At 63.6% G+C, this 57,522-nt stretch carries 51 protein-coding genes and 1 pseudogene (2 of these 52 cut by a window edge); 30 read left to right on the plus strand and 22 right to left on the minus strand.

From position 1 onward, the window contains the following. Positions 1-680 carry the 5' portion of a zinc-dependent alcohol dehydrogenase family protein gene (locus N805_RS09790; protein WP_019471151.1) on the minus strand. 340 nt of this gene lie to the left of the window's left edge, so only the first 680 of its 1,020 coding nucleotides appear in the window; its start codon is at positions 678-680; its stop codon lies beyond the left edge, outside the window. A 206-nt stretch (positions 681-886) separates the two neighbouring features. Here N805_RS09790 and N805_RS09795 point away from each other — a divergent pair, with 206 nt between their 5' ends. Beyond that, positions 887-1,801, plus strand: a complete 915-nt coding sequence (locus N805_RS09795) for a LysR family transcriptional regulator (RefSeq protein WP_019471150.1) — start codon at positions 887-889, stop codon at positions 1,799-1,801. Positions 1,802-1,887: 86 nt separating this feature from the next. On the opposite strand, the gene N805_RS09800 is transcribed toward N805_RS09795, so the two are convergent. The 3 genes from N805_RS09800 to N805_RS09810 form a co-directional block, all read right to left on the minus strand. Beyond that, entirely contained in the window at positions 1,888-2,388 is a 501-nt protein-coding gene (locus tag N805_RS09800; protein ID WP_155412683.1) for a hypothetical protein, read from the minus strand. 74 nt (positions 2,389-2,462) lie between these two features. Continuing rightward, complete coding sequence (locus N805_RS09805; RefSeq protein ID WP_019471148.1) at positions 2,463-3,170, minus strand: RES family NAD+ phosphorylase; 708 nt, start codon at positions 3,168-3,170, stop codon at positions 2,463-2,465. Continuing rightward, positions 3,163-3,834 carry a hypothetical protein gene (locus N805_RS09810; protein WP_026034426.1) on the minus strand — a complete coding sequence of 224 codons (672 nt, stop codon included), beginning with the start codon at positions 3,832-3,834 and terminating at the stop codon, positions 3,163-3,165. Before N805_RS09810 ends, N805_RS09805 begins: the two co-directional genes overlap by 8 nt. A 351-nt stretch (positions 3,835-4,185) precedes the next feature. Here N805_RS09810 and N805_RS09815 point away from each other — a divergent pair, with 351 nt between their 5' ends. From N805_RS09815 to N805_RS09830, 4 genes are read left to right on the plus strand one after another with little or no spacing between them, the layout of a single operon-like run. Further along, the gene (locus N805_RS09815; protein ID WP_046811318.1) at positions 4,186-6,018 is read left to right on the plus strand and encodes an AAA family ATPase; all 1,833 of its coding nucleotides are present in this window, start codon (positions 4,186-4,188) and stop codon (positions 6,016-6,018) included. Between the two features lie 2 nt (positions 6,019-6,020). Next, entirely contained in the window at positions 6,021-6,665 is a 645-nt protein-coding gene (locus N805_RS09820; protein WP_026034425.1) for a 4Fe-4S single cluster domain-containing protein, read from the plus strand. A 14-nt stretch (positions 6,666-6,679) separates the two neighbouring features. Beyond that, positions 6,680-12,988, plus strand: a complete 6,309-nt coding sequence (locus tag N805_RS09825; protein WP_019471144.1) for an AAA domain-containing protein — start codon at positions 6,680-6,682, stop codon at positions 12,986-12,988. Next, entirely contained in the window at positions 12,985-14,343 is a 1,359-nt protein-coding gene (locus tag N805_RS09830) for a hypothetical protein (protein ID WP_019471143.1), read from the plus strand. Before N805_RS09825 ends, N805_RS09830 begins: the two co-directional genes overlap by 4 nt. Before the next feature lie 224 nt (positions 14,344-14,567). Here N805_RS09830 and N805_RS09835 read toward each other — a convergent pair whose 3' ends face one another. Next, on the minus strand, positions 14,568-15,854 hold the full coding sequence (locus tag N805_RS09835; RefSeq protein WP_019471142.1) for a type II toxin-antitoxin system HipA family toxin: 1,287 nt from the start codon (positions 15,852-15,854) through the stop codon (positions 14,568-14,570). Then, complete coding sequence (locus tag N805_RS09840; protein ID WP_019471141.1) at positions 15,847-16,164, minus strand: helix-turn-helix domain-containing protein; 318 nt, start codon at positions 16,162-16,164, stop codon at positions 15,847-15,849. The genes N805_RS09835 and N805_RS09840 overlap by 8 nt, the downstream gene beginning before the upstream one ends. A 328-nt stretch (positions 16,165-16,492) precedes the next feature. On the opposite strand from N805_RS09840, the pseudogene N805_RS09845 reads away from it, so the two are divergent. The 3 genes and pseudogenes from N805_RS09845 to N805_RS09855 all read left to right on the plus strand — a co-directional run bounded on the left by N805_RS09845 (position 16,493) and on the right by N805_RS09855 (position 18,967). Then, positions 16,493-16,809, plus strand: a pseudogene (locus N805_RS09845) (type II toxin-antitoxin system PrlF family antitoxin). A gap of 119 nt (positions 16,810-16,928) precedes the next feature. Beyond that, positions 16,929-18,272, plus strand: a complete 1,344-nt coding sequence (locus N805_RS09850; protein WP_019471139.1) for an MATE family efflux transporter — start codon at positions 16,929-16,931, stop codon at positions 18,270-18,272. Positions 18,273-18,325: 53 nt separating this feature from the next. Further along, positions 18,326-18,967: a TetR/AcrR family transcriptional regulator gene (locus tag N805_RS09855; RefSeq protein ID WP_019471138.1), complete on the plus strand. Its 642-nt coding sequence runs from the start codon at positions 18,326-18,328 to the stop codon at positions 18,965-18,967. Positions 18,968-19,001: 34 nt separating this feature from the next. On the opposite strand, the gene N805_RS09860 is transcribed toward N805_RS09855, so the two are convergent. Both N805_RS09860 and N805_RS09865 read right to left on the minus strand, forming a co-directional pair. Then, entirely contained in the window at positions 19,002-21,716 is a 2,715-nt protein-coding gene (locus tag N805_RS09860) for a beta-glucosidase (RefSeq protein ID WP_028613746.1), read from the minus strand. Continuing rightward, positions 21,713-21,994 carry a hypothetical protein gene (locus N805_RS09865; protein ID WP_155412684.1) on the minus strand — a complete coding sequence of 94 codons (282 nt, stop codon included), beginning with the start codon at positions 21,992-21,994 and terminating at the stop codon, positions 21,713-21,715. The genes N805_RS09860 and N805_RS09865 overlap by 4 nt, the downstream gene beginning before the upstream one ends. A gap of 450 nt (positions 21,995-22,444) precedes the next feature. Here N805_RS09865 and gspE point away from each other — a divergent pair, with 450 nt between their 5' ends. The 11 genes from gspE to gspD are packed head-to-tail and all read left to right on the plus strand — an operon-like array spanning position 22,445 to position 32,259. Further along, positions 22,445-24,133, plus strand: coding sequence for a type II secretion system ATPase GspE (gene gspE / locus N805_RS09870; RefSeq protein ID WP_028613744.1), 1,689 nt, complete (start codon positions 22,445-22,447; stop codon positions 24,131-24,133). 1 nt (position 24,134) lies between these two features. After that, entirely contained in the window at positions 24,135-25,334 is a 1,200-nt protein-coding gene (locus N805_RS09875) for a type II secretion system F family protein (protein ID WP_028613743.1), read from the plus strand. Between the two features lie 10 nt (positions 25,335-25,344). Beyond that, the gene (gene gspG, locus N805_RS09880; RefSeq protein WP_028613742.1) at positions 25,345-25,767 is read left to right on the plus strand and encodes a type II secretion system major pseudopilin GspG; all 423 of its coding nucleotides are present in this window, start codon (positions 25,345-25,347) and stop codon (positions 25,765-25,767) included. Between the two features lie 2 nt (positions 25,768-25,769). Then, positions 25,770-26,210, plus strand: a complete 441-nt coding sequence (locus N805_RS09885) for a GspH/FimT family pseudopilin (RefSeq protein WP_028613741.1) — start codon at positions 25,770-25,772, stop codon at positions 26,208-26,210. Further along, positions 26,207-26,569 carry a prepilin-type N-terminal cleavage/methylation domain-containing protein gene (locus tag N805_RS09890; RefSeq protein WP_028613740.1) on the plus strand — a complete coding sequence of 121 codons (363 nt, stop codon included), beginning with the start codon at positions 26,207-26,209 and terminating at the stop codon, positions 26,567-26,569. The genes N805_RS09885 and N805_RS09890 overlap by 4 nt, the downstream gene beginning before the upstream one ends. Continuing rightward, on the plus strand, positions 26,566-27,174 hold the full coding sequence (locus N805_RS09895) for a prepilin-type N-terminal cleavage/methylation domain-containing protein (RefSeq protein ID WP_028613739.1): 609 nt from the start codon (positions 26,566-26,568) through the stop codon (positions 27,172-27,174). Before N805_RS09890 ends, N805_RS09895 begins: the two co-directional genes overlap by 4 nt. Further along, positions 27,171-27,884 carry a general secretion pathway protein GspK gene (locus N805_RS09900; RefSeq protein WP_028613738.1) on the plus strand — a complete coding sequence of 238 codons (714 nt, stop codon included), beginning with the start codon at positions 27,171-27,173 and terminating at the stop codon, positions 27,882-27,884. Before N805_RS09895 ends, N805_RS09900 begins: the two co-directional genes overlap by 4 nt. After that, positions 27,881-28,924, plus strand: coding sequence for a general secretion pathway protein GspL (locus N805_RS09905; RefSeq protein WP_155412685.1), 1,044 nt, complete (start codon positions 27,881-27,883; stop codon positions 28,922-28,924). The genes N805_RS09900 and N805_RS09905 overlap by 4 nt, the downstream gene beginning before the upstream one ends. Further along, complete coding sequence (gene gspM / locus N805_RS09910) at positions 28,905-29,519, plus strand: type II secretion system protein GspM (protein WP_028613737.1); 615 nt, start codon at positions 28,905-28,907, stop codon at positions 29,517-29,519. Before N805_RS09905 ends, gspM begins: the two co-directional genes overlap by 20 nt. Beyond that, on the plus strand, positions 29,516-30,028 hold the full coding sequence (locus N805_RS09915; RefSeq protein ID WP_052751906.1) for a hypothetical protein: 513 nt from the start codon (positions 29,516-29,518) through the stop codon (positions 30,026-30,028). The genes gspM and N805_RS09915 overlap by 4 nt, the downstream gene beginning before the upstream one ends. Further along, complete coding sequence (gene gspD / locus N805_RS09920) at positions 30,025-32,259, plus strand: type II secretion system secretin GspD (protein WP_046811320.1); 2,235 nt, start codon at positions 30,025-30,027, stop codon at positions 32,257-32,259. The genes N805_RS09915 and gspD overlap by 4 nt, the downstream gene beginning before the upstream one ends. Positions 32,260-32,309: 50 nt before the next feature. Here gspD and nikR read toward each other — a convergent pair whose 3' ends face one another. Beyond that, positions 32,310-32,735: a nickel-responsive transcriptional regulator NikR gene (gene nikR / locus N805_RS09925; RefSeq protein ID WP_028613735.1), complete on the minus strand. Its 426-nt coding sequence runs from the start codon at positions 32,733-32,735 to the stop codon at positions 32,310-32,312. Between the two features lie 87 nt (positions 32,736-32,822). Here nikR and nikA point away from each other — a divergent pair, with 87 nt between their 5' ends. From nikA to N805_RS30985, 6 genes are read left to right on the plus strand one after another with little or no spacing between them, the layout of a single operon-like run. Beyond that, positions 32,823-34,397 carry a nickel ABC transporter substrate-binding protein gene (gene nikA, locus N805_RS09930; RefSeq protein WP_028613734.1) on the plus strand — a complete coding sequence of 525 codons (1,575 nt, stop codon included), beginning with the start codon at positions 32,823-32,825 and terminating at the stop codon, positions 34,395-34,397. A gap of 1 nt (position 34,398) precedes the next feature. Further along, positions 34,399-35,340: a nickel ABC transporter permease subunit NikB gene (gene nikB / locus N805_RS09935; protein WP_028613733.1), complete on the plus strand. Its 942-nt coding sequence runs from the start codon at positions 34,399-34,401 to the stop codon at positions 35,338-35,340. After that, on the plus strand, positions 35,337-36,182 hold the full coding sequence (nikC, locus tag N805_RS09940; RefSeq protein ID WP_028613732.1) for a nickel ABC transporter permease subunit NikC: 846 nt from the start codon (positions 35,337-35,339) through the stop codon (positions 36,180-36,182). The genes nikB and nikC overlap by 4 nt, the downstream gene beginning before the upstream one ends. Then, on the plus strand, positions 36,183-36,953 hold the full coding sequence (nikD, locus tag N805_RS09945) for a nickel import ATP-binding protein NikD (protein ID WP_028613731.1): 771 nt from the start codon (positions 36,183-36,185) through the stop codon (positions 36,951-36,953). It begins immediately after the preceding gene. Next, the gene (gene nikE / locus N805_RS09950) at positions 36,950-37,834 is read left to right on the plus strand and encodes a nickel import ATP-binding protein NikE (RefSeq protein ID WP_230685714.1); all 885 of its coding nucleotides are present in this window, start codon (positions 36,950-36,952) and stop codon (positions 37,832-37,834) included. Before nikD ends, nikE begins: the two co-directional genes overlap by 4 nt. Then, positions 37,791-37,898 carry a hypothetical protein gene (locus N805_RS30985; protein WP_230685732.1) on the plus strand — a complete coding sequence of 36 codons (108 nt, stop codon included), beginning with the start codon at positions 37,791-37,793 and terminating at the stop codon, positions 37,896-37,898. The genes nikE and N805_RS30985 overlap by 44 nt, the downstream gene beginning before the upstream one ends. A gap of 28 nt (positions 37,899-37,926) precedes the next feature. Here the strand turns inward: N805_RS30985 and N805_RS09955 are convergent, their stop codons facing one another. The 12 genes from N805_RS09955 to N805_RS10010 form a co-directional block, all read right to left on the minus strand. Further along, positions 37,927-38,709 (minus strand): cyclase family protein, encoded by a 783-nt coding sequence (locus N805_RS09955; protein ID WP_028613730.1) that lies wholly within the window; start codon positions 38,707-38,709, stop codon positions 37,927-37,929. Beyond that, positions 38,706-39,692, minus strand: a complete 987-nt coding sequence (locus N805_RS09960; protein WP_028613729.1) for an NAD-dependent epimerase/dehydratase family protein — start codon at positions 39,690-39,692, stop codon at positions 38,706-38,708. The genes N805_RS09955 and N805_RS09960 overlap by 4 nt, the downstream gene beginning before the upstream one ends. Next, on the minus strand, positions 39,683-40,675 hold the full coding sequence (locus N805_RS09965) for a fumarylacetoacetate hydrolase family protein (protein WP_028613728.1): 993 nt from the start codon (positions 40,673-40,675) through the stop codon (positions 39,683-39,685). Before N805_RS09965 ends, N805_RS09960 begins: the two co-directional genes overlap by 10 nt. After that, positions 40,672-41,244 (minus strand): cupin domain-containing protein, encoded by a 573-nt coding sequence (locus tag N805_RS09970; protein ID WP_028613727.1) that lies wholly within the window; start codon positions 41,242-41,244, stop codon positions 40,672-40,674. Before N805_RS09970 ends, N805_RS09965 begins: the two co-directional genes overlap by 4 nt. A gap of 11 nt (positions 41,245-41,255) precedes the next feature. Then, the gene (locus N805_RS09975) at positions 41,256-42,473 is read right to left on the minus strand and encodes an MFS transporter (protein WP_028613726.1); all 1,218 of its coding nucleotides are present in this window, start codon (positions 42,471-42,473) and stop codon (positions 41,256-41,258) included. Next, entirely contained in the window at positions 42,463-44,961 is a 2,499-nt protein-coding gene (locus tag N805_RS09980; RefSeq protein ID WP_028613725.1) for an efflux RND transporter permease subunit, read from the minus strand. The genes N805_RS09975 and N805_RS09980 overlap by 11 nt, the downstream gene beginning before the upstream one ends. 3 nt (positions 44,962-44,964) lie before the next feature. Further along, the gene (locus tag N805_RS09985) at positions 44,965-46,026 is read right to left on the minus strand and encodes a WD40/YVTN/BNR-like repeat-containing protein (protein WP_028613724.1); all 1,062 of its coding nucleotides are present in this window, start codon (positions 46,024-46,026) and stop codon (positions 44,965-44,967) included. 54 nt (positions 46,027-46,080) lie between these two features. Beyond that, positions 46,081-47,448, minus strand: a complete 1,368-nt coding sequence (locus N805_RS09990; RefSeq protein WP_028613723.1) for a DUF1329 domain-containing protein — start codon at positions 47,446-47,448, stop codon at positions 46,081-46,083. 14 nt (positions 47,449-47,462) lie between these two features. After that, positions 47,463-49,133: a DUF1302 domain-containing protein gene (locus N805_RS09995; RefSeq protein WP_028613722.1), complete on the minus strand. Its 1,671-nt coding sequence runs from the start codon at positions 49,131-49,133 to the stop codon at positions 47,463-47,465. An 86-nt stretch (positions 49,134-49,219) separates the two neighbouring features. Beyond that, entirely contained in the window at positions 49,220-50,344 is a 1,125-nt protein-coding gene (locus N805_RS10000; RefSeq protein ID WP_028613721.1) for an FAD-dependent oxidoreductase, read from the minus strand. A gap of 141 nt (positions 50,345-50,485) precedes the next feature. Beyond that, positions 50,486-50,833, minus strand: a complete 348-nt coding sequence (locus tag N805_RS10005; RefSeq protein WP_028613720.1) for a Rieske (2Fe-2S) protein — start codon at positions 50,831-50,833, stop codon at positions 50,486-50,488. A 3-nt stretch (positions 50,834-50,836) separates the two neighbouring features. Beyond that, the gene (locus N805_RS10010) at positions 50,837-51,778 is read right to left on the minus strand and encodes a VOC family protein (RefSeq protein WP_028613719.1); all 942 of its coding nucleotides are present in this window, start codon (positions 51,776-51,778) and stop codon (positions 50,837-50,839) included. Between the two features lie 277 nt (positions 51,779-52,055). Here N805_RS10010 and N805_RS10015 point away from each other — a divergent pair, with 277 nt between their 5' ends. The 4 genes from N805_RS10015 to N805_RS10030 all read left to right on the plus strand — a co-directional run bounded on the left by N805_RS10015 (position 52,056) and on the right by N805_RS10030 (position 56,225). Next, on the plus strand, positions 52,056-52,994 hold the full coding sequence (locus N805_RS10015) for a LysR family transcriptional regulator (RefSeq protein ID WP_028613718.1): 939 nt from the start codon (positions 52,056-52,058) through the stop codon (positions 52,992-52,994). 182 nt (positions 52,995-53,176) lie between these two features. Beyond that, positions 53,177-54,334 carry an alpha/beta hydrolase family protein gene (locus tag N805_RS10020; RefSeq protein WP_028613717.1) on the plus strand — a complete coding sequence of 386 codons (1,158 nt, stop codon included), beginning with the start codon at positions 53,177-53,179 and terminating at the stop codon, positions 54,332-54,334. A 101-nt stretch (positions 54,335-54,435) separates the two neighbouring features. Next, a complete protein-coding gene (locus N805_RS10025) occupies positions 54,436-55,779 on the plus strand; it encodes a metal-dependent hydrolase family protein (protein ID WP_028613716.1) in 1,344 nt (447 codons plus the stop codon). Between the two features lie 2 nt (positions 55,780-55,781). Continuing rightward, on the plus strand, positions 55,782-56,225 hold the full coding sequence (locus N805_RS10030) for a GlcG/HbpS family heme-binding protein (protein WP_028613715.1): 444 nt from the start codon (positions 55,782-55,784) through the stop codon (positions 56,223-56,225). 23 nt (positions 56,226-56,248) lie between these two features. Here the strand turns inward: N805_RS10030 and N805_RS10035 are convergent, their stop codons facing one another. Next, on the minus strand, positions 56,249-57,136 hold the full coding sequence (locus N805_RS10035) for a MerR family transcriptional regulator (RefSeq protein ID WP_028613714.1): 888 nt from the start codon (positions 57,134-57,136) through the stop codon (positions 56,249-56,251). 154 nt (positions 57,137-57,290) lie between these two features. Between N805_RS10035 and N805_RS10040 the strand changes: the two genes are divergently transcribed. Beyond that, positions 57,291-57,522 carry the 5' portion of a PAS domain S-box protein gene (locus N805_RS10040; RefSeq protein ID WP_028613713.1) on the plus strand. 203 nt of this gene lie beyond the right edge of the window, so 232 of the gene's 435 nt are visible here — the first part of the coding sequence; the start codon lies at positions 57,291-57,293; its stop codon lies off the right edge, out of view.

A 57,522-nucleotide genomic window follows, 5' to 3' on the forward strand; every position in this document is an offset into this window, starting at 1 on the left:
ATCTGCGGCCCGCCCATACCATCGAGGACCATGTCCACGCCGCGGCCATCAGTGTACTTGCCCACTTGCAGCAGCAGGTCCTGCTCTTCGGTGACAATCACCTTGTCGGCACCCAGGCCCAGCAGATACTCACGCTGCTCCGGCTCTTTGGTCGCAGCAAACACCTTCAGCCCCAGGGCTTTGCCCAACTGCACGAAGGCAGGCCCGGCGCAATGGCTGGCATCGGTCACCAGCGCGGTCTGCCCGGCCTTGGCCCGGGCCAGGTCAACGTAGGCAAAATAGGCGATCAGCAACGGCGTATAGTGCACGCTCGCCTCGATCGGGGTGAGCACATCCGGGTAGCGGGTAATGGCCGTACGCGGCAGCACGATTACATCACCATATACCGGGTGATCGTTGGCACTGGTAGCCGGGAAGCTGGCGACACGGTCGCCCACCGCAATGTCGTCGACCCCTTCACCGACCGCAGTCACCACTCCGGCCATTTCATGGCCGATGCCCGCCGGAAGGCGTGCCTGGGACGGCGCCAGGTTCTGGCGCCAAAGCACGTCATACCAGCTGACACCAACCGCCTGGACGCGGATCTGTACCTCGTCGGCAGCGGGTGACGGTTCGGCCTGCTCCTCGCAACGGAGCACATCGGCAGCGCCGAACTTGTGGAAACGGATCATGCGGGACATCGCATACCTCGCCTTTGTGAACCTCTAATTACCACTGACTTTATCCGGGCTTTGGTGGTTAGACCATCAGTGGTCATTAATAGTCGACATGCTTGTCATCGATTGGGCACCTGACTTTCCCTGCAATTGGTCCCCCTAAACCCGTGCAGGGTAACAGCCTTTGGCCGTAAGATTCACCCCTGCCCCACTTTAGGCGAAGCGCACCGATGAATCGAAACGACCTGCGTCGCGTAGACCTCAACCTGCTGATCGTGTTCGAAACGCTGATGCATGAGCGCAGCGTAACCCGCGCCGCGGAAAAACTGTTCCTCGGCCAGCCGGCCATCAGCGCGGCCTTGTCACGCCTGCGCAACCTGTTCGACGACCCGCTGTTCGTTCGCACCGGCCGCAGCATGGAACCCTCGGCGCGGGCTCACGAGATATTCGCCCTGCTGTCCCCGGCGCTGGATTCGATTTCCACCGCGGTCAGCCGCGCTGCCGAGTTCGACCCCGCCACCAGCAACGCGGTGTTCCGCATCGGCCTGTCGGACGATGCCGAGTTTGCCCTGTTGCCACAGCTGCTTAAACGCATCCGCGCCGAAGCGCCGGGCATCGTGCTGGTGGTGCGGCGGGTCAATTACCTGCTGATGCCGACGTTGCTGGCCTCGGGCGAGATTTCGGTGGGGGTCAGCTACACCAGCGAACTGCCCGCCAACGCCAAGCGCAAGGTGCTGCGCCGTAGCATGCCGAAGCTGCTGCGTGCCGACAGCGTGCCCGGCAGCATCACCCTGGACGACTTCTGCGCACGGCCCCATGCGCTGGTGTCGTTTGCCGGTGACCTGTCCGGGTTCATCGACGAAGCCCTGGAAGAGATTGGCCGCAAGCGCCACGTGGTGCTAGCGGTGCCGCAGTTCAACGGGCTGGGGAGCTTGCTGGCGGGGACAGACATCGTGGCTACCGTGCCGGACTATACGGCCGATGTGCTGACTGCTGCGGGCGGTTTGCGAGCCGAGGACCTGCCGATACCTGTGCGCAGTTTCGAACTGCACATGGCCTGGCGCGGGGCGCAGGACAACGACCCGGCGGAGCGGTGGTTGCGGTCGCGGATACAGATGTTTTTTGGGGATCCCGAGAGTCTCTAGGCGTCCAGAACGCCGTGCCGTATAGGTCGTTGAATTCATTGGCGACGCCCAGATAGCGCGTTTTCTCAGCCAAATTTTTGAATGCGCTATTTAATGGCTGCTGCTTGCTTTGGGTCTTTTAAAGTCTCTTCACCCAACGCCAGCATGGCACTAAGCAACGTGAGACTGAATACCATGACAAGCGTACGAATTACATGCTCAGCGCTCAACGAGTCCGGTTCGACCCAGTGCCAAACCGTCAAAAATCCCAGTATCGCTCCTAGACCCGTCCTGCCTGCGGTCAAAAAACTCCCACCAATGTCACCTAAAAAAAGATGCACAGCGTCGAGCCAACGCTGATACCGAGCGGACATGAACCTCCACTTGTATTTCACAATTGCAGCCACCGCGAATGCTAAACATAGCCACGCGTAGTAGGCCATCAAAAAAGGTGCGGCGAGTAAAAGGTCCAGCATTGCCTTGAACTGTGCTGACGACTCTGAATTTAACAGAACTGGCACTCCTCCCAATGCGAAGGCGAGTGCCAGCTCCCGAGATGCCCTCGCAACAACGTGCAATTTTGGACGTGTTTTTTTAACCTTGAACATGTCAATCCTCATCGTGCGTACTCGTTGGATCTGCGCTGGCTTTGCTCGGAGCAGCAACGATTAATAAAGACAGGTCAGCTTTTTCCCGCGACGATGACGACCCCAATCCGGTCTGCTAGATCAAGCACCGAGCCAAACAGAGTCGAGTCTTCGATCAAGCTGCGCGACGCCCCTTGCGAATTAAGCGCACCGCCTGGAATCCGGTCACCGAACAGCACCACCGCGCGTGCCGAATCATCCTGTCGCGACACCCAAGACAGCCCTTGTACATCCGGGTATTGACGGTGAATAGCCTCAGCCCATTTGCGCGTTGCGGGGTATTGATCTTTCTCAGTGTCGATCAGTTGCTTTCGAGTGACGCCCAATTTACGCAGGGGGACACTGGACAGATCAACCAGGTGCAGTGGCTGGCTAACCTGGACAGCTGAATGCATTTGCTCAACCAGCTTGCCTTTGTCGAAACTCTTGAATCCAGCGGTGTGGGGTACGTCGTGAAAGACGGTCTCCATCAAGGCGCACTCAACTGTCGTGCCTCCATACAAGGTAGGAATCGCCCGCCCCTGATCATCCTGAATGGGGCTGAAGCGTGCATTGCCATGCACGCCGGGATTGAATTGATCCGGCTGATATTTTTCCTGATGCACACGATGGAGAACGTCGCCCTTGGCAAGCACCGTAATAGTCACGTGAAGCGCAGCCGTAGGCACCGGGGTGACGGACTCCGCCAAATCCGTGGCAGGTGGCGCCAAACCCTCGTTGGACTCGGTACGCTGTTTAGCCATGGACAATACCCTGGATCTCATCCAGTGCGGCAGCAATCACCCGATCAGGCGCCGATGCCAGCAGGTCCTGGGGCCTTTTACCACCCAGAAAACTGTTATCTGACCGGAACCAGTAAGCCAGACCCCAGCCGTCCTTGTGGCCACCGAAAGCCTCAATGACTTTGGCTAGTGCCTTGAACGGCCGATAGCCCGCGTCCGGATCCAAGCCGTAACCAGGGAAATAGTCGACCCCTCCGTGATTGATGGCAAAGATCTGCCCCTGCTTTTTCCATTTGTTGGGCTGGGCACTCGGGTTACGGGTACTCAACTGGGCCACCTGCGCAATACCTGCTGCGGTCAACCAATCACCGCTCTCCAACACTGCTTTGCGGGCTTGTACCAGCATCGCCGCTTCCTTGAGCAGGCGAGGTGAAGGCGGCTTGCGCGTCACAAACACCTCGGCCAGACGCTCCAGTGCCTTCGGGTCCTGGCGCTCCTGCAACACCTCATACATCGAGGAGGCCACATGGGCAAAGTTTTCCGCCAACGCTTCAAATACACCGAGCTCGATACGATCGAATGATACGACCAGCACTCGATCCGCATGCGAGCGGCTCAAGCTAGCCCGAGCCTCCTTAGGTGTACCTACCAACGTTGAGACGCCCGATTGCTCTGTAACGCTCATGGAAAATCTCCTCACCGGTTATCTACATTATTCAATCTTAGCATATCCTTGATAACTCCAGCGCTGAGCTAACCCCATTCATCATGGATGCCTATAGATCGGTTTGAGCAGAGCACGCCGTGCCGTTGATCAGGGTGATGACTCGGAAACAAGAAGCTTCGCGGGGATCGATACCCTTCACGTCCAGCTCGTACGCCGACCGATCCTCGATCAAGTTGCGTAACGCTTCCCTAAGAAACGAGCGCCCCCTTAGAAGCGTTCTCTCAACACCACTTTTCGTAGCAGCGCACTGGCAAATGGGCGCATTGAGCAATACCCTGCCCGTACCGCCCCAACGTTACGAGCCGAAACATGTCAGGGATTGCCATATTTGAAAGCCCACGTTGGCTACGAGATCTTCTCCGCTTCTTGCCGCTGAAGAGCCAATTCGTCCTATCAGGCAACATTCGCGACCTGCAGGCGAGTGAAGTGGCGCCCGGCACAGTGACTGCGCAGAGCTTCAACCAAACCCTCTGTAATGCCCTGCTCGATGCCGGCTACACCCAGGTCATCGCCTGGGATCCCGTGTCCGGTTTCCGGGCAATCGACAAACCCGGTTCCGCCCCGGAAGCTGGCCAGACGTTGCTTCAGGAACTTGGCCTGACTCCGGTAAATGGCGCAGCCCCCGCAGGTATCGATTTGCTGGGCGCCACCTTGCCACGGCTGGTGGGCCGTGCTGGCGAACCTATCGCGCTGATCATCGATTTCGCCTCACGCCTGGTGGTTCGCAACGACTCCCTCAGCGCGGCGGAACATCAGCTCTTCACCCAGGCCCTGGTGCAATCCCATCAGGCTCGCAGCCGTCCGGCCACACAGTTGCGTAAACCGTTCTTCAATACCCTGCTATGGCTGGTGGAAAAAGAAGGTGATTTGCCCGACTGGTTGCTGGTCGACAACCCGCGCCTGCGCCATATTCCCGTGTCCAAACCCGATCAATTGGCCCGCCGTGCATTGGCACCGGCCTTGCTCAGGGGGCTCAGTGGCAGCCAGGGCGCCAGCGAAGTGGTCATGCATCAGGCTGTGGAAGCCTTAGTTCAGAACACCGAGGGGTTGCTACTGCTCGATCTCAGTGCCATTGCGCAACTGGCGCGGGTCGAGGGTGTAGCCATGGAGCAGATTGCCGACGCGGTGCGCCGCTATAAGATCGGTGTCACCGAGGACCCGTGGCTCAAGATCGACCGTCAGCGTATCCGGCATGCGGATGCGCTGGTCCACCAACGAGTCAAAGGCCAGGAGCATGCGGTGACGCACATGCTCGACATCGTCAAGCGTGCGATGACAGGCGTCGGCGCCAGTCGAAAGGGCAACCGTCCACGGGGCGTAGCCTTTCTCGCGGGGCCGACCGGCGTGGGCAAGACCGAACTCGCCAAAACGATTACCAGCCTGCTGTTCGGCGACGAAAGTGCATATATCCGCTTCGACATGTCGGAATTCAGCGCCGAACATGCCGATCAACGCCTTATCGGCGCACCGCCCGGCTACGTCGGCTATGACGTCGGCGGTGAACTGACCAATGCTATCCGCGAGAAGCCGTTCAGCGTGGTGTTATTCGATGAAATCGAAAAAGCTCACCCAAGGATTCTCGACAAGTTCCTGCAGATCCTCGACGACGGCGTGCTGACTTCAGGCCGCGGTGATCGGGTGTACTTTTCGGAGGCCCTGATCGTGTTTACTTCCAACCTGGGGATCTATCGCCAGGGTGACAATGGCGAACGCGTTGCCAACGTTCTGCCGGGCGAAGCCTTCGAGCAAGTCCAGGAGAAGGTGCACGGCGAAATCGACCGATATTTCAAGCTGGTGCTCAACCGGCCGGAAATCCTCAATCGAATCGGCGAGAACATCATCGTCTTCGACTTCATTCGCGAAGGCGTTGCGGTGCAGATCTTCGAACAGATGGTCAACGCCACCTTCGACGACCTGCAGGGCCAGAACCTGTTTATCGAATTGGCCCCCCAGGCACGCCAGACACTGCACAACCTCTGTCTGCAGGACCTGTCCAACGGTGGCCGGGGCATCCGCAACCAGTTAGAGGCACGCCTGCTCAATCCCCTGTCGCGGGCACTGTTCGATCAGGACGCGCAATCGGGCGAGCACTTCACGATCACCGAACTGGACATCACCGGACTGAAGATGGAACGTCGCTGAACATGGACCTTAGTCTGTCACGCATGCATTTTCCGGTCACTACCCTCGGCCCGGGGCGGCGTATCGGTATCTGGTTTCAAGGCTGTAGCATCCGCTGTCCAGGCTGCATCTCTGCTGATACTTGGGGCCCCGGGCACCGACGCTTGTCGCTGGAACAACTGCTTGAACAGATAACCCCCTGGCTGCAAGAGGCCGAAGGAATCACCCTTTCAGGAGGGGAACCGTTCGACCAGTTCGACGCCCTGCGATCACTGCTCGAGGGCCTGCGTCGGCTCAGCAAGCTCGACATCCTGGTTTACAGTGGCTACTCCCTAGAGCAACTCGATGAGCCGCTGCTCCAGACCAACGGCTTGATAGATGCCTTGATCAGCGACCCCTATATCGAAGCACTCAGTCAGACCATGGCTTTGCGCGGCAGTGACAATCAACGCCTGAGCCTGCTCACACCACTGGGTCGGGCACGCCTGGGTGATTACGAACGCCTGCTCGAACCCACCGACAAGGCGCTCGACCTGATGTTTGACGAAAGTGGCAGCGTCTGGATGGCCGGCATACCACGACGTGACGACCTATTGCGCTTACGCGATCTGCTGCATGAACAAGGCCATCATTTACAGATCAGCGCACACGCGTCGCGACGCCGCTGAGTGGAGTACACCCCATGATACGTTTCTGCCCCAACTGCAAAACCGAACGCGCCCTCGAGGAAATGTTCTGCGAAGGGCTCATTCAGGAACGCCCCTGCGGCTGGGACCTCGCTGGCGAACCCATTCATCCCGCCGGCTGGCGGCCGCTAGCAGCCGCCACTGAGGAAACCCTCTCGCCGGTCAGTACGACTCAGGGGAATGCGCCTGACCTGCTCTGCGAAAATGGGCACCCGATGGTCGATGGCGACCTGATGTGCCTTGAATGTGGCAGCTCACTTGCGCAAGCAACGTCCTACCACGCTCGGCCAGACCGCTGCGAACCAGAGGGTATCCCCCAAACCCTGATCGATGGTTGGCGCCTGATCCGCCAGATCAGCAGCACCGACGGTGTGCGAGAACGATACCTCGCCGAGCACGAGGAAGCCGCGCAACAGGCGGTCCTGACCCTGTATCGACCCGGCGCCGAACCGGACCCAGCGATCTATGATGTGATCCGCCGACTGCCACGCGAGCACGTACCCGAAATCATTGCCACCGGCCGCTGGGATAACCGTGCCTACGAGGTCATTGAAGAACTCACCGGCGGGACCCTGGCAGACCTTGGCAGCGTGATCCGCGACAGCGACAGCGTGCGCCATGTGGTCAATGAACTGGGTTTGGCGCTGCATGCTTTCAACGAGGCTGGCTTGCGCCATCGTGACCTGCGCCCAGCCAGCCTGCTGGTACGTTCCCGCGAACCGCTGGATCTGGTCATCAGCGGCTTCGGCTCGGCACGCCTATCCGAGTTCGACCTGGACATCGTGTCGCCACTGGAAACCAGCCGCTACATGGCACCCGAAGCCATCGCAGGCGGGGTTGCGGCTGCCTCGGACTGGTGGAGCCTGGGCATGATCCTGCTCGAGCAACTGACTCAGGGCGCCTGCTTCGACGGCATCAATGCCAATGCATTTCTTATTCACGTGCTGGCCAACGGAGTACCGATCCCCGACGACCTCGAGCCGCGTCTGAACCTTCTCCTGCGAGGTCTGCTGGCACGCGACCGTCATCAGCGCTGGCAATGGCCGCAGGTCGAAGCCTGGCTCAACGGTATTACGGTCGAGGCTCCTGCATCTTCCGTCCAGCAAACGGACGACGGTGAAGGCGCCACCCTGATGCTGGGCGAGCGCCGCTTCCACAAGCCCGGCGTATTCGCCCTGGCGGCGGCCCAGGCGGATAACTGGCAACAGGCCCTGGACCATTTGCTGCGTGGTGTGATCGTGACGTGGGCCGAGCAGGTCGGGCTCGCCCCTTCCCTGGTCGCTGGCTTGCGCCAGGTCGTTCAGCACGAAGGGATTGAGGACGACTTCCGGCTAATGCTGGCACTGAGAATCCTCAATCCGGAAATCCCATTGATTTATCGTGGCGACATCGTCACACCAGGATGGCTACTGGAGCACCCACTGGAAGGCTATCGCCTGATCAGCGGGTCGGTCCCGGACCTGCTTGAACAATTGCAGACCGACAATTGGATGTCGCGTCTCAAGTCCCGCGCCGAAAACGTACGCCAGCGTGCCCTGCACCAACACATCGAGTTGGTCGAAGAGCAACTGCGGATATGCTTGCTATCGACCTCACGAGCCAAGCTGTCCACGCAATGGCAAGAGCGCCAACGCCTGTTTCCAGACACCGACCATCCGGGACTGACCTCACTGTCGGAGCGCCGGGTGATCGCCGAAGAAGATCTGATCGTGCTGCTCAGCGCAGCGATCAGTCAGTTCCGTTCGGCGGCCTCGATTGTAGAGGCTGCCGCCGAGCTGGCCAGGGCTGCCGATGTCGGTTGGTTCGAATCCGAAGCGGCGTCCCAACTGCTGTTGCATTCGCGACGCGAGCTGTACCGCACTGTCGATGAGCGCATCCAAGGCTTTGCCCGTTGTGGCGTGTCGGTAGTGGACGAGTGGGCCGAGCAGTTCCGCCTGGAGCGACGTATGCCGTTGGCCCAGGCGCTGGTGTTGCTGGCAATTCCGTCCAGTCATTGGCTGGAACCACAGAAACAGCAGTACGTCTCACAGATTCTCGACTTCTTCGAGAAGAAGGTGGTGACCGCAGTGATGCGCGGGCCACTGGTACGTATGAGCATTGGCAAGACCACCGCACGGATCGACATCAATGAACTGAACAGCGAGCGCAGTCCGGCCGCGGCGTTGCTCGATCACCTGCTGCAACGTAATGCTCGGGCAGTGAACCTTGACCCAGAGAGTTTTCAGCTCAACGGCCAACTGGAATCGCGCCTGCATGCGCTGTACCGGCAAAGCGCGCTGTACAAACGCGACACCGGCATCGACGGCCTGTACCTGGGCTTCCCCTTCCTGCTCAATCGCGACCCTCGCGGCACCACGCGCACGCGGGTCATCCCGCTCCTGCTGTGGCCAGTGAAACTACTGCTGGAGCTGGGCTCCCGTGGTCACGCCGCCTTGGCGTTCGACAGTGAGCGCGAGGAAGTGCGGCTTAACCCCGCGCTGGAAAGCGTGCTAGGCGCGGAAACCTGCAAACGCTGGCGCAAGACCGCCGATGAACTGCTGGGACGCTCGTCAATTCGCGCGACAGATGTGATGGACGCCTTCGGCATGCTTGCCTCCATTCGCTCACGCGTCCTTGACAACCTACCCGCCAGTACCGTGGAAATCGCGCCCTACCAGGACCAGCTGGATTGCGCGGCAGTGTTGTTTCACGTGACCTTCATGGGGCAAGCCATTGGTGAAGACCTACGCCAACTGAAAACCCTGTCGTCCGCCGGTACCGGCCTTGAAACGGCGTTGCGCCTCAAGACCGCCGACGAAACCGCGCATGAGGCACCGCCAGGCGAGCTGCAACGTTACTTTACCGTGGCCAGCGACCCCTCCCAGGAAGCGGCCGTGATCCAGGCCCGACAAAGCCCGGGGCTGCTGGTCGAGGGGCCGCCCGGAACCGGCAAGAGCCAGACCATCGTCAACATGGTCGCCGACGCCATCGGCCGCCAGCGCAGCTTGCTCATCGTCTGTCAGAAGCATGCGGCGCTGGAGGTGGTGTACAAACGCCTGGTTGCCGAAGGCCTCGGCCAACGCATCGTCATGGTCAATGACGTGAACCGAGACCGCGAGCCCGTCATACGCGGTATCCGCGAACAACTGGAAAGCCTGTTCACGAACGGCAACCAGGCGCAGGGCTGGCAGCGCCAGCGTCAACAGGTCGCGGCCCGCATCGAGGCCCTGGAGGGTGAACTCGACCGCTTCCACCAAAGCCTGCATCGCCTGGATGAAAATACCGGCCTCAGTTATCGCACGCTGCTCGGCGAGTTGATTGAATTGGAATCCGGCCCAGCCCCGCTCGAGTTTCCAGCACTGCGCCAACGCCTGGCATCCCTGGACCTCGCTAGCCTGACCCACTTGGAGGAAAGCTGCGCTCCTCTGATTCGCCTATGGTTGCCCGCACGCTACGAAGGCAGTCCATTGGCGCAGTTGCAGTCGTTCGCCGCCGACCGCGCGACTTTGCAGGCCTTCACCGAGAATCTACAGAGTTTCACCCAAGCCGAACACAGCCGTCAGGCCACGCTGCAAGCACACCCTGCCAGCTTTGAAATCGACGACCCGGCGCCGTACCGTAACTGGATAGCGGCCCATGTCGCAGCCCTGCTCGACCTGAAGCAAGAGCAACGTCTGCGCCTTGCCCGATGGCTACCGCTGTTCCGCAGCCGTGAAGCGAGCCAACCCCCACGGGGCGAGTCGATTCTCGGCGAACTGCAGCAACTGGATGAGCAACTCGGCCAACTGGATCAGGAACACTACGCCCCCGCCTTATCACCGGCCCTCTGCCTGCTCGAAAACAAGGCCCTCAGGCATCTGGATCAAGACTGCACCAAGGTCATGGCAGCCCGCTCCTGGTTGGCGAACCTCAACCCGCTGCATCTGCTGCGGCGCAAGCGGCTGCGCAACTTCCTCCAGGGCCAGGGGGAAAGCCGTGTTATTGAAGCACTACCAACCCTACAGCTAGCCATCCGCCTTGAAAGCCAGTGGCGACCCTTGCGCAGCGAGCTGAGTACCCTGCACCAGGCGTTGGAACTGGAAGCTGTGGGTCAGCAAGCCTGCCTGGAATTGATCAGCTTCGTGAAGAGCGATATCCGCCACCTGCTGGAAATCCAGGCACTTGCCATGGCGTTGGCGCAATCCCCTCGCGCCCGGCAGGCCGACGAGGCCGCCCTCGCTGGCGACAAACACCATCTCGAGGCGCTGCTCAGCGATCTCGACGCTTCGCTGATGCGTCATGGCGCTCGCCAATCCAGCCTCGAACAACTCAAGGTACTCGGCGACTGGCTGGACGACGAGCTGGTGCAACAACTGCAGCACGCCATTGTGCACAATCTGAGCAATCAACTGTCTCTGGATCGGCTGCATGAAGCTCTGCCTTTCCTGGCCGCCTACCAGACCTTCCGCGGGCGCGCCGCTCAGTTGACAGCCGCCGACCTCCAACTGCTCGCATTGCTGCGCCAACGCCAGGGAGAGTTGGACAACATTGCGCCCGAGCACCTTGAAGCCGCGGTGCGGCGCCTGCTTAACCGCGAAGCTCGACTGGGCTGGAAACACCGCTTCGAGCAGGCCAATCCCGAACTGCTGTTCAGCCAGGACGAAGCTCGCGCCAAAGTCGCCAGCCTCGCGCAAGCCGATACGCAGATGCGGTTGCTCAATCGCGAGCTGCTGGCCAAAGCCATCAACCTTGATCATCTGGGTAATCGCAAACAATGGGAGGATGTTACTCGCCTGACTGGCAAACGCTCACGGCGCCTGCGCGAATTCATCGAACTGGGCAGTCACTTAGGCCTGATGAGCCTACGCCCTGTGTGGTTGATGAACCCGGACGTCGCCAGCCGTGTGCTGCCGCTCAAGGCAGGCCTGTTCGATACTGTCATCTACGACGAAGCCTCACAGATGCCGGTTGAGTTCGCCCTGCCGACCCTGTTCCGCGGCCAGGTCACCGTTGTAAGCGGCGATGAGAAGCAAATGCCGCCTACGGCATTCTTTTCCAGTCGCATCGAAAGCGACGAAGCCGAAGTGTTCGACGGCGACGAACCTGATGAAGACGCCAATGAGGAGCAGCGCGAAGCGTTCGAAGACACGTGGAACCGTCGTGAGATCAAGGACTGCCCCGACCTGCTGCAACTGGCGCGCAACGTCCTCCCCAGCACCACATTGCAGATCCACTACCGTTCCGCTTACCGTGAACTGATCGGCTTTTCCAACGCCTCGTTCTATGGCAATCGCCTGAACGTTCCGGTCCGTCACCCGCAGGCGAGCATCCAGCGCATCAAGCCTTTGGAGCTGATCCAGGTTGGTGGGCTGTATCAGAACCAGAGTAATACCCAGGAAGCCGAACGGGTCGTCGAGTACTTGAACCAATTGTGGCAGACCCCCTATGACCAGCGCCCCTCGGTGGGTGTCGTCACCTTCAACCGCAAACAGGCCGACCTCATCGAGGAGCACTTGGAGCAGCGTGCAGAGCAGGATGAACTGTTCCGCGCCGCCTACGCCCAGGAGCGCGAGCGCAGCGAAGACGGCGAGGATATGTCGGTGTTCGTCAAGAACGTGGAGAACGTGCAGGGGGATGAACGCGACATCATCGTCTTCTCCTCCACCTTCGGTCGAAACAGCCAGGGCACATTCCGCCGTAGCTTCGGCGTACTGGGGCAGACGGGGGGCGAACGACGCCTGAACGTGGCGGTAACCCGCGCCCGGCGCAAGGTGGTGATGATCACGTCGATGCCGATCGCCGATATCTCCGACATGCTCAACACACACCGTGCCCCCAACAGCCCACGGGACTATCTGCAAGGCTATCTGGAATATGCTCGCGCGCTCTCCTCGGGCGAGTTCAGCAACAGCAGCAAGTTGCTGGAACGCCTGCAGACCGACCGCAGCAGTCAGCAACGTGACCAAGGTCAGCAACGCGATGGTTTTGTCAGGCTGGTCGGTGAATACATTCATTCCCTGGGATGGCAGGCTGCTCCCGCAAGTGAGGGCGACGCTTTCGGTCTCGACTTCGCCATCGAGAATCCAGGCACGGGCCTGTACGCAATCGGCATCGAGTGCGATGCGCCTTGCCACAATCTGCTGGAACGTGCCCGCGCCCGGGAAATTTGGCGACCGTCCGTGCTGCACCGCGCCATCCCGCATATCCATCGTGTGTCATCGCAAGCCTGGTATCACAGCGGCGACAGCGAACGCTTACGGCTGCGTGAAGCAATCGAACACGCCATGCAAGTCGAGCAGCCGCTGCAACCCAGCCCTATGTCAGTTGATACGGAAATCTGCCAATGAGTGGTCCCAAGGTCGTTCGCATTGTCACCCGCGAAGAAATCATCGCCATTTGTGAAGGCCACCTGCAACGCCTGGAGCGCGCTGTGGACCGCTGGCAAACGCAGGCCACAAGGCTTGGTGAGCTCAGTGAACAGGAGCGCTCCGCCTCACAGGAGCGACACGCTCGCCTTCGCGCTCTGCTGGCAGAAGACCGATTGGCGGAACTGCAGAAGGCCGTGCCAGTAGAGATCGAGCACCTGCGCCGTGACTTGGAGGAGCGCGAAGAACGCGCGATCACTCGTGCCGCCGAGCGACGCCAACGCGACCGACGCGTTCGGGAAAACGCAGAAGCCCTGCTTGGCGCTTTGCAAGCCAACTCCGAAAGCGTCGATCAGGCCTTGCTGGAGTCTCTCTCACAAATGGCCTGCGGTGCCAGTCGGGAAGATGCCGAACGTCTGCTGGCCGAGGGTTTCGCCCAATTGAGCAACGCAGACGAGGAGCCAACCCTGAGCGATACCCAACGCGCTCTGGCGCAGCAACTCAAGGTCGACGAACCCGAGGTTTCCCTGCGCGAATGGATTGCGGCCCGGGAACCGGATGCAACGCGCGACGTACGGCTGCTACGCATTGACCGACACATCATGGAGCTGCAACTGTTGCAAGACGCTGAACGTGCCGCGCCGTTCCTCCTGGCACTGGAAAGAGCTGAAACGGAAATCGATGCCAAGCGGCGCAACTTGCTGCTCGACAGCCTGGTGCTCGACCTCGCCGCATCCACGCGAAACTTCCGACGCCGACGCGAATGTCTTGAACAACTGCAGGATCTGGCCAGCGAAGCCAAAACCTACGCCGGCATCGAACACGCGACCTTGCTCGATCAAGTTAGCGCTTGTACAACCGACACCGACCTCTCGGTGACCACCGGATTGATCGAGCAGTGTAAAACGCTTATCGCTTCCCACTTACAGGACCAGGCCGCCCTCTCCCGCCGCGAAGCCGTGCTCGGCGGCTTGGCCAGCCTCGGCTACGAAGTGCGCGAAGGCATGGCGACTGCCTGGGCGGAAACCGGCAAGGTCGTGCTGCGCAAGGCCGCTACCCCCGGCTACGGAGTGGAAGTGGGTGGCAAAGCCGATAATGGCCGTCTGCAGGTCCGCGCCATAGCCCTCAGCAGTGATCGCGACAAGGCGCGGGATCGCGACATTGAAACCATCTGGTGCAGCGAATTCCAACGGCTGCAAGCGTTATTGAAAGACAAGGGCAGCGAGTTACTCATCGAGCGTGCGCTTTCGGTGGGTGAGGTTCCACTCAAAGAAACGAACGTCTCCGAGGCGGGCGTAGAAACAATCGCCGGTCAGCAAAAGACACTTCAAAAATGAACCGCTAACTCCATACCACCGAAAGCGATTGCTAACATGTTCTGCCGCATGGAACTCAGAGCCGCGACGAACTTGCATCGGGCCTTGTAGCCACTACCTTAAGGCCAAGTGGGCTATTGATGTGGATAGCTCCGACCGGACCCTCTGCGGGTTCGTTAGACAGGTATGAGACTCTCAGCGCAACGGTGAACATGCAGTCGATGAGCGCCCGCCCCTCCCGATTATTAACGGCGACCGCTGCCCGCATGACCAGGGTGTAACCGAGCTATGTTCTGATCGATGCGGCCTTGGATCGTGCGCAAGGTGTCTCGAGTAATAGCCTGTGGGTATAGGTTCTCGGCGATGCTTGCAAACTGGCTCGCCACATCACAAATGCCGTCAATCATTCTGCCTGCAACGTCCGGGGTCACCTCGGCTTCCTCGGCAAGCCGAAGCATTTGGGTGCGGGAAATCGACAGGGCTTCCCCCATCACATCCATCTGGTGATATCCACTTGGCCCCTCGCAGAAGGTCACGTCGTAAGCCGGCGATAGTCGCCACTGACCGTCTTGCGACATGATGTAGGCAAAGTTCTTGGGATGATCGTCTCTGTTGTTGAACGCAACATTGAAGACGGCGCGCTCGAAGGCTACAGCCATTTCTCGCACGTCATTGGTACACATCTGTGTTGCCCGCAAGAAATTGACATAGTCCAATACCCCTGGAGAACGATAATTTGCCCCCGTGAAGGCCGCGAGGCTTTGCATGGGTACGCGCAGGCCATTGCGACGGTCAAATCGCTTACTGGCAAACGCCGCCAACCCATCAGGCAGGCTGAAATACTGCGTGTCAGGGGTTTCGATACCGCACCTGCGCAGGCATTCTGCGTAGACCATTTCGACCGCGCACACCTCGGCATGTTCTTCTTTTGCCGGGAATTTAACCATCCAGGCTTCAAAGCCCGCTGTAACGGCAGTGGTAAACCGCCCAGTTTCGGGATCGCGATAAACGAGGGCCTTAGGCCTGGCACCTTGAGGCGAGCCGCCCACCAGCAGCAACGTCTGCAGGAACTCGCCACCGTCTCCATGGAGCACTTCCTGCACCTCGGCGGCAAGCTGCTCCAGCGGGATGTGGACTTCAGATTCGTGCCCTTCGGGTGCCACGGGCTCAAACGTCATGGCCCCCATTGCATTGCTACCGATGTAGGCCAGCCTTTCCAGTGAGCCGATGCGTGCCGTGATGAGCCCGCGGCGCCTGAACATACGGTCCATCAGCGACATACCCCACCCATCCGGCAAGGCGTCGTAAACAGGCCCTGGCAAGTACAGTTGGTGGTCTGGAAAATCTCGGCGCAAATTAGCCCCCTCCAACGGCATCGTGTAGGAGGACAGTTCCAAGCCCCTTTGCCTGGCTTCATTGCTGTACTCGAACACGATCAGCGGGCGACCGGTCAGGGCAGTCGTGGAGACCAGCGTGCCCCATTGCCATCGCTCACCCCATCCCTCGTAGAAGACGTTCACCTGCTCAGGCATTGCCGGACTTCCTCTTTATACGGAGACGATTGGCGCTGTTTTCGTAGCGCCGAATATCCTCGATGCTGTCCAGCTTTGGCAGGAACAGGCCTTCCAGTTCCTTGGTTCGGCCAAGAGCCATCGCCACCCGAACGACGTTCTCGAATCCGACATTGCGCCCGGCCTCAAGGTTGGACACTGTATTTGTGCCGATGCCGGCGCGCCCGGCCAAGTCGGCTTGTGTCATATCCAGCGCCAAGCGCTCTGTGCGCAGGCGATCGCATAGGCGCTTGACGACCTCGCTCGGCTTGCTGAAGCTTAAATCCAACATAGCGTGTACCAAGCCCATTCTTTGCCAGTTAATCCCCAAAATTATAGAATTAACATTCACCCCTATCAAGCGACCTAATTCTTTTAACCTGTGTCTTATCGCTTGATTTCCAACTTTAGCCACAGCTTATTGGATTTATCTACCCTAAGGCCCCATGGGCGACCCCGAAACAATGACCGAGGAAGGCGTCAAGAAAGGATCGTGTCCTGGGAGGGGGTGTAACTCATCCTCAGGAGCTGCCCCACCTATGCTCGATCAGCAGGAAACCGAGATCGACCACGTAAGGATTATTCCTTACCATTCATTCAGCACTTCCGGGAGAACGATCATGCCTGCCATTCACGAAATCGCCACGTTGACCTCGAAGGGGCAGGTCACACTACCCAATCCGTTCGCCAGCTACTGGGGATTGATACCGGTGGCAAGATCGCATTCAACGTGCGCGGGGGTGGGGTCTTGGTCAGCCGCGTAGTAACCACCCATGAAGACCATGCCATCGGTGCATTCCTGGGTTTGCTGGAGGCTGATATCCGAAGCGGACGAAACCCCACCACCCTGCCGGAGGACTTGGCGCAAACCATGCTCGCCAATGCAAACCACCCTGTCGATCTGGCAGAAGATATCGACGGTGAGGTCGCGATCTGATGCTGCGACATGGCTGGACCCTGTTGTTCCATGAAGCGATGTCCTAATGTTTTTCGGGGACCCCGACAGCTTGTGAGCCCCCTTCAGAATCGAGCTGGTCCGCCCGCTGGCGACTCCACATGAAAATCCCGACCACCACTTTTACCCACGGCGCCATTGGCCACCATGTGCTGGTGATGTCATCGACCAGCGCCCTCGCCCTGCTCGCCATATTTCTCACGGACATCCTGACACTCACCTACATCGCAATGCTGCGGGACGAGGCACTGGTGGCCGCCGTCGGCATTGCCAAGACACTGGCGTTCTTCAACTCCAGCCTGGTAGCCGGCATCATCGTCGCCGCAGGCACCATGATGTCGCGTCGCGTCGGCCAAGGTGCATGTGCCTCGTTACCAGCACTGGTTACACACATGCTGATACTGGCGACACTGGCCTCGGCCCTGGTGGCATTCATCCAGTGGCTGTTTCTGGGTTTCTTTGCCGGTTTGCTCGGGGCCAATGCCCCAACGTCCGCCGTTGCCCGCCAGTTCATAGCCATGACCCTGCTGGCCTCACCCCTGATGACCATCACACAGGCCGCTGCCCAGGGGCTACGTGCCTGCGGGCATAGCGTGCGGGCACTGGCCGTGGTACTGGCGGCAGCCATGTGCCTCGCAGTCGTCGACCCGCTGCTGATCTTCGTGCTCGACTTCAAGCTGTGGGGTGCCGGCCTGTCTTGCCTGATTGCTGCGGCAACAGGCGCCCTGCTTGGCCTACAGCAACTGCACCGGCATGTGGGACTGACCGCCAGGACCCGCTGGCGCCTGCTGCGCCTGTACGGCGGCAGAATCAACCGCGTCGCCCTGCCCTTCACCCTTGGCAGCCTGGCCATGCCGCTAGCGCTTACCTACACCATGGCGCAACTGGCCACGTACGGCGTTTCGGTGATGGCCGGCATGGCACTGATGGACCGCGTCCTGCAGATCGCCTATTGCCTGTATTTCGCCCTGCCGGGCGCGCTGGTACCGATACTCGCGCAGAACCTGGGCGCCGGCGATGGCCTGCGTGTGCAGGCGACACTGCGCAGCGCCTGCAAGCTGGTGCTAGGCCATGGGCTGGCGGTCTGGGCTGTGCTGCTACTGGTGTCTGGGTGGTTGGGGCCACAGTTCGGGCTGTCCGGTCCCGGGCAGCATCTGGTCGAACAGCTCTGCCGCTTCGGCCCCGGGCCGTGGCTGTTGATCGGCCTGGATTTCATCGCGATTTCGCTGTTCATCAGCCGCGGGCGGGTCTGGTGGGTGCCGGCCTATGCCTGGCTGCGCGCCACCTTGGGCACAGTGCCTTTCATCTGGGTGGGTGCGCAAGCCTACGGTGCCAGCGGTGTCATGCTCGGCCTGTGGTGCGGCAACGCGCTGGTAGCCCTGATTTCGATCGCCACTGCCGTGACCATCAACCGCCGTGGCAGGTATTGGGCGCATGAACATTAGATGTTTGTCATAATCAGCGCCTCGCATTCTTCAACACAGTTCCCAGTGGATTTATGTCAGAACAGGACCACACCGAAACAGCTGACGCGCCGGCAACCAAGCGCCGCCGCGCGCCCAAGGGCGAAATGCGCCGCGCTGCGCTGCTGGATGCGGCAACGCTGGTGTTCGCCAAGGATGGCTATGGCGCGGCCTCCATGCGTGATGTCGCCGAGCTGGCCGGCATCACCACGGTCGGCCTGCTGCACCACTTTCCCAACAAGGTCTCGCTGCTGCGGGCGCTGATCGACCGCCGTGATCAGCGGGTCACCGAGCAGTTCGCCGAGCTGGAGCTGGCGCCAACGCTGGACAGCTTCCTGGCTTTCGTGCGCATGAGCATGCGCTTCAGCGTGCAGAGCCTGCCGGAATGCCAGGCGGCGATGAAAATCAGTGTCGAGAGCCTGTCGGAACAGCACCCGGCCTGGCCTTGGTACAGGGAAAAGTTCGAGCTCACGCATGCCCATGCCCACGCGCACCTGACCACGCTTGTGGAGCATGGCCAGGTGCGTGCCGACGTCGACCTGAAGGCACTGGCCACGGAGATCTTCGCCGTCATGGACGGCTTGCAGATCCAGTGGCTGCGTGCCCCGGAACAGGTCGATGTCAGCGCAACGTTCGACGCCTACCTGCAACGCCTGGCTAACGCCATCCGCGCCTGAACGGCCGGCTCGTCCCTGAGCCGGCACGGCTGCATCAGTAGGCTTGCGAGGCGCTGACCTGCACGGCGGCACGCAGCGGTGCCGGCAGCGGGTTGCTGTCGCGGGTGGTCAGGTGCTGCGGGATCAGGGTCAGCAACGTGCGCTGCAGTGTCAGGTGCTCGGAGTCCGGGCCCACCCAGACCTTGAACTTGCCGGCATCGACATCCCAGCTGTCGCTGTTCTGCACGAAGTACGCCAGCGACCGCGAGTCGATCGGCAGGCTCACGGTCTTGCTTTCACCGGGCTGCAGATAGACCTTGGTGAAACCCTTGAGCTCCTTCTTCGGACGGTCGGTCTGCGGGTCGATCGGCTGGATGTACAGCTGCGCGACTTCGAAGCCTGCCTTGTCCCCGGTGTTGGTCAGGGTGAACTTGGCATCGATGGTGTTGCCAGGCGTCATCACGTTGCTCGACAGTTTCAGGTCCGAATAGTCGAAAGTGGTGTACGACAAGCCGAAGCCGAACGGGTACAGCGGTTTGCTGTGACGCTTGTCGTAGCCACGGTAGCCCAGGTACAAGCCCTCGCTGTAGTCGATCTCGGTCAGCGGGTTGTCACCGCGGTAGGCGGCCGGGTCCGGGTACGAAGCATAGCTGGGGTTGTCTTCGATCTGCTTGTCGATGGTCACCGGCAGCTTGCCGGACGGGTTTACCTTGCCGTACAGGATCTCGGCCAGCGCCTGTCCACCCTGCTGGCCCGGGAACCAGGCATGCAGCGTGGCGCCCACCTTGTTGGCCCAAGGCTGCATGTTGGCGACACCGCCGCCGTGCATGACCACGATGGTGTTCGGGTTGGCCTTGGCAACGTACTTGATCAGGTCGGCTTGCTGGTCTGGCAGGTCATAGCCATGGTCAGAACCTTCGCCTTCGTTCTCATAGTTGGTGCCGGCGGCAACCACCACGGCATCGTATTGCGCCAGGTCTTCTGGCGGGCGCAGGGACGCCCAGCTCATCTGCACGCCGGCCAGGCCACCCAGTGCCGGGGTGAAATTACCTTGTACGCGGCGGTATTCGAGCTTGACGGTGTACGACTTGCCGGCCACCAGTGCGGCGCTCTGGCCGGAGGTGACCAGGGCATTGACCACGTCGGAAGAGTACGGCACGCCGTCGCTTTCCAGCACCAGCTTGTCGTTGACCCACAGCTTGTACGGGCCATCGGCGCGCACCTTGAACACGTGCTTGCCAGAGATGGTCGGTTTGATGGTCGCGGTAAAACGCGCAGAGAACGCGCCGGCGGTCGGGCTGAAGCCACTCACGGCGGTGCTGCCGTTGTTGGTCTCGTTGGTGCTGGTGGTCCAGTTCAGATTCACACCGGGTTCTACTCGGGCCAACACCGGCGAGCCGCTCAGGGTGGCATTGTCGAAGTACTCGGCTTTGACCCCGGCATTGCTGACGTTGCCTTTGCCGCTGCTCGGCTGGTACCACACCGACGCTTTGGGGTTCAGGCTCAGTGCCGGCAGATAGGTGACATTGCTGCTGCTCGAGGCCAGCTGCTGCAGGCCGCTGAGTTCAGTCACGTAGCTGTTGGGTGGCGAGTTGGCCGTACCGAACGGCGAAGCCGGTGCCTGGGCGGCCCAGTCACCGATCACCGCAACCTTGGCCGTGCGCGCCAGGGGCAGCAACGGCTGGCCGGAAGCAGTGTCAGCGTTCCGCAGCAGCACGATGGACTCACGCGCCAGGTTCAACGAGGCGCGCTGCCCGTACTCGGTGTGCTCCAGCGTCTGCGCGGTGTTCATGTGCTCTTGCAGGTCATAGCTGACGATACCGCGCAGGTTGCGCTTGACCTTGTCGTCGATCACGTTCTGGGTCAGCTGGCCGCTCCACAGATACGGCAGCAGGTTGGCTTCGGTGAACTGCAGGCCCGACGGCATATCAATGTCGGTGCCGGCCCACGCCCCTTTGAATGGGTCGTGAATGGCATTGAAGTCGCTGATCACCATACCCTCGTAGCCCCACTCGCCCTTGAGAATCTCGGTGATCAGGTGGTGGTTTTCACAGGCGTAGTCGCCATTGACCTTGTTGAACCCGCACATGATCGAGGCGACGTTGGCATTCTTCACCATCGACTCGAAGCCCGGCAGGTACAGCTCGCGCAGGGTGCGCTCGTCGGCCACCACGTTGACCGCCTGGCGGTTGGCCTCCTGCTCGTTGGCCAGGTAGTGCTTGCCGCTGGCCTGGATGCCCTGGGCCTGTATGCCGTTGACCACAGCCGGTGCCAGCACAGCACCGAGGAACGGGTCTTCTCCGCTCAGGTATTCGGCGGAGCGACCATTGTACGGCGTGCGGTACAAGTTGACCCCTGGCGAGAGCATCTGCTGGCCGCCGGAAATACGCGTTTCATAGGCAATGGCCAGGCCAAACTCCTTCGCCCGGTTGATGCTCCAGCTCGCCGCAAGTGCCGACTGCGAGGGGTATTGCGCGCCGAAGGTGGCATTGTTGACGTGCACGCCCATCGACGAGTCGTAGGCCACGGTGCCCTGGATGCCCCACTTGAGCAGCGAGGGGATCATGTGGCCGTCATTGACCCGGGTAAAGTTGATCTTCTCGGCCATGTTCATGTTGTCGAGGATCGAGCTGACCCGCGCCTCGACTTCGTTGCCCGTGGTCGGTGCTGCGGCCAGGGCGCTCGACGCCTGTATCACGCCAAGCGCCAACAGGCTCAGGCCCAGGGTGTGTTTCAGAGGGTTCACGCGGCGGTTCCTTGTACGGCTCATGGCTGGCTGACCTGCGGCGGAGCATCGCTGGTGTCGACGGGGGCATCGACCATGGCGTTTGAGCCGGCGGCCTCCTGACTGACCCGGTCTACGCCCGTGATGCGCGCGCGCTGGGTATCGAGCTGTTCGCGCGCGTCCTGGTTAGTCGCCTGCTGACTGGCAGTCGAAGTGTGTGCAAAGGCATTGATATGCGTGGCCAGCAGCGCCGAACAGGCGAGCGACAGCATTAGTCTATTCATCGAATAGTTCTCGATTAAAGGGTTTGAAATGAACGACATGGCCCGGGCCCAGGCATGCAGCCGGCGTAAGTCTGGGCACTGCGAGAAAAAGTTCAAGCCCCAGAAACATTCAGCCGAGTGCGCAAGCTAAATAGTGATAGAAAAGTCAGTTAAATCTGGTTAATCGCGATTCTTCAGAGCACACCAATGCATACACTCGCCCAATAAAATTATATTTAATTGCTGTGATATTAGCTTAATTGGCAGGTTTAGTCTTTGTTGTACCGTTTAAAGCCATTTTTCTCCATTCACTAAACCTAGTTGCAGATAGGTTTAGCGATCTGATAAGCTCCCGTCGCCGCCAGGAAAGTCGACGATTAATATCGGGCATTTATCCCGTTGCGCACTCTATTGCGCCTCGAAAGGTAACGACGTATTCTCCGGCCACCTTCAAATCAGCAACTAATTAAATGCCGCCATATAGCCAGCACATTGCATAAAGCCATCACCATGACCTTTAAAATCCCTACCCCCGACGCGATATGTAAGTGGCTGCTAAGTGCAAGCGCACTGCAACCGGCTGATATACAGCGCGCCGTTCGGTTGGGTGTGGCACAGGGCATTTCCGAGGATGAAAAACTGCACACGCTGCTGCGCCTGGGGGCGGTCAAGGATGGGCAGATGGCAGCCGCCTACGCTCACTTGCTCGGCGTCGCACGCCTGGCTGACGAAGTAGTAGAAATGGCGCCTGCTGTCACCGAGCGGTTCGCCCGTCACCATGGCGTGGTTACCCTGAGCGAGACCGCCAGCCACCTGCGCGTGGCGGCTGCCGTTCCGCTGTCTGCCTACGCACTGTCGGCGCTGGGCTATCACGCCGACAAAACTGTCGAGCCGGTCATCGCCACTGCCGAACAGGTGGCCGGGTTGATCGAACAAGCTTACGGCGCTGGTCGTTCGGCCATGGGCGCACTGGTCGAGGCGCTGGACGACGAAAGCGTCAGCGATGGCGATATCGAGCATCTCAAGGACATGGCGTCCGAGGCGCCGGTGGTGCGCATGGTCAACCTGATGCTGCAGCATGCCGTCGACCAGCGCGCCTCGGACATCCACGTCGAGCCCTTTGAAAGCCAGCTGAAGGTGCGCTACCGGGTCGATGGCGTGCTGCTCGAGGGCGAAGCACCACCCAGTGGCTATGCCGCAGCGATCATTTCGCGCCTGAAGATCATGGCCCGCCTGGACATCGCCGAGCGCCGCCTGCCTCAGGATGGCCGGATCATGCTGCGTATGCAGGGGCGCGAGCTCGACCTGCGGGTGTCCACCGTACCCACCAGCTTCGGCGAATCGGTGGTGATGCGCCTGCTCGACCGGCAGACCGTCAGCTTCGACTTCGCCAGCCTCGGCATCAGCGCCCAGGTCCTGCGCAGCATCGAGCAGTTGCTGGCACGCCCGCACGGGATCTTTCTGGTCACAGGCCCGACCGGCTCGGGCAAGACCACCACGCTGTACACCGCGCTGTCCGGCCTGAACAGCTCCGAACGCAAGATCATCACTGTCGAAGACCCGGTCGAGTACCAGCTCACCGGTATCAACCAGATCCAGGTCAAACCCGCGATCGGCCTGGGCTTCGCTACCGCCCTGCGCTCGATCGTGCGCCAGGACCCGGACGTGATCATGATCGGTGAAATGCGCGACCTGGAAACCTGCAGCATCGCCATCCAGTCATCACTCACCGGTCATCTGGTGCTGTCGTCGTTGCACACCAACAGCGCGGCGGCGAGCATCACTCGCCTGCTTGACATGGGCGTCGAAGGCTACCTGCTGGCCTCTACCCTGCAAGGTATCCTCGCCCAGCGCCTGGTGCGCCGCCTGGACCCGCGCACCCGCATCGCCTTCGAAGCACCAGCAGAATTGGTCGAGCGCCACCAGTTGCAGCGTTACACCGAGCAGCGACCGATCCTGTTGTACCGCCCCGACGAACAAAGCCCTGGCGGGGGCTACCATGGCCGCAGCGCAATCACCGAGCTGCTGGTGATGGACGATGAGTTGCGCAGCCTGCTGATGCGCCAGAGCGATGCCGCTAGCCTCGAGGCTGCGGCGCGGGACAAAGGCCTGGTCACGCTCTACGAAGAAGGCCTGCGCCAGGCCCTGGCCGGCATCACCTCGCTCGAAGAAGTGCTGCGCGTGACGGGTGGCGACTGAGATGCCGGTATATGCCTACAGCGCGCTGGACAGCGAAGGCCGCAAGCAGCGAGGCGAAGTGCAGGCCACCGACCAGGCACTGGCCGCACGCCAGTTACACCAGCGCGGCCTCCTGGTGCTCAGCCTCAAGCCAGGCAGCCGCCTGCTGCGCGCCGGCAGCCAACGCAGTGTGCTCAAGCCTGCCGAGCTGATCAGCTTCACCCAGCAGCTCACCACCTTGATCAGTGCCGGCCAGCCACTCGATAAAGCCCTGGCCACCTTGCTGAAGAACCTGCGCAAGCCCGCGGCAAAGGCCTTGCTCGAACGCGTGCGGGGCCAGGTCAAGGCCGGCCAGCCGTTGTCACTGGCCCTCGAGGAGCATCCGGCGACATTCACCCCGTTCTACACCAGCCTGGTGCGTGCCGGTGAAGCCGGCGGCGTATTGGAAATCACCCTGGCGCAACTGGCCAGCTACCTGGAACGCAGCCATACGTTGCGCGCCGAAGTGCTCAACGCGCTTATCTATCCGGCGTTTCTGGTGATCGGTGTGATCGGTTCGCTGGGCTTACTGCTGGCCTACGTGGTGCCGCAGTTCGTGCCGATCTTCCAGGACCTCGGCGTGCCGATCCCCTGGGTAACCCGGGCCATCCTGGCGTTGGGCGACGTGGTCAACGCCTGGGGGCTGGTCAGCCTGGGCACGCTGAGCGCAACCTTCTGCCTGCTCCTCGCGATACGCCGCAATCCGCAACGGCGCATCGCCCAGGACCGCTGGCTGTGGCGCAGCCGACTGCTCGGTCCACTGCTGCAGAAACTCGAAACCGCACGACTGGCGCGAACCCTCGGCACCTTGCTGAGCAACAGCGTCGCCCTGCTTGCTGCGCTGTCGATCGGCCGCGATGTCAGCGCCAACCATGCGTTGCGTGAATACGTCGGGCAGGTTGGCGAAGCGGTCCGCCAGGGCGGCAGCCTGCCTCATGCGCTGGCTGCCGACCCGCTGCTGCCTGACCTGGCCTTGCAGATGATTGAGGTCGGCGAGCAATCCGCCAGCCTCGGCGCCATGTTGCTCAAGGTCGCGGATGTGTACGACATCGAAAGCAAACGCACCATCGACCGCCTGCTGGCGGCCCTGGTGCCGACCCTGACCATCGTAATGGCGGTACTGGTGGCAGCAATCATGCTCGCCATCATGCTGCCGCTCATGAGCCTCACCAGCACAATCTAGGAAACCGCCCATGCGCTCCCGCTCCCGTTCTACCGCCCGCCAGGCGGGCTTCACCCTGCTCGAAATGCTCGCGGTCATCGTCCTGTTGGGCATCGTCGCGACCATCGTTGTGCGCCAGGTCGGCGGCAACGTCGACAAGGGCAAATACGGCGCCGGCAAGGCGCAGCTGGCCAGCCTCAGCATGAAAGTCGACAGCTATGCCCTGGACGTCGGTGCCCCGCCGGCCAACCTCGACCAGCTGCTACACAAGCCCGCCACCGCTAGCCAGTGGGCCGGCCCCTACGCCAAGCCGTCCGACCTGCTCGACCCGTTCGGGCATGCCTTCGCCTACCGCTACCCTGGCAAGCATGGCAGCTTCGACCTGATCTTCCTCGGCCAGGACGGCGCCCCGGGCGGCGAAGGCTACAAGGCCGACCTGGGCAACTGGCAGTAACCATGGGCGCGCCGCGGCACCACCAGCGTGGTTTCACGCTGTTCGAACTGTTGCTGGTGATCGTGCTGGTGGGCGTGGCCACGTCAATATTGGCGGTCGGCGTCGGCCGCGGCTTGCACAGCGCCCAGGAACGCACTGCCCTGTCGAACATGGTCAGCGCCCTGCGCAGTGCGCGCGTGCAGGCAATCGGCAGCGGCCGGCCAGTGCGTGCCGGCTTCGACCTGCAGCGGCGCCAGGTATTGATGGCCGGGCATGCACCCGCCGGCTGGCCTGAAGATTTCACCGTGCGCCTGAACACCGCCGAAGGCCTGGGCGCCGCATTCGAGTTTTACCCTGATGGCGCTGCCAGCGGCGGCAACATACAGATTGCCCGTGGCGAGCGGCGCTGGCGCATCGACGTCGGCTGGCTGACCGGCCGCGTGACGCTAAAGGCACTGCCATGAACAGGCAGCGCGGCTTCACCCTGCTGGAAATGCTCGCCGCTATCGCCCTGCTGGTGATCGCCGCGTCGGTCCTGCTCGGCGCCTTCGCCCAGAGTGGCCGCTCGCTGCAACAGGTGGCGCGCGCCGACCGACACGACAGTGCCGCACGCTCGCTGATCGATGACTTCGACCTCGGCGCACTCGAGCCCGGCCCGCAGCGTGGTCGCTGGCAAGGCCTGCCGTGGACCCTGGAGGTGAGCCAGGCAGTGACTTCGCCAGGGCGCGTAACCCTGTACCGGCTCGACCTGACGGTCGGTGAAGGCCGTCACGCCTCACACTACAGTACCTTGCGAGCCCGCACCTCAGAGGCGGGGCAATGAAGCGCCAGGCCGGCTTCACCCTGCTGGAAGTACTGGTGGTGATCAGCCTGCTGGGGCTGCTGCTGGGCCTGGTCGGCAGCGCCCTGGTAGCCTCGACCCGCGCAGTGGCCAAAGCCCAGCGCTACAGCGACAGCCTGGATGAACGCCGCGCCGCACAACGTTTTTTGCGCCAGTCCCTGAGCCAGGTACTGCCGCTGACCGGGCGCACGGCCGAAGGCCGTCACACCAGCACCTTCGAAGGTGCCGGCGACAGCGTGCTGTTCTATGCGCCACTGCCAAGCTCGGTGGGGGGTGGGTTATACCGCCAGCGCCTGCGGGTAAGCGGCCATCGCCTCGAAGTGCAATTGGCCAGGCTCGATGGCCGACAGCTGCAGGCATGGGGCGAGCCACAGCGGCTGCTGGATGGCGTCGAAGCGTTGAGCCTGCACTACCGCGGCTACACCCCGCTGGGCAAGGCGACCGGCTGGCTGACGCAATGGCCCTGGCCAGAGCGGGTGCCGCAGGCAATACGGGTGGACCTGCGCCTGCACGGCAGCCAGCAAGCCTGGCCCACCCTGCAGGTGAACCTGCTGCTGGACCTTTCCGGCGACGGAGGCCGGCCGTGAAGCGCCAGCGCGGTGCCGCGCTGTTGCTGGCGTTGTGGGTGATCGCGCTGCTGAGCGTGCTGCTCGGTGGCCTGGCCGTGGCCGTGCAACTGCAACAGCGCCAGGCCCTCTGGCAAGGCCGCCAGACCCAGGCGGCACTGGCCGCACAGGCCGGCCTGGAGCTGGCCGTGGCCAATCTGCTGGGGCACGGGCCCCAGCGCTGGCAGCCCGATGGCCAACTGCATGCCGAGCAGTTCGCCGGCAGCACCCTGCGCATCAGGGTTACCAGCGAACGCGGCAAGCTCGACCTCAACGCGACCCCGGTCGCACCGCTCGAACGTCTGCTGCGCGCCGCTGGCGCCAGCGCCGCTCGGGCCAAAACCATCACCCACGCTTTAAGGACGAGGCGCAACCAGGTACCCCTGCGAATGCTCGAAGAATTTCGCCAACTGCCCCGCATGGACTATGCGCTCTACCAGCGCGTGCTGCCGTCGATAACCGTGTGGGCCGGCACCGCCGAGCCCGACCCGGGCCTGGTCGAGCCGCAACTGGCCCGTGCGCTCGGCCTTCGCCGGGGCCAAGGCCAGGCCTCCGACCCCGGGCAGATCCTCAGCGTCTACAGCGAGGCGACCCTGGCAGGTGGCTTTGCCGCGCATGTGCAGGCCACCTTCGTGCTGCTACCGGCCCACGCGGGTGGCAAACCGTATCGCGTGTTGCGGTGGCAGGAATGACCCTCGTGCCCCCACGCTGCTCGGCAGCATTTGCCGCCTACCGGCGATCCTGCGCTGCAGGTTGGCAACGGAGCCTTGCCAGGCGCTGGCTGCTGGCCTGGCGCATGGAGCTGACCGGGCTGTTACCGGCCGTGCTGGCCGAACGCCTCGTTCGGCGCAATGCGCCGCAGGTACTGCGCTGGCCCTTGCCAACCGAGCTTCAGGCCAGCTACCCCGCTGTACTTGTGCTCGATACCCGGCAAGTGCTGGCGCAGCGCATCAGCCTGCCGCTGGCGGCCACGCGCAACCTTGGGGAAGTGCTGACCTACGAAATCGACAAGTACACCCCCTATACCGCCGAACAGGTTCACTTCGTCGCCCGGGTGGTGCGCCGACAGCCACCGAACGCCGAGGTCGAACTGGTGGCCATCGCCCGCCAGCGCCTTGATGCCCTGCTGGAAGCGTGCCGTGAACGCAACCTGCCACTGGTGGCCATTGACGTTCAGGGCAGCGACGGCCAGCGCCTGGGGCTGGACCTGCTACCCGCAGGCAGCGATACCGGCCTGGCCCGCCCTTCCCGCCTTGATCAAGGCTTGTGGCTGAGCCTGGCGGCCTGCTGCCTGCTCTTGGCCGGCGCGTTCATCGACCAGCGCCAGAACCTGGTGGCAGCCATGCAGCAGCAAGTCGCCAGCCAGCGCCAGGCGGTGCAGCACATCGAACAATTGCGCCAGGCACTCGACAGCAGCGTCGGCGCCGCCTCGTACCTGGCCAGCCGCAAGGCCGGCCAGCCCACCGTCAGCGCGCTGCTGGCGGACCTCACCGGTTGCCTGGGTGACGAAACCTGGATCGAGCAACTGGAAGTCCACGAAACCGGCGAGGTCACGTTCTCCGGCCAGAGCGCGCGCAGCAGCGCCCTGATCACCCAGGTCAAGGCCTGCAAGACCCTGGAGCATGCCCAGTTCCAGGGGGTGATCCTACCGGACAAAGCCACAGGCCAGGAGCGTTTTTCGATCAGCGCCCAGCTCAAGCGGGAGGTGCCCCATGCGCCCGTTCAACCCTAGGGAACGCAAGATCGTCGCGCTTGGCGTGCTCGGCCTGTTGCTCTGGGCCGGCTGGTATCTGTTCGTCGACAGCCTGCTGCTTGCCCCGCTGCGCGACCTCGACGAGCAGGCGCAGACACTGCGTGAACAACAACGTCGCTACGCCAGCCTGATGCTTCAGCAGCCGCAACTGGAAGCGCGCCTCAGGCAGGCGCGCAACGACCCGGCGCAGCGCAACAGCCTGCTGCCCGGTGACGACCCCAACGCCGTGGCTGCCGATCTCATGCAATACGCCGTCGAGCAGGTCCGCCGCCAGGCCTCGACCGGTGCAGGCTGCGAGGTGACCCAGCGCATGCCGATTGCCCCCGCCGAACGCGATGATGCCCAGGCCGAGCCCTATCGGCCGGTCAAGGTCAGCCTGACCCTGGCCTGCGCCATCGAACCGCTGGCCGCACTGCTGCATGCCTTGGAGTACGGCCAGCCGAGCCTGTTCATCGAGCAGCTGAGCATCCGCCGCAGCACCAGCACTGCAGCACAGAGCCCGGCCGGGCACCTTGAAGTGCACCTGCTGATTCGCGGCTACCTGCAGGCAGCAGGCCAAGGGGGCAAGCCATGAAAGTACCGGCCATGCGCCTGGCACTGCTGACCGCCAACGTGACGCTGCTGGCCAGCGTAGCCTGGGTGTTCGCGACGCCCGCCCAGCCACACTGGTTCGAAGCGCATGCACGCTCGAACACCGCGCCAAGCCAGCCGCCCGTGCGCCTGGTCGAGCCGGGCAAAGCGCAGCTGGCGGCCGTGTGGCTGCACCCGCTGTTCAGCCCGGGCCGCCAGCCGGACGCCCATGGCCCGCAAGGGCAGGCTCCGGCGCTGGCTGGCATGATCCTGAGCGGTGTGCTGCTGGACGGCGAAAGCCGCTTCGCATACCTGCGCGAAGGCCGCAAACCGACAACCAAGGTGGCCCTGGGCAGCACCCTCGCCAGTGGCTGGACCTTGAGCCAGCTCGGCACCACCAGCGCCACCTTCACCCGCGCCGGGCAAACCCAAACGCTCAGCATGCCGTTGCTGCGCCTGCCGCCGCCCTCCACCACTCCCGCCATCACCCTTCCGCGTACGACGACACCATGACCATGCCGCATTTCCCCCGTTTCTCTCTCCTTACCCTGCGGGCTCCTTTGCTGGGCCTGAGTGTTGCCGTCACATTGGCCGGCTGCGCCCTGCCGCGGCAAGATCTACACGGTGACCCGGCGCTGCTGCAGGAAGCTCTGGAAGGTGCCGATGCGCCGGCGCCGGCGAGCAAACCGGACGACACCCCGGTTGCGCCCAGGGAGAGCACCGCGCCCACCCGACAGATCATTCAGGGCAACCAGCGCTTCACCCGCCCCGCCAGCAGGCCGGCGGCCAGAGCCGCCAGCGACCAGGGCGATATCGTCTTCAACTTCACCGACCAGCCGATCGAGGCGGTGATCAACAGCGTGATGGGCGATCTGCTGCATGAGAACTACAGCATCAGCCAGGGCGTGAAAGGCAGTGTCAGCTTCTCCACCTCCAAACCTGTGAACAAGCAGCAGGCGCTGTCAATACTGGAAACGCTGCTGTCCTGGACCGACAACGCCATGATCCGCCAAGGCGACCGCTACGTGATCCTGCCCGCCGACAAGGCAGTGGCCGGTAAGCTGGTCCCAGAAGTCGCCGTGGCGCAGCCCCCAGGCGGCCTGGCTGCGCGGCTGTTCAACCTGCGCTACATCGGTGCCAGCGAAATGCAGAAGCTGCTGCAGCCGTTCGTGCGTGACAATGCCTTCCTGCTGGTGGACCCGGCGCGCAATGTGATCAGCCTGGCCGGCACCCCGGAGGAACTGGCCAACTACCAGGACACCATCGACACCTTCGACGTCGACTGGCTCAAAGGCATGTCGATCGGCGTGTACGGCCTGCAGCGCGCCTCGGTGGCCGAACTGATGCCGCAACTGCAGAAGCTGTTCGGCCCGGACAGCGGCATGCCGTTGTCCGATATGGTCAAGTTCATGCCCAACGAGCGGACCAACTCGATTGTCGCTATTTCGTCGCAGCCGCAGTACCTGCAAGAGGTCGGCGAGTGGATTCGGACCATCGACGAAGGCGGTGGCAACGAGCCGCAGCTGTTCGTCTACGACGTGCGCAACATGAAGGCCGCCGACCTGGCGCGCTACCTGCGCCAGATATACGGTTCGGGCAAGGTCAGCGACGACACGGCGGCCAAGGTCGCCCCGGGCCTGAAGACCACCAGCCTGACCTCGCTGAACGGCACCGGCGCCCAAGGCCTGAACGGCAGCGGTATGACCGCCCAGGCTGACAAGGCCGACGACGAGCAGAGCGAAGCGTACGACGAGCCCTCCGACCAAGGCAGCGACAGCGAAACAGGTAGCGCGTCCGCAGAAGCGGGCGAAAGCGATGCCAAGAGCCTTGCCGAGTCGGTGCGCATCACGGCGCAGAAAAGCAGCAACCAGCTGCTGGTGCGCACCCGACCGGCACAGTGGAAAGAAATCGAAGCCGCGATCAAGCGCCTGGACAGCCCACCCCTGCAAGTGCAGATCGAAACCCGCATCCTCGAGGTCAAGCTCAGCGGCGATCTCGACCAGGGCGTGCAGTGGTATCTGGGCCGCCTGGCAGGCAATTCGTCCAGCACCAGCGTGGCCAACGAAAGCGGCAGCCAAGGTGCCTTGGGCGCCGGTGGCGTGGCGCTGGGCAGCAGTTCGATGTTCTACTCGTTCGTCAGCAGCAACCTGCAAGTCGCCTTGCGCGCCCTGGAGACCCGTGGCCTGACCCAGGTGCTGTCGGCGCCATCGCTGGTGGTACTGAACAACCAGCAGGCGCAGATCCAGGTCGGCGACAACATCCCGATCAGCCAGACCACCGTCAACACCAGCACCTCTGACACCACCCTGAGCAGCGTCGAATATGTGCAGACCGGGGTCATTCTCGACGTGGTGCCGCGCATCAATCCAGGCGGGCTGGTGTACATGGACATCCAGCAGCAGGTCAGCGACGCCGATGACAGCGCGGTGACCACCACCCAGCCCAACCCACGCATCTCCAGCCGGGCGGTGTCGACCCAGGTAGCGGTGCAGAGTGGCCAGACGGTCTTGCTCGGTGGCCTGATCAAGCAGGACAACACCAAGTCAGAGACCCGTGTACCCGGGCTGTCGAGAATCCCAGGCCTCGGCTGGCTGTTTGGCAGCAGCTCCAAAAGTCGCGACCGTACCGAGCTGATCGTGCTGATCACCCCCAAGGTGGTGAACAACCCCGAGCAGGCACGCCAGGTCACCACTGACTACCGCCAGCAAATGCAGTTGCTGAGGAGCCAGGTCAAAGGAACATGACAGCAGCCCTTGCGTTCTGGAGATGCAGGGCCGGTATGGCGGTTACGTGCTCATGAACCTGGGCGTACCTTCAGCTGCCTCGGAGCCGGGATCATCTGCACTTGGCCATGTTCCACACCGCGCTCGACCATCAATTGGCGAGAAAGCTCGCCAATGGGGCCGCTTTCGCCCTGCAGCACAGAGACCTCCAGGCAGTGGCCGGCATCCAGGTGCACATGCAGGGTGGATCGGGTCAGATCGTGGTGGGCATGCAGGGTCTGGTTGAGCCGCCGGGGCAATTCGCGTGCGCTGTGGTCGTACAGGTAACTGACCACGGCCACGCAGGCGGCATCGTCCGGCAATGCTTCAGACTCGCGCATGCCTGCACGCAACAGGTCGCGAATGGCCTCCGAACGGCCCTGATAGCCTTGGGTCGCCACCCGCCGATCGATGACGTCGAGCAGCTCTTCATCCAGCGTGATGGTGATTCGTTGCATTTTGTAACTTCCAGTAAGATGATTTCACGTAGACATCATACCCACCACGCCTTAGCCTACGGCCTCCGTGAAAGTGGGGGACGCAGTGTGAAGCAGCAGCCAGGTAAACGAAAGCCCGCCCTATGGGGCATCCTTTTTCTAGCTGCGTGTGCTGTTGCACCGGCCAGCCGCGCCGCCGAGCAAGGGCCACGGCTGGTGTATTCGTGGCCTGTGAATGCCGGGCCGCTCGACCCGCGTGGCTACTCCCCAAACCAGATGTACGCCCAGGCCATGGTCTATGAGCCCCTGGTGCGCTATACCGCCGCCGGTACGCTGGAGCCTTGGCTGGCTGAGGCCTGGCAGGTTTCGGGTGACGGCAAGACCTACACGTTCACGCTTCGAGACGGTGTGCGGTTCAGCGATGGCACCCCATTCGATGCGCCGGCGGCCAAAGCCAACCTCGATGCAGTGTTGGCCAACACGCAGCGCCACCGCTGGATGGAGCTGGTGACCACCCTGGACCACGTTGAAGCACCTGAGCGCCTGACCCTGCGCCTGATCCTCAAGCACCCCTACTACCCGACGCTGATGGAACTGGCCCAGGTTCGCCCATTACGCTTTGCCTCGCCTCAGGCAAAACCCGGCCAACCCGCCGGCACCGGTCCGTGGATGCGCGCCGAATCGCGCCTGGGCGAATACGACCGCTTCGTGCGCAACCCTTATTACTGGGGACCAAAGCCGGCCTACAGCGAGGTCATGGTCAAGGTCATTCCAGACCCCAACAGCCGCGCGCTTGCCCTGCAGGCCGGCGAGGTCGAGCTGATCCAGGGCGCCGCCGGCGAGATCACGGCCGGCACGTTCGTGCGTCTGCGTGACCAGGGCTTTGCCACCGCACTGTCGGCACCGCTGGCCACCCGCACGCTGGCGATGAACACCGGCCGTGGCGCCACCCGCGATCTGGCGGTGCGCCAAGCGATCAACCAGGCCGTGGACAAGCAAGCGATCATCGACAAGATCCTCTACGGCCTTGAGCCCCGGGCAGATACCCTGTTCGCCAGCAACATGCCCTACGCCGATATTGGCCTCAAGCCCTACCCTTACGACCCTGCGCTCGCCGCCCGCGCGCTCGACGCTGCCGGGTGGGCCTTGGCGCCAGGCGCTTCAGTGCGCAGCAAAGGCGGCGAACCGTTAGCCATCGAACTGGTGTTCCTCGGCACCAGTGCCTTGCAGAAGAGCCTGGCCGAAGTGCTGCAGGGCGAGCTGGCGAAAATCGGCATCCACATCGACCTGCGTGCGGTTGAAGAAGGGGCGTTGGTACGGCGCCAGCGCGACGGCGACTTTGACATGATCTTCGCCGACACCTGGGGTGCGCCCTACGACCCGCATTCGTTCGTCAGCTCCATGCGCTACGCCGGCCATGCCGACTACATGGCCCAGCGGGGGTTGGCAATCAAGGACGAACTGGACAAGCGCATTGGCCAGGTGCTGGCCAGTACCGACGAACAGCAGCGTGCCGAGCAGTACCGCTTCATCCTCACCACCTTGCACCAGCAGGCCGTCTATTTGCCCATCTCGCACCTCACAGCCATCAGCGTGCGCCGTGATTCGGTGGCCAAGGTCCAGTTCGGCAGCACCTTGTTCGATGTGCCGTTCGAAACCATGACGCCAAAACAGGAGGACTGACATGTTGCGCTACATCCTGTTGCGCCTGGCGCTGCTGGTGCCGGTCATGCTTGGCGTTTCGTTGCTGGTGTTCGTGCTGCTGCACCTGGGCAGCACCGACCCTGCGCTGGACTACCTTCGGCTTTCGCACATTCCACCGACCGACGCAGCCATTGCCGAAGTTCGCCATACCCTGGGCCTGGATCGCCCACTGTATGCGCAATACCTGAGCTGGCTGTGGAACGCCGTGCATCTGGACTTCGGCATCTCCTATATCACCGGCCGCCCAGTGCTTGACGACCTGCTCTACTACCTGCCCGCCACCCTGCAATTCGGCGGCCTGGCGTTGGCCTGCACGCTGCTGCTGTCGATCCCCTTGGGGCTGTTGGCTGCACGCTGGCAAGGGCGCTGGCCCGACCACGCCGTGCGGGCAGTGACCTTCCTGGGGGTGTCGATGCCTAATTTCTGGCTGGCGTTTCTGCTGATCGCGCTTTTTTCCCTGTGGCTGGGCTGGTTGCCGCCGTTGGGGCGCGGCGGGGCCGGGCACCTGGTGATGCCGGTGCTGGCGATCGCCTTGATGTCGATGTCGATCAACGCCCGCCTGCTGCGCGCCAGCTTGCTTGAAGCCGGCGGGCAGCGGCACGTCACCTATGCCCGTGCCCGCGGCCTGCCCGAACGGTATGTCTGGCGCGACCATATCCTGCGCAATGCCTGGTTGCCGCTGGTGACGGCCACTGGCATGCACATCGGCGAACTGATCGGCGGCGCACTGGTCATCGAGACGATCTTCGCCTGGCCCGGCGTTGGTCGTTTTGCGGTGTCTGCAGTGCTGAACCGCGACTTCCCGGTGATGCAGTGCTTCACCCTGCTACTGACCGGTCTGCTGATGATCTGCAACCTGATAGTCGATGTCTGCTACGCCTGGCTTGATCCTCGCAGCCGGCTGGAAGGGGTGAACGCATGAGTGTGCAGTCTGCCCTGCGTCAGCCATTGCGGCTGCGCCGCCCCAGCCTGATGATCGGCCTTGCCCTGGTCGGCCTGCTGGTATTGCTGGCGCTGTTCGGCCACTGGATCGCCCCGCATGACCCCGACCTGGTCGACCTCAGCCAGCGCCTGCAGGCCCCTGACGCCAGCCACTGGCTGGGGACCGATCACCTCGGGCGCGACCTGCTTTCGCGGCTGATCGTCGGCACGCGCCTGTCCTTGGGCAGCGTGATGCTTACCCTGGCACTGGTGCTGGCGCTTGGGCTCGCGGTCGGCGGTGTGGCCGGGTTTGTCGGCGGGCGCACCGACCTGCTGCTGATGCGCCTGTGCGACATGTTCATGACCTTCCCCACGCTGGTACTGGCATTCTTCTTCGTCACCTTGCTGGGCACCGGCCTGAGCAACGTGATCATCGCCATCGCTTTGTCCCACTGGGCCTGGTATGCGCGCATGGTGCGCGGCCTGGTGATTGCCCAGCGCGGCCGCGAATACGTATTGGCTTCACGCCTGGCCGGCGCTTCACGCTGGGCGCGGCTGCGCCAGCATGTGCTGCCCAGTATCGCCGGCCCGCTGCTGGTGCTGGCAACCATGGACATCGGCCACATGATGCTGCACGTCTCCGGCCTGTCGTTCCTTGGCCTCGGGGTGGCGCCGCCCAGCGCCGAATGGGGCGTGATGATCAACGACGCCAAGGAATTCATCTGGACGCAACCGCAACTGCTGCTGTTACCAGGGCTGATGATCTTCTTCTCGGTGATGGCCTTCAACCTGCTGGGCGATGCCCTGCGCGACCGCCTCGACCCAACACAGGAGCACCGTTGAATGAAGCCGTCAGTACTTGAAATCCGCGGCTTGCGCATAGAGGCCCAGGCGGGAGTGCTGGTGCACGGTGTTGACTTGCAACTGCGCCGCGGCGAAGTCTGCACGTTGGTCGGTGCAAGTGGCTCGGGTAAATCCCTCAGCTGCCTGGGTGTGCTCGACCTGCTGCCGCCAGGCCTTGTCCGCACCCACGGGCAACTGCTGCTCGACGGCCAGCCGCTGGCTGCAAGCAATGTCCGAGGCTGCCTGGCCAGCCTGGTACTGCAAAACCCTCGCAGCGCCTTCAACCCGGTGCGCAATATGGCCAGCCATGGCCTGGAGACGCTCAGGCAACGGGGCATCACCGGTGCAGCAGCCCGCGCGCGCATGGCCCACTGCCTGGATGCGGTAGGCCTGGCGGACCGTGAGCGGGTACTGCAATCGTTCGCCTTTCAACTCAGCGGAGGCATGCTGCAACGGATGATGATCGCCCTGGCGCTCATGGCCGAATCCCCTTTCCTGCTGGCTGATGAACCCACCAGTGACCTCGATGCCTTGAGCCAGGCGCGTTTTCTCGACCTGTTGATGGAGCTGGTGCAGGTGCATGGGCTGGGGGTGTTGCTGGTGACTCACGACATGGGCGTGGTAGCGCGCTGCGCAGACCAGGTCGCCGTGATGGAGGCCGGGCGCATTGTCGAATGCCAGCCGGCCCATGAGCTTTTCCAGAGCCCCGCCAGCGCCACTGCCCGCACCCTCCTCCACGCCCACCAGATCCTTTGCCGGAGCCAACCATGAGCCTGCTGCATGTCCACCACGTTGGCCATCGTTATCGCACCGGCGGGCTTTTGCACAAACGGGGCTGGCTGCAGGTACTCGACGGTATCGACCTGCAACTGCACGCTGGTGAGTCCATCGGACTGCTAGGCAGCAGCGGCAGCGGCAAAAGCACACTCGCGCGACTGCTTCTCGGGCTGGAAAAACCGGCACAGGGCCACGTGAGCTTTGCCGGGCAGGATGTCAGCCAGCTCAGAGGTGAACAGGCGCGCGACTTCCAGCGCACGGTGCAACTGGTGTTCCAGGACGCCCCCGGCGCCTTCAACCCACGGCGCAGCATCGGCTGGAGCATCGCCGAGCCGTTGCGCCACCTCACTGACATGGATGAAGCCGGCCGGCAAGCGCGTACCCTTGAACTGCTAGTGGAACTGGGCCTGCGCGCCGAGCATGCCCAACGCCTCCCTCAGCAGTTGAGTGGCGGCCAGTTGCAGCGGGCCAACATCGCCCGGGCGCTGGCTGCCTCGCCGCAGCTTGTGGTACTCGACGAAGCATTGTCGAACCTGGATCGGCTACTGCAGTTGCAGGTCCTGCAGCAGCTGGAAGCGCTACGCCAGCGCAGTGGCACCGCCTTCGTGCTGATCAGCCATGACCTGAGCCTGGTGCAGTACTTCTGCCAGCGGGTCGTGCTGCTGCACAATGGTCGCATCGTGGAGCAACGCCCCGTCACGCACGACCTGTGCTTTGCGCACCCAGTAGGCCGGCAGTTGCAGTCGGCCATGTTGCCTGCCCGCCCGCAAAAGGAGCCTTCAGCGCAGGGGCTGCCAACAGGTGCTGGTCAGCAGCTACCACTTTACACGCCTGAAAGCCTCAGTCTGGATTGTGGTCACCGGTTGCGACGATGACTACCTTTACTTGCATGATCCCATGTGCACCACAGCCGCCAGCGTGTACGCGCTGACGTGCTGACGTGCTGTCGCGCATGATCACAAACCCCTTACTCGAATATCGCGACGGCGCGGACAAACCCCGCCGAAGCATGGCGGATCTTGTAAGGGAAGCAGCTGACCAGGAACCCGTACGCTGGCAGTTGCTCCAGGTTGGCCAGCTTCTCCATCTGCCCATAACCGATATCCCGGCCCGCCTTGTGCCCCTCCCAGATGATCGAGGCATCCCCCGTTTCATGGAAGCGCTCACGGGTGTACTTGAACGGCGCATCCCAACTCCAGGCATCGGTGCCGACCACCCTCACCCCACGCTCCAGCAGGTACAACGTCGCCTCGCGGCCCATGCCCACACCGGCGTCAAGATAGCCAGGCTGGCCAAACAGGCTGCCGGCGCGGGTGTTCACCAGCACGATGTCCAGCGGCTGCAGTTCATGGCCGATGCGCGCAAGCTCGGCCTCGACCTCTGCCGCCGTGACCACGTGACCATCCGGCATGTGTCGAAAGTCCAGTTTCACACCAGGCTGCAGGCACCACTCCAGCGGCATCTCGTCGATGCCGTAGGCCGGGTTGCCACCGTCGGTAGTGGATGCGTAGTGCCAGGGCGCGTCCATGTGCGTACCGCTGTGGGTGGTGATCTGCAGGCGCTCCGCCGCCCAGGACTCATCACCTGGCAAGTCTTCCTTGCGCAGCCCGGGAAACATCGCCGCCATCTCCGGCCAGCCCTGCTGGTGGTCCATGTAGTCGATTTTGGGCAGCAAGGGCGGTGGATCGGTGTAGGGGTTGTTGTCCAGGGTGACAGACAGGTCCAGCAAACGACGTGTATTCATGTTCATGCAACGATTCCTTTGCGTTTGGCCGCGCGGCTGCTGCGTCGCGGCGGCAGGTCGAGGGCGTTGCGCAACAGCGCAGCCACCGACCCGTCGTGGCAGAAACCAAGCTCGCGGGCCTGGGTCGAACGTAGCGGCGGGTAGCTGCCGAACAGCGCTTGCAGTTGTGGATCAGGCTCGAAGCTGATGCCGGCGCCGTTCGCCTCGCCAAAGCTGGCCGCAAGCCCCGACAGCACCTGGGCGATGGAAAGATGCAACACCGGCAACTGCCAGATACGCTGGCTGCCGGGGTTTTCCAGCTCGGCGGCACGCAGCAGGTTGTCCACGCAGCAACGGGCCGACATCCACCAGGCGTGCGCATCCGGCGAGACCGGGCAGGTGTAGGTATCCCCTGCCGCATAGGCATGCAGCAGGTCGCTCATGAACGCCGAGCGCAAACCGTTCGGCTCACGCGGCCGGGCGATGATGCCGGGCAGGCGCAAGCCGCGGCCGTTTACCTCGCCACGCCGGGCCAGGTCCTGCAAGGCGATTTCCACCATGCGCTTGTGCGCCCCATATGAAAGCTGCGGTGAAGCCGGCTGGTCTTCGTCCATCCGTGCCGGCAGCTCGCCGCCATATACCGCGACACTGCTGGCGTACACCAGTACTGGCGGGCGCTGGGGGTTGCGCAGCTGATTGAGCAGCTCCAGGCTGGCCTGCAGGTTCACCTGGTAACCCAGCTCGTACTGCGCCTCGGCCGCACCACCGGGCACACTGACCAGGTGGAACACCACGTCGACACCATCGGCCAGCACCCTGCGCAGCAAGGCGGCGTCGGTCACACTGCCGCGATGGCGGCGCAACCGCGCATCCTCAGGCAAACCGTCCAGTGCCTGGTCCAGCACCAGCAACGCCTCGATACGCTGCCCGCGCACTTCACCCGCCTGCAACAGGCGCTGCACCAGCTTGCGACCAACGAAGCCGTTGGCGCCGGTGACCATTACTCGCATGGCCAACCTCCCCGTACGACACGCTGATCAATGGCACCGAACAGCACCTCATCCTTGCCTCCCCGGGCCTCCATGCGCACACGGTCGCCAAAGCGCATGAAGGCTGTACGGGGTGCACCGGACGCAATGGTTTCGATGGCGCGGCGCTCGGCGATGCACGCCGACCCTACGCTGCGCTCAGCATTGGAAACCGTACCAGAGCCGACCAGCGTGCCGGCACTCAAGCGCCGCGTCAGCGCCGCATGGGCGATCAACTGGTGAAAGCCAAAGTGCATGGCGCCGCCATGGGGATGACCAAACCACTCACCGTTCCATTCCACGCGCAACGGCAGGTGCACCCGGCCATCGCGCCAGGCTTCACCGAGCTCATCCGGGGTCACCGCGACCGGCGCGAAGCTGGTGGCAGGCTTGGCCTGAAGGAAGCCGAAACCGGTCTTCATTTCCCGCGGGGCCAGCGCGCGCAGGCTGACGTCGTTGAGTTGCAGCACCAGGCGCACGTGCTGCAGGGCCTGCGACGCCGGGCAGCCCATGGGCACGTCATCGAGCAGCACGGCGAACTCGCCCTCGAAGTCGATGCCATGCGCCTCGCTGGGCAGAGGGATGTCCGCACGTGGTCCAAGGAAGTCGTCGCTGGCCCCCTGATAGATCAGCGGCGTGTGCTCGACACCTTCGATCGGCTCCAGGTTGAAAGCCTTCTGCATCAGCTCGCCGTGGCTGAGGAAACAGGAGCCGTCCAGCCACTGGCTGGCGCGCGGCAGGGGCGCGGCCAACTGCGCCAGGTCGAGATCGAAGGCTGCTGTGGCTGCGTCGTCATTGAGCCGCTGGTACAGCGCCTGCAAACGTGCCTCGACCTGAAGCCAGTTTTCCAGGGCAACTTGCAGGCTCGGGGCGATAGCGCTGGCGTCCACTGCCCGTTCAAGATCACGGGCCACCACCAGCAGGCGGCCATCGCGGCTACCGTCGTCTAGGGTCGCGAGCTTCATGGCAGCAACGCCTTGAGGTCATCGGCATAGCGGCCGTCGAGCAGGATGAAGACCATGCGGGCCATCTGCTCGCTGCGGTTGCTCCAGGCATGGTTGGTGCCGCGCTGGACCACGATGTCGCCACGTTTGAGGTGCACCTCGCCGTCGTCGAGCACCAGCCACACCTCGCCTTCAGTGACGATGCCATAGTCCAGCGTCTGGGTTCGGTGCATCAACTTGTGCCGGGAGTCGGCCTTCCCCGTACCGGCACTGGCCTGCCCGATCTCGGCAAAGGCTGCCGCCGCCGCTTCGGCACTGACCTGGTTCTGTACGCTGTCCGGCGGAATATCCACCACGCGCATCACGCTGCCCAGCGCGGCAGGGCTCAGCTGCAGCGGCTGGGCCGTAGGATCATCGCCGTTATCCAGCAGCGCCGGGCTGCCGACACTGTTCCACACCTCGTAGAACAGGGTGCCGGGCACCGCCTTGAGCGGGAAGTTGTTCGGCGTCGGGCCGCAACTGGCCACGACCGCCTGGCCTTGCGCATCATGGCCGGTGACCACGCGTTTGAATGCAGGAAGCGATTGCATGCTGTCTCCTTTCAATTGCCGTCGCCGATGGTCGCGCCACCGTCGACAATAAGATTCTGTCCACTGATGAAGCCCCGCAGCCACACCAGGCACACCGGCACCATTACCAGTTGCCCGAGCGCAACCAACAGCAGCGCATAGGGCAGTTGTGTCGCCACACCCCCCGTCAGCGCCAGCACCAGCAAGGGGCTGACGAACTCACCGGCGAAGATCGCCGCAGTGAACCCGCCCGTGGCCCGGCCACGCTGCTCGAAGCCGACCTGCTGCATCACCAGGGTGATCAGCGTCGGCAACATCAAGCCAACGCCCAGGCCGTTGACCAGCACCGCCACCACTACCGGGGCATGGCTGCTGGCCAGCGCCATCAAGCCGCCACCGAGCCCCGCCGTGGCGAACCCCAACGCCAGCAGTCGGCAGGCCGCCAGGCGTGCCAGCAGACGAAAGGCCAGTGCGCCGGCCAGCACGCCCAGTTGATTGGCGCCCAGGGTCAGGCCGACCTGTTGCGGCGCATCGACGTGCAGCAATTGCAGCAAGTAACCAGCCTGTACCGGGACGATGAACAGGCTGACGCCCGCCAGCCCGGTGAGTAGGTAGAGCGGTGCCAGGGTCGACCATGGGAAACGCGATTGCGCCGTCGCTTGGCAGGCGCTGCGCGCCACCCTCGGCTCCCACAGCATCGCGGCCATCAGCGGCAGGCACAGCATGCCCACGGCGTAGAGCACGAAGGGCGAACGCCAATCGCTCTCCCCCAGCGCGCCACCCAGGCCCATGAACACGGCCGCCGACAACGAGGTAACCACCATCTGCAAGGCGAACAGCCGGGCTCGGCGCTGGCCGTTGAAATAATCGCCCATCAAGGTGGTGCAGCACGTCATGATGCCCGCCTCGGCCAGGCCGATACCGGCGCGGCTGGCAACGATCAGCGCCAGCGAGTCCAGCCACAGCGGTAGCAGTCCACACAGGCTGTACAGCAGCATGCTCGCCAGCAGCAGCGAACGACGGCCGACACGGTCGGCGAGCAGCCCGGCCAGCGGCGCCAGCAAGGCGATTACCAGTGCCGGGAGGGTTAGCGCCACCGGAACCAGTACGGCCACCCCCGGCGTCTCGGCAAAATGGGCGTGCATGCGTGGCAGCACCGGGGCGATCAGCACCGCCCCCAGCACGGGCAGGCAACTGCCGAACAGCAACAGCGCACCTTGCACGTTGCCGGCGATACGTTCAGCGGCCATGGCTCACCTCCTCGAATGGGCGCAGGCCGGTGCCCTGGGGCTGTGCCGGGGCACAGTCTGCGCTTTGCCTGGGCGCGGTTTCATCGGCCTTCGGCGCCAGCTGTGGCTCGGCGTTGGTCTGGCGTTGCGGCAGAAGGAAGTACGCCAGCGCGGGCAAAAGCAGCAGCGCACCCACCATGTTCCAGACGAACATGAAGGCCAGCAGCACCCCCATGTCGGCCTGGAACTTGATCGGCGAGAAGATCCAGGTGCCGACGCCAATGGCCAGGGTGATGCCGGTGAGCATCACCACCTTGCCGGTAAACAGCAGTGCGCGGTAATAGGCCTCGGACAGGCTCGCGCCCTGACGCAGCTGGGCCAGCACGATGCTCATCACGTACAGCGCGTAATCCACGCCGATGCCGACACCCAGGGCGATCACCGGCAGGGTCGCCACCTTCACGCCAATGCCCAGCGCGACCATCAGCGCTTCACAAAGAATGGAGGTGAGCACCAATGGCAATACTGCGCAGAGCACCGCGCGCCAGGAGCGGAAGGTCACCAGGCAGAGCAGGATCACGGCGCCATAGACCCACCAGAGCATGTCGCGGTTGGCCTGCTTCACCACCTGGTTGGTGGCCGCCTCGATGCCCGCGCTGCCGGCTGCCATAAGGAAGTTGGCCTGCTCGCTGTCGTTGGCCTGGGCGAACGACTGGACGCTGTCCACCACGCGCGCCAGGGTGTCGGCCTTGTGGTCCGTGAGGTAGGCATAGAGCGTCAGCAGGCTGCAATCGTCGTTGTACAACCCGCGGGGGGCGTTGGCAGTGACCATGTTCAGGGTCGCCTGGTTGTCGACCAGTTCGTACCACTTCGGGCTGCCTTCGGAGAGGCCGACCAGTACCCGGCGGTTCAGCTGCGCCAACGAATTGGTCGTGTCCACACCAGGCAGGCCGCGCAGTTGCCAGTCCAGGTCATCCACACGCTTCAGCGTCGCGTAGGCCGAGCAACCACCGGGCGCGGTGCGCACCATCACCGCAAACACATCGCTACTGGCACCGTAGTGCCGGGTGACAAAAGCATTGTCGCGGTTGTAGCGCGAATCGGCGCGCAGCTCGGGAGCACCGGCGTCGAGATCACCGACTTTCAGGTGCAGGCTCACGGCATAGCCGCCAGCGGCCATCAGCGCAGCCACGGCGATGCACCAGGCCGCCCAGCGACGCTGGGTGAACAGGTCGAGAAAGCGCCACAGCGCGTGCTTGCGTGCCCCGCTCGCCTGCGCCTCTTCGGCACGCAGGCTGCGCCGCGCGGCACGGGCGCTGACGCCCACATAGGAAAGCAGTACCGGCAGCAGGATCAGGTTGGTGAAAATCAGCACCGCCACGCCCAGGCTGGCGATCACCGCCAGGTCCTGGATCACCTGGATCTGGATGATCATCAGTACGGCAAAGCCCACGGCATCGCACAACAGCGCGGTCAGCCCGGCCAGGAACAGCCGGCGGAAGGTGAACCGCGCCGCCACCAGGCGATGCATGCCGCGTCCGATGTCCTGCATGATGCCGTTCATCTTCTGCGCGCCATGGCTCATGCCTATCGCGAACACCAGGAACGGCACCAGCACCGAATACGGGTCGAGTTCGTAGCCAAGCAGCGGCAGCAGGCCCAGTTGCCAGATCACCGCCACCAGCGAGCACACCACCACCAGCGCGGTACTGCGTACGCAGCGGGTGTACCAATAGAGGACCACGGCAGTGATGGCGATGGCGGCGGCGAAGAACAGCAGGATCTGCCGGAGCCCATCGATAAGATCACCGACAACCTTGGCGAAACCGGTGATGTGGATGTCCACGCCCTGGCGCTGGAACCGCTCGCGCAGGGTTTCCAGTTCATGGGCGAAGGCCGTATAGTCCAGCGCCTTGCCGTCCGGGGTGGTTTCCAGCAGCGGCACGTAGACGATGCTTGAACGCTGATCGAAGGCAACCAGCTGGCCGATTTCGTTGGAGCGTTCGACGTTGCGCTTGAGCGCCTCAAGGCTCGCCTGGCCGCCATCGTAGCCATCGGGGATCACCGGGCCGCCTTCCAGGCCCTCCTCGGTCACACCTGTCCAGCGCGTGGACGGCGTCCACAGCGACTTCATCGCCGCGCGGTCAACGCCTGGCAGCAGGTACACCGCGTCGTTGAGCTGCTGCAGGCTGTGCAGGTAGCCCTGGTCGTAGATGCTGCCGCGCGGGTTGGCCACGGCGATGCGCACGGCGTTGCCCAGGCCGGCCAGCTCCTGGCGGTGGTCCAGGTAGTTGTGGATGAACGGGTGGTCGCGCGGGATCATCTTCTCGAAGCTGGCGTTAAGCGTGAGCCGAGAAGCCTGCCAGCCGAGTATCAAGGTGGCCGCCAGGCACAGCAGCAACACCAGTACCCGGTGGTTGAACAGCGCACGCTCCAGCAGAGAACCGGAAGTGCTATCGAAGTCGTCGAGACGGCCGCTGGACGGCGCAGGTGGATTCATGGCGTGCATGGCTCAGTCCGTCGTGCTGGAGTGGGAGGACGCTGCCACGCGCCGGGCGCCGGCGATGCCGACAGCGACAATGGCACCATCCGCGGCGATGGTCGCAGCGGTCAACGGCAGGCCATCGGACACTGCCAGCGGCTGGGCGGCAAAGGTGTCCAGATCGCTGCGCAGCAGCATCCCTGCCTGGTTGGCCAGCAGCAGTTGGCCGCCGGCCACCCGCATGCCGTTGAGCGATGACGGAAGCGGATTGGGCAGTGCCTGGAAGCTGTCACCGGCGTCGTCCGAGGCGAACAACGAGCCTCGCAGGCCACCGAGCAGCAGCCGGCCGCCGGGCAATACGGTGGCGGCGAAATAACTGCCCTCGTACGGCCCATGCAGTGCCTCGAAGTGGTCGCCGCCGTCGCGCGAGCGCAGCAGCAGGCCCTGCTCGCCGGCAACGTACAGGTTGGCGCCGTGACGGGCCAGTGCGTACAGGTGCAGCCCCCGCCGATTCGGCAACAGGCCCATGCCCGATTGCCAGGTGCGCCCGCCGTCGACCGTGGCCAGGGCCAGCCCGTACGCTCCTACCACCAGGCCGTGGCGGGCATCGCTGAAACTCAATGCCAGCAGCGGCTTGTCTGCGCCGTCGGCCAGTAGCCCCTGGGCCGCCGCCACGCGCCGAGCGTCGGCCGCCGCCTCGGCCGCTTGCAGCTCCAGGGCGCCGGCCCGCTTGCCGTCAAGCTGCAAAGTCCAGTGCTCGCCGCCATCCTCGCTGTGCAGCACCACGCCTGCGTGGCCGACGGCCCAACCGTTGCGTGCATCGACGAACTGTACGGCCGTGAGGGTGACGCTGACCGGCACGGCCTTGGCCTGGCGCCAGCTGGCACCGTTGTCATCGGACAACAACACCACACCACGCTCGCCCACCGACACCAGGCGTGTACCGGCCCGGACCACATCCTGCAACACCGCACGCAGGGCCTGGGGGCCACGCAACGCGGGCTGCGCAAGCACATCCACACTGTCACCGGCGTAGGCCGCCGGCAGCCCGCAACAGGCTGTCAGCAGCCAGGCGTAGAGCATCTTGTTCATCGCACGCAACCTTTTGTTCTTGTGATAGCGACCGCGCCAGCGCAGTGCTTGTGCTCAGCGCACGCCCTCGCCGGCCATGGCGTCGGCAGTGAACACCGAGTCCTTGTAGGGCGGCACAATGCGGTATTGCTCGTTCTTGCCGGCAAACAGGTCACCGGCGAACCAGGCGCCGGAGAGCAGGTCGTAGAAGCCATTGGTCAGGGTCACCACGCCAGGCAGGTCAGGCAACACCACTGGCGAGGTCCAGACCACCTTGGCCAGCTGGTTGCGGGCGTCGTAACGCTCGCCCAGCACAGCGGCCCAGGTGTCCTCGTCGAGGTAGTAGGTGCTGCGCGGCATGACGTGACGCTGGCCGCTCTTCAGGGTTGCCTCTACCACCCACACACGGTGCAGCTCCCAGCGGATCGATGCGGGATTCAGGTGGTGCGGGTCGAGCAGCGCCTCGGCGCTGGCAGCGGTAAAGACCTTGTTGGCGTTGTAGGGGATATACATCTCCTTCTTGCCTACCAGCTTCCATTCGAAGCGGTCGAGCCGGCCGTTGAACACGTACAGTTCATCGAAGCTCATGACCCCGGCAGTGGCTGGCGTCGGCGTATCGCAGCAGGCGTTGGGCAGGCGACGGACGCGGCGCTGGCCTGGCAGGTAGGTCCACACGGCGGCCTTGTCGGCGTTGAGGTTCTCCAGGCCGGTGATGGCCTCGCCGGCGCGCAGGGGCGGGCCGTCGTTGGTCATGCGAATGGACCAGAACACCCCCTTGTCACCACTGCCACCGGGCAGGTACCAGGGCATCTGCAGGTCGGCACGCGAGTCGTTGGTCAGCACATGCTTGCCGTCGGCGGTGGTCAGGTACTGGTTGAAGCTGGCGTGCCACGAAGCACCGCGCCAACGCAGCAGGTGGTTCCACATGGCTTCCACACCGTTGCCCGGGATCGGGAACGGGATGCCGCCGGATGCGCCTTCGGGCATGGGGCCGGCAGGGCCGTCCACCAGCCTGCCGCTGGTAGCGTTGGCCAAGGTGGCGTCATAGACCGATTGCGGCGCTGCGGCGCTGCGGTGGGTCGGGTAGATGTCCAGCCGGTAGCTGTCCGGGTACTTCTTGAGCATCGCCTGGATGCCCGGGGTCAGCTTGTCGGCGTACTGCGCCATGTTCTGCGCGGTGATGGTCAGCAGCGGCTTGTCGCCGGCAAACGGGTCGCCACGCTTGCCGCCGTCCTTGTAGGCCGGGTCGGTCTTGGTATAGCCGCCGGTCCAGGCCGGGATGCTGCCGTCAGCATTGCCGGCACGCTCGCCCCCGAGCGGGGTGAGGGTGGACTTGAGCGTGGCCGCCTGCTCGGCGGACACCGCAGCAACGGCGCCGTGGGCAAACAGCAGCGAGGCACTCAGGGCAGTGAGCAGGGAAACGACTTTATTATTGTGTCTCATCGGGTGGTCCTCGGTCAGAAGGTGCGGCTGACGGTGAAGGCGATGAAGTCGCGGTCTTTGAGCGACTGTTCGAAGGTGTAGTGGTTGTCGGCGTCGAGGAATGTGTTCTCCGGGCCGTAGTAGTGCGTGTAGGTCAGGCCCAGGCTCCAGGTGTTGAGGTAGTTGCCCTTGAGGCCAATGTTCAGGTCGCCGCCGTGATCGCTGCCAAAGCCGGTGCCCAAAGCCATGGACGCGCCGTTGGTGTAGCTGGCGCCGATTGGCACCGACAGGTCGAGGCCGGGCAGGATCTGCCGGTACATCGGCTCGAACACCAGGCGCAAACTGGTGGCGTCGCGGTCGGCGTTGGGGTCGACGGCGTCGGCGTTCTTGCTCACGCTCATCACCCGGTTCCAGGCGATCTCGCCTAGGAAGCTCGACTCGGCGGCGATGAAGTTCGGCTCCAGGCTGGCCAGCCAAGAGACGTTGGCGTGCAAGGTGCGGCCGGTGGCGTACACCGGGTTGTCGTCGTTGTCGATCGCCTCGCCCACGGCCAGCGCATGCTGGCTGGTAGAGGCCAGCGGCTGGTTCCAGCGCGTGGACAGTTCACCGGCCAGGTTGAAGTTGCCCAGGGTGGTGGAGAAGCTGGCACCGAAGGCCTCGATACCTTCGGGGTACACCCAGTAGAACTCGCCGGCCTTGCCGCTGATCGGGTCGAGACTGGCGAAGTCCGGGCGCACATTGAGCTGCGGCGATTTGTCGTGGAAGCGGATGGCATACAGGCCCCAATCGACGGTCTCGGTGCGCCAGCGCAGTTGCACGCCGCCCTGCCCCGAATCCTTGGCCTGCTTGTCGTTGCCGTGGAAGAACGCCAGGGGTTGGCCGCCGGGGAAGACCGGCGCGCCGACGAACATTCGCTCCGCGCCATCGCCGAAAAAGTCGTCGGTGGAGAAGTAGCTGCCTGCCGCCGGCAACCGGTTGGCCTCCCACTCGAATTGGTAATAGGCCCCTACCGACACATCGGGCGTCAGTTGCAGTTGCCCGGAAACCTGCTGCACCGGGCGGATCAGTTCCTTGAACTGAGTGTTCGGCACCGACAGGCCTTTGACCACATCCACCGGCGCCATGCCGCCGGCGATGCCGTTCATGCCATAGAACAGGCTCTCGCCCCACTGCATGGCGTATTGGCCCAGGCGGCCTGACACCGGCATGTCGCCGATCTCGCTCCTGCCGAAGATGAACGCGTCGAGCAGTTCGGCCTTACGCCCATGCAGCTTGCGAGTGTCATCGGTGAATTCGTCGTAGTCGACCGAATAACTGTTGGCGCGGCTCGGGTCGTTGTTGTCGGTGCCCTGGTTGTAGATATCGTCATACCAGGCCGCGCCGCTGACCCGCGCGCCGATGTTGTGGTAGGTGATGTCCAGTTCCGACAGCAGGTCGAGGCGGTTGGAGATCAGGCCCTTGTCGAAGTTGCGGTCGCCGTCGTCCAGGTTCAGCGCGGTCTGCCCTTCGCTTAGCCTGCTGCTGGCGTCCTGGGTTCGCCAGGCGGCACTGTATTTCAGGGTGTTGTCCCAGCGCACCCGCAGGTCGGGGTGGCCGGTATCGAATTCGAAGGCCTGGGCCTGGCTGGCTGCCAGCGCGAGCAGCGCCAGGCTGATGGGCTTGAGCGCCGGTAACGGCCGCGCGATTGCACCTTTGCGAGTCAACATCGGGGTTTCCTCTTTCTTGTTCTTGTGCGTCGGTGTTGGCGTAGGGGCTGGCGCGCCAGCAAGGCAGGGCGCGCCCGGTACGGGAATCAGATCGGCTGCGCGGTGACCTCCAGCATCCGCTTGACCAGGCCGATGCGGTCGAACGACGGGTCGCGCTGGACCTCCTTCTCGCCAGCCAGCAGGGACATCTCGCTGATGAACTTGCAGCGCTCGAAGCGCCGGCCCATGAAACGCTGCAGCTGCGCCTCCAGGCTGCCCTCGCAGGTGAGTTCCTCTGCCAGGACCACGGCGTCCTCGATGGCCATGCCGGCCCCCTGCCCCAGGTGCGGCGTGGTGGCATGGGCGGCATCGCCTATCAGCAGCACGCGGCCGCGGTACCAAGGCTCGTCGACGAACACCGCTTCCAGCGGCTTGTAGACCACCTCGGCGCTGTCAACGATGTGCTCGCGCAACTCGCCGATCAGCCCGCCAAAACCGGCCAGGCGCTGGCGCAGACCGGCGGCCAGTGTGGCAGGCTCCATCCAGGGGTTGCCCGGCTCGTGGGAGGTGGTGAACAGGTACATCAGGTCGTCGGCCAGCGGCACCAGGCCGGCGTTGCCAGAGGGCCCCTGGTAGTTGGCCAGATGGTCGATGCCGGCGGCCCGCGGGAAGTTGTAGCGCCACACCGACTGGCCGGTAAAACGCGGCTGGTAGCGGTCGCCGAAGAGCAAACCGCGCACCTTGGAAAACAGCCCGTCGGCGCCGACCATCAACCCGTAGCGGCCCTGGCTGCCATCGCTGAACAGCACATCCACGCCACTGTCGTCCTGCTCGACGTTTTCCACCGAGGTGCCCAGCCGCACCTGGGTGCCGAGCGCGATGGCGGTTTCGCTCAACACCTTGTGCAGGGCGCGGCGCGAGATGCCGACGTTGGCCGGGTACTGAGGGCCGGCCAGGCGCTGGCCGGGGATGCGTGCCAGCTGCTGCCCGTCGGTGGTGTAGATGGCCACGTCCTCGAAGGCGTAGGCCGCGTCGAGGTAGGCCTCAAGCAAACCGAGGCGGTGCATCTCGCGCACTACGTTGCTCTGCTGGATGATGCCGACGCCATAGACGGTCCACTCGGTCTTCAGCTCGACCAGGTCGACCGCGATGCCCTTGCGACGCAGGGCGATGGCAGCGCACAGCCCACCAATCCCGCCGCCCACGATCAGCACGTTGCTTACAGTATTCATGGCATGTCTCACGTCTTGTTCTTGTTGTCCGCCCCGTCATGCGTGGCGGCCGTTTTCCTGAGCCTGGGCGACAGCTTCCCGGCTGCGCCGGGGTTTGACCAATCGAGTCCCGGGATGCGACCTATTGCGCGGCGCGATAGGTCAGCCGTCGAGTTGCGCCAGTGGCAATAGCAGCCAGCCGTCCTTTTCCTGGTGCGCAAGCGACTGCAGGGCCAGGCCACGGCAGGGCCCGTGGACGCAGGTGCCGTCCTGGGGCCTGAAGCGGGCGCCGTGTGCATAGCAGACGACCCACTGGCCGTCGGCGCTGAGAAAGCGGTCCTTGCGGTACTCCAGCGGCACCAGCAGGTGTGGGCAAAGGTTGCGATAGACCCGCACTTCACCCCGGTGGCGCAGGGCGAACAGAATGTCCGCCCCCTTGCCATGCGGGTCAAAGCCCCGTGCCTGGCCTTCGCCCAGCTCATCGAGCCGGCATAACACCGCGCAGCTCATGGCTCACCCCTGCTTGGGTGGCGGGCCGCTCGGTGCCCACTTGTCCCGCGAGGTAAACAGGAACAACTGCGAGTTGTCGGCCGACATCGGCGCCTGGCGCGCCGCCCAGGCATCGTCGTGCTTGTCCATGTCGGCGTCGTACTCGATGTGGCAACCCAGCGGGCTGTTGAAGTACCAGAACCAGTTGGAGCCCAGCAGGTGACGACCCGGCCCCCAGAAGCTGGTCCAGCCGTTCTGCTGGAAGCGCGTACCGGCCAGCAGCACCTCGGTGCCGCTGCCCATGTGGAAAGTGAAGTGCTCGCAGCCCTGCATGTGTGGCGGTGTCTGGATCATGAACAGGCAATGGTGGTCGTCCATGCCGGCGGTGCGCATGAACGGGCCGACGCCGACGAAGCTGTCGGTGGTGACGAAGCCCAGGCGGTCGCGGTAGAACGCTTCGCCCTTGGCCGCATCGGGCACGAAGTACACCACGTGGGACAAGGTGCGCGGCCGTGCCGGCATGTCCGGGGTGATGCCAAGCTGGTTGAGTGGGCGCTGCGGCGCGCTGCCGGGTGCGTTGGTCAGGTCAGCTGGCGCCTCGAAGGCACGGCGGCAGGTTACCTGGAAGGCGATGGCGAAGCCCAGGTCGTCAAAGGTGTGCACCGTGCCGTCGGGATCACGACGAACCTCGCGGTCGCGGCCAAGTTCGTCGGCGATCGCCTCCAGGTCCGCCGCCGCAACTACGCCGTAGACAGTCTCGCGCAACGACGGCGTCGGCCCCAGCGCGGGTGGCAGGCTGTCGTCGTCGCCACGGCGGATGATGATTGCGGTGCCGTCCAGCGCCTCGAACCGGCCACCGTCGGCGTCCAGTTGAATGGCTGTCAGGCCATAGTCACGCAGGCAATCGGCACAGGCCTGGATATCGTCGACGCCGAACACCAGCGCGTCGAGACCAAGAATGTTCATGGCTACCACTCCATTGAAATTGTTATTCGGCGAGGCAGGGTCACCGGTAGTGGGTCGTGGCGGCGCAGCGGCCACACGACTGGAGTGCAGGTTGCTCGGTGCCGGGGGGGCGTGACCAATCGCGAGTCAAAATGCAAGGCATCGGCAATCGCGATACCTGTGCCCCAGCCCATGGCGCCTGGCGTTGGCTCGGCAACGTGGGCCACAGGCCTTGACGTATCAGCAATGCAGCGGGAAGGTATCGCGAAAATAACTACAAGAAACGAGAGCTATCACCATGCGCTTTCACCACCTGGATCTGAACCTGCTGGTCGCCCTGGACATTCTGCTCGAGGAGCAGAACATCACCCGCGCTGCCGAACGCCTGCACATGACCCAATCCGCTACCAGCGGCGTACTGGGCCGTTTGCGAACATTCTTCGAGGACGAGTTGCTGGTGCAGGTTGGGCGCAAGATGCAGCCCACCCCCTATGCCTTGGAGCTGGCCAAGCCGGTGCGCGAAGTGTTGCTCACCATCCGCTCCTCGATCACCGCCAAGCCAGTGTTCGAACCGGCCAGCAGCAAGCGGCACTTCCGCCTGGTGACCTCCGACTACCTGATCAGCGTGCTGTTCGCCCAGGTCATCCAGAAGATCCACCAGCAGGCACCGCACATCACCTTCGAAATGATCAGCCCCGGCGACAACAGCGCCGAGCTGCTGATGCGGGGCGAAGTCGACATGATGATCGTCCCCGAGCGCTACCTGATCGACGGCCACCCCGCCCAACTGCTGTTCGAGGAAGACCATGTCTGCGTGATCTGGCGCCACAACCGCGACGTCGGCGAACAGCTGACCCTGGAGCAGTACATGGACATGGGCCATATTTCGGTGGGCTTCGGCCGTAACCGGCACCTGAGTATCGAGGACTGGTTCATGAACCAGTATGGCTTCAACCGACGCCTGGAAGTCATCACCAACGACTTCAACACCCTGCCCCAGCTGGTGGTGGGTACCCAGAGGATCGCCACCATGCACCGCCGCCTTGCCGAGCTGTATGCCGGTTACCTGCCCCTGCGCATCCTGCCCGCGCCGGTGAAAATCCCGGTGATGCGCGAGTTCATGCTGTGGCACCGCAGCATGGACGGCGACCCGATGCACCGCTGGCTGCGCGAACGCATCAGCGACTTCATCCGGCACGCCGACCGGCAGCCGGGTGCCCTGCGCGCCAGCGCCTGAACCCCACCCCATCGCCCCGGCCAGCACAACGGCGCCGGGGCATCGCGTTTGCCGATACCTCGCATCTCCCATCACGATTGGCCCCGCCCCGCCTCGCCTGCGTACCTTGCCTTCGAACCTCGCCCCGCGTGCCTGCCGCAATCCTGGGCGCTGGCCTCGACAACTGCAGAAGGACAACAAGAATGTTCCGTTACTTCCCCACCAACTACGTCTGGAACCTCTCGGTGGACCTGGCTATCGAAATGGGCGCCCGCATGGGCGAGATCGAAGAAATGTGCGCCCCGCTGCAAGAGGCCGCCAAACAGCCAGACACCGCCGGTACCCAGGCCTTCCGGGAAACCTGGTCGACCATGGCCGACAAGCTCTGCAACCTGGCCGAGGAAGATGAAAGCGCCGGCCGACGCCTTTCCGCCGGGGAAAAATACGGCCGCGCCGCCACCTACTACCTCACCTGCGAACGCCTTCAGGCCCACGGTGCGCCGGGCCGCGCGGCGCTGTACCAGCGCTTCCTGGAAACCTTCGCCCGTGGCATCGACCTGGCCAAGGAAAACTGCGAGCGGGTGGAGATCCCCTACGAGGGCAAGCACCTCTCGGGGTTGCTGGTGCGCGCGCAAGGCGTCAGCGGCCCGGCGCCGCTGCTGGTACAGGTCAATGGCCTGGACTCGACCAAGGAAATGAAATACCGCGTCGGCCTGCCCGCCTGGCTGGCCAGGCGCGGCGTGTCGTCCTTGATCATCGATCAGCCCGGCACCGGCGAAGCGCTGCGCCTGCAGGGGCTGACCGCACGCTACGACAGCGAGCACTGGGCCAGCCGCGTGGTGGACTGGCTGGAAACGCGTGCCGACGTCGACCCCAAGCGCATCGGCCTGGAAGGCGTGTCCCTCGGTGGTTACTACTGCCCGCGCGCGGTGGCCTTCGAGCCCCGCTTCGCCTGCGGCGTGGTGTGGGGCGCCAACCACGACTGGCGCGATGTGCAGAAGCGCCGGTTGGAGAAGGAAGGCAACTTCCCTGTTCCCCACTACTGGGCGCACGTGTGCTGGGTGTGGGGCGCGAAGGACATGGACGACTTCATGCGCATCGCCGAGGACGTGCATCTGGACGGTGTGCTCGACCGCATACGCGTGCCGTTTCTGGTCACCCATGGCGAAAAGGACTCGCAGATCCCACTCAAGTGGGCGCACCGCACCTATGAGCAACTGGTCAACAGCCCGAAACGCGAGCTGAAGATATTCACCGACCGCGAGGGCGGTGTGCAGCATTCCAGCTTCGACAACAGCATCAATGCCGGGCATTACATCGCCGACTGGATCGCCGAAACCCTTGGCGGCCACACGGCCTGATTGCGCCTGTGTGCCGGCGCTGCCGGCCTTTGCCCGGCGTCGCGCCGGGCATCTCCCACGACCTGGCCTGCGATAAACCACAAGACGAGGAGCGTCCAACCATGGGCACCCTGCACCTGCACTGCTCCACCCTGTTCGATGGCACCGGCCTGCACACCCGCCAGCAACAGACGCTGATCATCGAGGGCGGCATGATCCGTCACGTCGGCGCCACAGCCGAAGCGCCCCGGCCGAGGCCTGGCGACCGTGAAGTTCATGGCCAGTTCGTCATGCCCGGGCTGGTGGACGTACACACCCACCTGGCCTTCGGCAACGCCCAGAGCGAGGAAGACATCGACATCTGGACCAGCGACGAATTTCGAGCCCTGCGCGGGCTGTTTTTCGCCCAGCACGTATTGGCTGCCGGCGTAACCTCGATGGTCTGCCCCGGTGACAGTGGCCAGCTCAGCATCGCCGTGCGCAACACGGTCAACGCAGGGCTGTTCGAAGGCCCGCGCATTGCCGCCAGCAGCCGCGTGATCACCAATCGGCAGAGTCTCAACGACTGGTTCCCCAGCCGGGTCGGCGCACCGGAATATTTCACCGCCGCCCTGGTCACCAGCCGTACCGAAGCCATCGCGCAGATCCGCAAGCAGGCCAAGGACGGCGTAGACTTGATCAAGATCGCCATGGACGGAACCCACCGCCGCCCAAATGGTGAGATCATCGCTGCCTTCACTGCCGATGAAACCCGTGAGATGGTGGATGAGGCCCATCGGCTCGGCTGCCGCGTGGCCACCCACGCCTACGGCCGTGAGGCAGTGATGTACGCTGCCAAGGCGGGCGTCGACCTGGTGTTCCACGCGTTCTATATGGACGACGCCTGCATCGAGGCGTTACTCGAAGCCGGTAGCGTGCTCGCGCCAACCATGACCTTTCCGCAAAACACCGTGGACTTCTGCCAGCCCCACGATCCAGCGATCAGCACCGGCTACGCCGGCTACTGCGCGCGTACCCTGGAGCTGGGCACGCCGGTACTCAAGCGCGCCAAGGCTGCGGGCGTCCCATTCGCCTGCGGCAGCGATAGCGGCTTTGCCGTCACGCCCTACGGCGAGTGGCATGCCCGCGAGCTGGAGCTGCTGGTGCGCCGCCTGGACTTCACACCGGCCGAAGCGCTGTTCGCCGCGACCAATGTCGGCGCCCGCCTGATGCCCCGCGGCGAGGGCCTCGGCACCCTGGAACCGGGCAAGCAGGCCGACCTGCTGATACTCGACGGCTCACCCCTGGACGACATCCGCATCCTCCAGGACCGCAACCGCCTGCAGGCCGTGTACAAGGCCGGCGAGCCGGTACGCCTGCAACGCACCGCGTACAACCCGAAACTGGTGTCAGACTTCAACTCGCTGAAATGGACCGACCTCTATACCCGCGACCGTGTGGCCGAGCTTGGTACATGGACCCTTTGAACATGAAGACGCTAGACTTCGAACTGGCCACGCAACTGGCCGCCACCACTTTGCGCCACGCCCGGGCCCTGGGCGTGCGGCCGCTGGCAGCCGCGGTGCTCGACGGTGCGGGTCACCCACTGGCGGTACTGCGCGACGAACACGCCAGTTTCCTGCGCCCGCAGATCGCCACCGGCAAGGCACGCGGCTGCCTGGGCTTGGGCGTCGGCGGCCGTGAACTGGCGCGTCGTGCGCAGGCCATGCCGGCATTCTTCGATGCCATCAACAGCCTCACCGACGGCGAGGTTATCCCGGTGGCGGGCGGCATCCTCCTGCGCAACATCGATGGCCACCTGCTGGGCGCCATCGGTGTCAGCGGCGACACTTCGGACAATGACGAGCGCTGCGCGCTGCTGGCCATCGAAGCGCTCGGGCTGATTGCCGACACTGGCGAGGTTCAGGCTTGAACGCAAAGGGCCAAGCCCATAGGTCAAACGTCAAGAACCCCACGGTGCAAGGCGCTCAGCACGCGCGCGGCGTCTGCGCCTCGCTCGTCCAGCAGGCATAGCGGGATTGCGCTCAAGGCTGGCTGCGAATCGGCCAGCCCCTCGCCAATCAAGGCCAGCGGGCACACAATGTCCATCTGCAACGACCGTAAGCGCTTGGCCAACGTGGGGCTCACCGGCGCCTGAACTTTGATCACCAGTGCCGCAGGCTGCATGGCCGCACACACGATGGGGAGCTCTTCCAGCGGTTGCCCGCAACCGAGCACTTCGATGCGCTGTTGCTCGCTGCTCAACAGTAGCCCGGCGCACAACACACTGAGTTCGGCTTGCCCATCGGTACCTACTAGCAAAACCTGCGGCGCATCCACCTGGTTCATCTGCAAACGCAGCAGCAAGCGGGCGCGCAAGAACGTGTCGAGAAACAACCATTGGCTACGCTGGCCAGGCGCGGAGGCTGAAGCCAGCTCATGCCAAACCGGCATCAGCACTTCACGCAGCACGGTGGCCTTGGGCAAGAGTGTGAACAATTGACCATGGATCCCCTCCAGTGCCGGCCCGTCGAATGCCTTGGTTGCGCGCACCACGGCGGCGCGCCAATCGTCAAAGGCCGAATGCTGCTGCACAGACGCCTCAGGCTGGCCTGCGAGCAGATCGCCGACCTTGCTGATGGGCAGGCCGTTGGCCGTCCAGCGCAAGATGTCGCGTATGCGCTGGACATCCCGGGCCGTGTACAGGCGATGGCCGCCCTCGGTGCGCTGCGGGCGTATCAACCCATGGCGGCGCTCCCAGGCACGCAAGGTCACCGGATTGATGCCGGTCAGGCTGACCACATCGCGCATCGGTAGCAAATCAGGTGGGGTGGCGTCTGTCATAACGAGGGGTCATCCGGGTAATGGCTCATTCTAAACCCAGATGCACCTTCTGCGGTGAGCCTGCTTGGTTCATCATGCAACAAACGGCGCCGAAGCCTTCTGCACAGAAGCTACGCTGCGCATATCGCATACGAAACGCCTGTAGGTGGGCCCCATGATCAACGCAAAACTTCTGCAACTGATGGTCGAGCATTCCAACGATGGCATCGTCGTCGCCGAGCAGGAAGGCAATGACAGCATCCTTATCTACGTCAACCCCGCCTTCGAACGCCTCACCGGCTATAGCGCCGACGATATCCTCTACCAGGACTGCCGTTTTCTTCAGGGCGAGGATCATGACCAGGCGGGCCTGGCAACCATCCGCGAGGCGATCCGCGAAGGCCGCC

This window comes from Pseudomonas putida S13.1.2, assembly GCF_000498395.2.
GTDB lineage: Bacteria > Pseudomonadota > Gammaproteobacteria > Pseudomonadales > Pseudomonadaceae > Aquipseudomonas > Aquipseudomonas putida_Q.

Bases quoted from the DNA above. Each gene is read 5' to 3' on its own strand.
- N805_RS09795 (WP_019471150.1), top strand. From the start codon at position 887: ATGAATCGAAACGACCTGCGTCGCGTAGACCTCAACCTGCTGATCGTG.
- N805_RS09800 (WP_155412683.1), bottom strand. From the start codon at position 2,388: ATGTTCAAGGTTAAAAAAACACGTCCAAAATTGCACGTTGTTGCGAGG.
- N805_RS09805 (WP_019471148.1), bottom strand. From the start codon at position 3,170: ATGGCTAAACAGCGTACCGAGTCCAACGAGGGTTTGGCGCCACCTGCC.
- N805_RS09810 (WP_026034426.1), bottom strand. From the start codon at position 3,834: ATGAGCGTTACAGAGCAATCGGGCGTCTCAACGTTGGTAGGTACACCT.
- N805_RS09815 (WP_046811318.1), top strand. From the start codon at position 4,186: ATGTCAGGGATTGCCATATTTGAAAGCCCACGTTGGCTACGAGATCTT.
- N805_RS09820 (WP_026034425.1), top strand. From the start codon at position 6,021: ATGGACCTTAGTCTGTCACGCATGCATTTTCCGGTCACTACCCTCGGC.
- N805_RS09825 (WP_019471144.1), top strand. From the start codon at position 6,680: ATGATACGTTTCTGCCCCAACTGCAAAACCGAACGCGCCCTCGAGGAA.
- N805_RS09830 (WP_019471143.1), top strand. From the start codon at position 12,985: ATGAGTGGTCCCAAGGTCGTTCGCATTGTCACCCGCGAAGAAATCATC.
- N805_RS09835 (WP_019471142.1), bottom strand. From the start codon at position 15,854: ATGCCTGAGCAGGTGAACGTCTTCTACGAGGGATGGGGTGAGCGATGG.
- N805_RS09840 (WP_019471141.1), bottom strand. From the start codon at position 16,164: ATGTTGGATTTAAGCTTCAGCAAGCCGAGCGAGGTCGTCAAGCGCCTA.
- N805_RS09850 (WP_019471139.1), top strand. From the start codon at position 16,929: ATGAAAATCCCGACCACCACTTTTACCCACGGCGCCATTGGCCACCAT.
- N805_RS09855 (WP_019471138.1), top strand. From the start codon at position 18,326: ATGTCAGAACAGGACCACACCGAAACAGCTGACGCGCCGGCAACCAAG.
- N805_RS09860 (WP_028613746.1), bottom strand. From the start codon at position 21,716: ATGAGCCGTACAAGGAACCGCCGCGTGAACCCTCTGAAACACACCCTG.
- N805_RS09865 (WP_155412684.1), bottom strand. From the start codon at position 21,994: ATGTCGTTCATTTCAAACCCTTTAATCGAGAACTATTCGATGAATAGA.
- gspE (WP_028613744.1), top strand. From the start codon at position 22,445: ATGACCTTTAAAATCCCTACCCCCGACGCGATATGTAAGTGGCTGCTA.
- N805_RS09875 (WP_028613743.1), top strand. From the start codon at position 24,135: ATGCCGGTATATGCCTACAGCGCGCTGGACAGCGAAGGCCGCAAGCAG.
- gspG (WP_028613742.1), top strand. From the start codon at position 25,345: ATGCGCTCCCGCTCCCGTTCTACCGCCCGCCAGGCGGGCTTCACCCTG.
- N805_RS09885 (WP_028613741.1), top strand. From the start codon at position 25,770: ATGGGCGCGCCGCGGCACCACCAGCGTGGTTTCACGCTGTTCGAACTG.
- N805_RS09890 (WP_028613740.1), top strand. From the start codon at position 26,207: ATGAACAGGCAGCGCGGCTTCACCCTGCTGGAAATGCTCGCCGCTATC.
- N805_RS09895 (WP_028613739.1), top strand. From the start codon at position 26,566: ATGAAGCGCCAGGCCGGCTTCACCCTGCTGGAAGTACTGGTGGTGATC.
- N805_RS09905 (WP_155412685.1), top strand. From the start codon at position 27,881: ATGACCCTCGTGCCCCCACGCTGCTCGGCAGCATTTGCCGCCTACCGG.
- gspM (WP_028613737.1), top strand. From the start codon at position 28,905: ATGCGCCCGTTCAACCCTAGGGAACGCAAGATCGTCGCGCTTGGCGTG.
- N805_RS09915 (WP_052751906.1), top strand. From the start codon at position 29,516: ATGAAAGTACCGGCCATGCGCCTGGCACTGCTGACCGCCAACGTGACG.
- gspD (WP_046811320.1), top strand. From the start codon at position 30,025: ATGACCATGCCGCATTTCCCCCGTTTCTCTCTCCTTACCCTGCGGGCT.
- nikR (WP_028613735.1), bottom strand. From the start codon at position 32,735: ATGCAACGAATCACCATCACGCTGGATGAAGAGCTGCTCGACGTCATC.
- nikB (WP_028613733.1), top strand. From the start codon at position 34,399: ATGTTGCGCTACATCCTGTTGCGCCTGGCGCTGCTGGTGCCGGTCATG.
- nikC (WP_028613732.1), top strand. From the start codon at position 35,337: ATGAGTGTGCAGTCTGCCCTGCGTCAGCCATTGCGGCTGCGCCGCCCC.
- nikD (WP_028613731.1), top strand. From the start codon at position 36,183: ATGAAGCCGTCAGTACTTGAAATCCGCGGCTTGCGCATAGAGGCCCAG.
- nikE (WP_230685714.1), top strand. From the start codon at position 36,950: ATGAGCCTGCTGCATGTCCACCACGTTGGCCATCGTTATCGCACCGGC.
- N805_RS09955 (WP_028613730.1), bottom strand. From the start codon at position 38,709: ATGAACATGAATACACGTCGTTTGCTGGACCTGTCTGTCACCCTGGAC.
- N805_RS09960 (WP_028613729.1), bottom strand. From the start codon at position 39,692: ATGCGAGTAATGGTCACCGGCGCCAACGGCTTCGTTGGTCGCAAGCTG.
- N805_RS09965 (WP_028613728.1), bottom strand. From the start codon at position 40,675: ATGAAGCTCGCGACCCTAGACGACGGTAGCCGCGATGGCCGCCTGCTG.
- N805_RS09970 (WP_028613727.1), bottom strand. From the start codon at position 41,244: ATGCAATCGCTTCCTGCATTCAAACGCGTGGTCACCGGCCATGATGCG.
- N805_RS09975 (WP_028613726.1), bottom strand. From the start codon at position 42,473: ATGGCCGCTGAACGTATCGCCGGCAACGTGCAAGGTGCGCTGTTGCTG.
- N805_RS09980 (WP_028613725.1), bottom strand. From the start codon at position 44,961: ATGCACGCCATGAATCCACCTGCGCCGTCCAGCGGCCGTCTCGACGAC.
- N805_RS09985 (WP_028613724.1), bottom strand. From the start codon at position 46,026: ATGAACAAGATGCTCTACGCCTGGCTGCTGACAGCCTGTTGCGGGCTG.
- N805_RS09990 (WP_028613723.1), bottom strand. From the start codon at position 47,448: ATGAGACACAATAATAAAGTCGTTTCCCTGCTCACTGCCCTGAGTGCC.
- N805_RS09995 (WP_028613722.1), bottom strand. From the start codon at position 49,133: ATGTTGACTCGCAAAGGTGCAATCGCGCGGCCGTTACCGGCGCTCAAG.
- N805_RS10000 (WP_028613721.1), bottom strand. From the start codon at position 50,344: ATGAATACTGTAAGCAACGTGCTGATCGTGGGCGGCGGGATTGGTGGG.
- N805_RS10005 (WP_028613720.1), bottom strand. From the start codon at position 50,833: ATGAGCTGCGCGGTGTTATGCCGGCTCGATGAGCTGGGCGAAGGCCAG.
- N805_RS10010 (WP_028613719.1), bottom strand. From the start codon at position 51,778: ATGAACATTCTTGGTCTCGACGCGCTGGTGTTCGGCGTCGACGATATC.
- N805_RS10015 (WP_028613718.1), top strand. From the start codon at position 52,056: ATGCGCTTTCACCACCTGGATCTGAACCTGCTGGTCGCCCTGGACATT.
- N805_RS10020 (WP_028613717.1), top strand. From the start codon at position 53,177: ATGTTCCGTTACTTCCCCACCAACTACGTCTGGAACCTCTCGGTGGAC.
- N805_RS10025 (WP_028613716.1), top strand. From the start codon at position 54,436: ATGGGCACCCTGCACCTGCACTGCTCCACCCTGTTCGATGGCACCGGC.
- N805_RS10030 (WP_028613715.1), top strand. From the start codon at position 55,782: ATGAAGACGCTAGACTTCGAACTGGCCACGCAACTGGCCGCCACCACT.
- N805_RS10035 (WP_028613714.1), bottom strand. From the start codon at position 57,136: ATGACAGACGCCACCCCACCTGATTTGCTACCGATGCGCGATGTGGTC.